We start from the raw sequence: 53,593 nt of genomic DNA on the forward strand, positions 1-53,593 counted from the left end.
GTCGAGGTCGTCGATGTACTGGTCGGGACGACAGGATTTGAACCTGCGACCCCCCGCTCCCAAAGCGGGTGCGCTACCAAGCTGCGCTACGTCCCGAAGATATGAAGTTGTGAGACGCAGCTTGGTAGCGCACGGTGTGCGCTACGCGGTGCTTCAGTGCGGCTCGCAAGCTCGCCGCAGCTGCGCTACGTCCCGAATATGAAGTTGTGGTCCGTACCGGTGGTGCGGTGGTGACGGCCGCAGGTAGCGTACCGCAGCGCCCGGTGGCGGGGCCAACGAGATTCGGGTCGCGGGTCGCCCACCGTCCCGTCGACGGGGATGGGATGGTGGAATCGGCCGCGAGCGTCGTCCGTTCCGAGTTCCGGGAGTGCCCATGACCGCACAGTCGTCCCCCTCGTCTCAGCCGGCCGAGGCTCGAAGCGGCCCGACCCCGGCCGTGCCGCCGATCCGGCCGGAGTTGGGGGTGTCGATCTTCTCCAGGATGGCGGCGTTGGCGGTCCGCACCGGTGCGGTGAACCTGGGACAGGGGTTCCCCGACGGCGGTGGACCGGCGGCGATGCTGGCGCGGGCGCAGCGGGAGATCGCGGCCGGTAACAACCAGTACGCACCGGCGGTGGGGGTGCGTTCGTTGCGTGAGGCGGTCGCGGAGCAGCGCGCGGACCGGTACGGCACCGGGTTCGATCCGGACACCGAGGTGGTGGTGACCGCCGGTGCGACCGAGGCGATCACGGCCGCGGTGCTGGCCTTCTGCCGCCCCGGTGACGAGGTGGTGGTGTTCGAGCCCTACTACGACAGTTACGCGGCGGCGACGGTGATGGCGGGTGCGACCCGGCGGGCCGTGCCGTTGCGGTACACCGAGGGGGAGTTCCGGTTCGATCCGGACGAGTTGACGGCGGCGTTCTCGGACCGGACCCGCGTCTTGATCATGAACACGCCGCACAATCCGACGGGGAAGGTGTTCACGGCGGAGGAACTGGCGACGATCGCGGAACTGTGCCGCAGGCACGACGTCCTGATCGTCAGCGACGAGGTGTACGAGTACCTGACCTACGACGGGGTGCGGCACGTGCCGGTCGCGACGTCGGCGCCCGAGCGGACCCTGTCGGTGTCGGGCTTGGGGAAGACGTTCTCGGCGACCGGTTGGCGGGTGGGTTGGGCGTGTGGCCCGGCCGAGCTGGTGGCGGCGGTGACGAGTGTCAAGCAGTACGCGAGCTTCACGGCGGCGACGCCCTTCCAGTTGGCGGCGGTGACGGCGTTGCGCGAATGCATGGACTGGGTGGAGGAACTGCGCCGGTCGTTGACGGTCCGCCGCGACTTGCTTTCCGGGGCGTTGCGGGAGGCGGGGATCGAGGTGTATCCGACGTCGGGGAGTTACTTCCTGCAGGCCGACGCGCGTTCCTTCGGCACCGACGACGGGATGGCGTTGTGTCTCGACCTGCCCGAGCGGGCCGGCGTGGTGGCGGTGCCGAGTGTGGCGTTCTTCGACCACCCGGAGGCGGGACGGCACCTGGTCAGGTTGGCGTTCTGTAAGGACGAGGCCACCTTGATCGAGGGTGCGAAACGGCTGGTCGGGTACCGCGACGCCGTCGCGTGACCGCCCCCGCCCACCCGGCCGGATGCCGGGCGGGCGGGGTGACGTGTTCAGGCGGGCTCGTAGTACTCCCGCATGAGCGCGGTGGCCCACTCCGGTTGCCGTACGGGCGTGTGGACGCCGAACTCCCGGATGTAGGGCTTGACGTCGAACACGGGCGTGCCGTCGAGCGCGTCCAGGTCGGCGATGTGTAGGTCGAGCCCGTCCACTTCGATCAGTCGGCACCTCGACACGCCGATCCGGTTGGGCCGGAACGGTCCCCGGTGCGCGAACACCCCCACCGGCGGCCACTCCGGGTTGCCCCGGGCCGGACGCGGCGTGTCGACCCGGATGGCGTCCGGGTCGATGCGGTCGAAGCCGAAGACGACTTCGAGGTGCGAGTACTCGTCGAGGCCGACGACCGCGGCGGTGGTGAAACGGTCGCCGTCGAGCCGGATGACGGCCGTGGTGTCCCGCCAGTGGTCCTCGACGGCTTCGGCGCGGCCGCCTACGACCCGGCCGATCGGTGTGAACTGCACGTGATGCTCCTCGGATTGCGGACGTGTCCGGTGATCATGGGGCACCCGGTACCGGCGGGTCAGCGTAGGTCGGTGATTGTGACCTCCTCGACCGTAGGTGTGGTGGTGGCCAGACCGAAGACGGCGGGTGCCTCGGCGGGAGGGTTCCGTCTGGCGGCGTCGAGTGCGGCGGCGTCCTCCCATCGCCACACGCCGACCCAGGCGTCGTCGGAGGCGCGGCCGAGCCAGGTGGAGGCGAGACCCGGGTTGACCGCGCGGGTGGCCTCGACGAGCGCGGTGTGGCGTGCGACGAGTTCTTCGGATGCGGCGTCGGAGTGGAAGCGTGTGATCGTCACGACGGACATGTTAGTTCTCCTCTAGAGTTCGACACTAGTGAACGAGTCCAGTTATACACTCTGGTCATGGTGACCGGCAAGAGCGGCGGCAGGCGTGCGCAGAAGGCGCGGGAGACCCGCGCGCGAATCCTCGCGGCGGCGAGGGACCTGTTCGTCTCCGAGGGGTACGGAACCACCTCGTTGCAGGAGGTCGCCGACCGTGCCGGGGTCGCCGTCCAGACCATCTACTTCGGATTCGGCAACAAGCGGACCGTCCTCAAGGAACTCGTGGACGTCACCGTCGCGGGCGACGACGCGCCGGTCGCCACCATGGAGAGGCCCTGGTTCAGGGAGATGATCGCCGCTCCGACGGCGGCCGAACACCTGCGGCGGCAGGTCGAGGGCAGCGGCGCGATCCTGGAACGTCTCGCGCCGATCGACCGGGTGGTGAAGACGGCCGCCGCGATGGACCCCGACGTGGCGGCCATGTGGCCCGAGGACGACGACCCCCGCGCGGTCGTGCTGACGGCCTCCGCCACCGCGTTGCTGCGTAAACCCGACGCCCGGGAAGAACTCACGACCGCGGAGGCCACCGACATCCTGTTCGGACTGTTGAGTCCCGAGCTGTACCTCGTCATGGTGGAACGCCGTGGGTGGGACGTCGAACGCTGGAAGGCGTGGACCTGTCGGACGCTGCGCGCGCAGTTGTGCCGGGAGTGACGGCTCGGCCCCGTCCTCAGGGTCGCGGGTAGGGGGTCGTGGGGGCGGTGACGACCGCCTCGACGAACCGCAGTACCCGCAGCGCGGTGGCGGCGTGCGGGGCGACGAATCCGCGCGCCCACTCCGGCGCGTCGGCGGGTGGTTTCCCGGCGGCGTACCCCTTCAGCGGCCCGGTGACGTCGCCGTGCAGGCGCCGCATCAACGACACCAGGACGGCGGTGGTGACCTCGTCGGTGTCGTAGTGCCGGTGGCGGCCGTGGAAGGCGACTTCCTCGGCGTCCAGCGCGAAGTCCGTCGATTGTGCGAGTCCGAAATCGGTGAGGTACACGCGCGTTCCGTCGGTGAGGACGTTCCCGAGGTGGGCGTCGGAGTGGTGCAGGCCGTGGCGCCCGAAGGACGTGACCGTGTCGGTGAGTTGCGTCCACAATGATCGGTATGCGTCGGGCAACTGGTCGTCGCGGCGGCCGGCGAGCCACCCGACGGCCGTTTCGGGAAGGTGCTCGGTGAACAGCGCGACGCAGTGCGTGGCGGCGGCCAGGGCGGCGATGCGGGCCGCGACCGCGGGATGACCGTCGAACGGTCCGTTCTCCGGCTTGGCCGCGGGACCGACGAACGGCACCACGCGGTGGTGGTACGTCAGTGGCACGCCGACCGTCTCTCCGGCGAGCGCCCACCGGGTGGCCGCGTCGTGCGCCGCCGGTTCCCGCCAGGCGTTGAAACCCGGCGAACCCACCCCGTACTGGCAGTACGGCGGCAGCCCGAACAGGTTCCCGGTGTGGCCGTCTCCCGCGCGGCGTTCGACGTCGGTGAGCCGGATCAGCTTGACGAACAACGGAACCCCGTCGACGTCGGTGCGCATCGTGCTGCCGCCGATCCCGGTGCCCAGCGGTTCGGCCTCGGCCAGCAGCGTGCCGATTCCGGTGTCGCTCATGGCGGCCAGCCGTCGGCTCACGTGGTGGTGTGCGGCGCGGCGCGAAACGGAGATCACTGCGGCTCCCTGGGGGGATCGGACACTGGCGGACATCGTGGAGGGTCGAGGTCGGTCGGCCGGCTCGGTGCCTCCGCCGGCGGGTGATCCGGGGCGTCACCGACTCGGCGGTCACCGTGGTACTGCCCGGTTCGCCCCCGGGTGGGGGCTCCGATGGTAACCGGCAGCCGAAGGAGGCCCGCTCGAGAAGCACTGTGGACTGCGGCACCCGGCACCCGATACGGTGACATCCCCACCCCGCTTGGTCCCCGCCGGGTCGTGCTTGGTCCTCGGTGAATCCGGTTATCAATGCATGAAACGGGCATATCAGGCGCGATCCGTCTACCGGGCGGGGACCAAGTCGGCGGGGACCAAGCGGGAAGAATTAGGGAAGGTGGAGGTCACGTGCCCGACATGTCGGTGATCGCGGCCCTGACGTTGCGAAGTCGGCGCCACGGGCTTCTCGACTCGCACGCGCGGTGGCCGTTGTACCGGAACGCTCTGCGATCTCCCGCCGCCCTGGAGTTGCTGCGCGCCGCCGTGGCCGTCGAACCCGATCGGGCGCTGGCGACCGCGGTGGTCGTGGCGGCGCTGGAGCGGCTCGACGGTTCCACTCACGACCGCTGGATCGACGTCCTGCCGCTAGAGGACCGGCCGTACTGCCGTCGCCGGTCGCGGGAGGTCGGGCTGCTCCGCCACGCGGTTTCCGGCGCTCTGATTCCGGAGGAATTGCGGGCGGGCGTCTCGGACTGGTCGGATCGGCTGCAACGACGGCTCGCCGAGTACGTTGACGACCGGGACGTCCTGACCGCCCTGGCGGCGTTCGGCCGCACCAGGCGGTCCGCGCGATGGCCGGAGAGCGTGGCCGGCGGGTCGGGCCGTTACGGCGCCCTACTGAAGGCGCCGTCACCGGCCTTGTCGGGGGTACCCGCGAACGAGGCACCGTCCGGAGAGGACCCTGACCGGTCAGGTCCGGTCGGCGGTGACGACGAACTGGGTGACCGTGGCCAGGAACGGTTCCTCCGACAGATGCCGCAGCCACCGTTCCGCCTGTTCCGGCGTGAGGTGACCGGCAGCCACCGCCCGCGCCGTGTTGCGCTGGAAGCCGAAGATCCGGTCGGCCTCGACCACCTCGCGGAACACCGGCGTCACGGGGACGACGTGAGGCACGGTGAATCCGGCGTCGGCGGCGAGCCGGGCGAGCGCCCGGCCGATACCGGCGTTGCGCACGACCCGCTCGGTGATGAACCGGGTGTAGGCCGCGCTGATCGTGGCGACCGGGTGGTCGACGGCGAGGGTGTGCCAGTCGGGTTCGGCCATGACGAGCCGGCCGCCGGGGCGTAGCACTCGCCGGGCCTCGGCGAGGACCCGCGCCGGGTCCGCGACGTGTTGCAGGACGCGGTCGGTGCGGACCCGGTCGATGGTCGCGTCACCGAACGGGAGGTCGTGTACGTCGCCGCGTACCACCTCTACCGGTGGCCGGGTGCGTTCGGTGGCCGTCGCCGTCATGACCGGATCGTTGTCGAGGCCGATCACCCGGGCGCCGGGCACGGCCATGGCGGCCAGGTCGGTGCCGGGCCCACAACCGAGGTCGAGGACGGTGTGGCCGCCCCGGATGTCCAACGCGTCCCGCAGCAGCGGTTTGTAGGAGTGTCCGGCGGACGAGCGCGCCGCACGGTCGAGGTAGTCGACGCGGTCCGGGGTCACGGCTTCGAACACCTGTGACATGGCGGCCACGCCTCGGCGTAGTTCCGCCTGCCCGGCCGTGGTGAGCCGCACGGGATTGCGGCGGCCGTGTGGTTCGGCCGGTTCGATGAGTCCCTTGGCCCGCAGCCGGTTCATCGCGCCGTAGAGGCTTCCGGGGCCGAGGCGGTGTCCGGAGAGTCGTGCGATGGCGGCGTTGATGGCATACCCGTGGAGGGGGCCGCCCGCGAGCGCGGACAGGACGAGGAGTTGGGCGTCGTTGGTCTGCACGGAAGGATGCTACGCGATGCGTAGTACGTCTCGCGTAGTACAGGCGCACGAGGAGGCCGCACGGTGCCGTGCCGAAATCGTGCGGCCGGGTTGCATCCTGAGACCGCACCCCGATTCCACCCGCGATCCCCTGAGGATGACCCCACGTGTCCCATCGCCAGTTCGACCCCGTCCGCGACGCCGTGGACATCGCGTCGCGGCAGTGGCTGCTGCCCGGTGAGCGGCTGCTGTACGTGTCCACCCGTCCCGACGTCCTGGTGGAGATGCCACGGCGGAACCGGGCGGGGAAGCTGAAGAGTCCCCTCATGCTCCGCATCCTCAAGTGGGTCTTCCTGTGGCCGTTCCTGTTGTGGCACGCCGTCGAGATCTCGGAACCGGAACCCAACGGGCCTCCGGCGTCCACCGTGACCTACGGCCCCGACCCGAGGTGTCTGGCCTCGGCGCACCTGGCCCCGGGCGTGAAGCCGAGGCGGAGCTTCTGGGTGCTCACCGATCGCCGCTTCGCGTACCTGCAGGCGGTTCCGACCGGGGAGGGGCTGGTCGCCTCGGCGGGACCGCTGGACGTCAAGGCCGCCATCCGCAACACCCGGAAGAAGGTCGCGGTGACGATGGGGCATCGGGACCTGCCGGTCGAACCGGTGAGGCTGACCGCCGTGGCCGAGTACGGCCCCGGCGAGTTCTCGCCGCAGGGCGTCGTCGTCCGCGAACTGCCGTTGGGGTTCACACCCCGCACCGCCAGGTACCACCGGATCCTGCTACGGGACGGCTCCGGCGTGGACCTGATCGACACGCCTCCCGAACCGCCTCGCCGGTGACACGTGGGCCAGCGGCGTCATCGGCACGAGCGGTGGACCGGGACGCCGTGCCCGAGCCGTGCGGCGGGGAGGCATGCTGTGCTCCGTAACCGTCCCGCGCTCCTCCGAGGATGACCCATCGTGTCCCACCGTCGATTCGCTCTGGCCCACGACGCGGAGAACACCGTGTCGCGGCAGTGGCTGCTGCCCGGTGAGCGGCTGCTGTACGTGTCCACCCGTACCGACGTCCTGGTGGAGATGCCCCGCCGGAACCGGGACGGGAAGTTCAAGAGCCCGCTGATCCTACGCATTCTCAAGTGGACCTTCCTGTTCCCGATCCTGTTGTGGCTGATCATGGAGGCGGGCGACTTCGGCACGGGTGGCAAGAAGCGGCCCGCGACCGTGGTGGCCTTCGGCCCTGATCCCCGTTGCCTGGCCTCCGGGCACCTGGCGCCCGGTGTGAAGCGGAACCGGGGTTTCTGGGTGCTCACCGACCGCCGGTTCGCCTACCTCCAGGCGGATCCCACCGGTGACGTGGACATCGCCCCGGAGGAGCCGGTGGACGTGAAGACGGCCATCGCGAACCTCCGGAACAAGATCCCCGTGTCGAACGCGGCGCCGTCGCTGCCGCCCGAACCGGTGAGGCTGACACCGGTGTTCGAGTACTCCCACGGGCAGTTCTCGACGCAGGGCGTCGTCGCTCGTGAGCTTCCCCGCAGCTACCGGCCCCGAACCGCCCGGTACCAGCGGGTCCTGTTGCCGGACGGCTCCGGAGTGGACCTGCTGTACGCGATCGACGACCCCGAACGGTCCGGGCGGTGAGCGGAGGTGGCGGTGCCGTGCGAGACCGTCGCGACGGCGATCGGCTACGGCCACCACGATCCGGCGGCCACGGCGCGACACCTCGAGGATCCGTCTGATGTGGAGTGACTTCGTCGCCGGTCTCGACGCCGGGTTCACGTTGTGCCCGCCGGCCGACCCGGCGGCGCTCGCGGGTGTCGCGGACCTGGTCGGTGGGCCGGTCCCGGACGAGCTCGCGGGGTTGTGGCGGGAGTCGGACGGACTCCTCGACCGGTACGGGACCGAGATCGTGTGGCCGTGGCGGCGCGTGGTGTGCGACAACCTGGAGTTCAGGAGCGCGCCGGACTTCGTGGGCTTGTACCGGCCCTTCGACTCGCTGCTGTTCTTCGGGGACGCGGGCAACGGCGACCAGTTCGCGTTCCCGACGGGAGGGGACGCGGTGTGGGTGTGGGACCACGAGGACGACGACCGCCGTGAGGTCGCCTCCGGGCTGCGGGATTACCTGAGACGCACGGCCACCGGCGACGACTGGTATCACCGGCCGCCGTGACCGCCGGTCCCGTTTCTGTGTACGTGATACACTGAGCGGGTCGAGGAGGTGTCACGTGGACACGATCGTCCGGCCGTGTACTGCGGCGGATCGCCCCGCTCTGCGGGAACTGCTGCCCCGGGTGGGGGAGGGCTCGCCCTCCGGCCGGTTGTGGGGCCATCCGGAATCGGAGGCGGACATCTATCTGTTCGCCTATGTGGACGCCGACCCCGAGTCGGTGCTCCTGGCCGAATCCGGAGGCCGCCTGGTGGGATACCTGGCGGGTGACCTGGGGGCGGGCGCGCTGCCCGCGGAGTCGGTCCGCATGGAAAGGGCGATGCGGGAGCACCGCCTGATGACCCGTCCGGCGACGTGGGGCTTCTTCGCGCGCGCGGCGATGGACGGCCTCGGCGGGTTCATCCGGCGCCGGCCGTCCGCCGGGGAGTTGACGGATCCCCGCTGGCCCGCCCACCTGCATGTGAACCTGGTGCCGGAGGCGCGTGGGACGGGCGCGGCGGAGATGTTGATGCGCGGGTGGTTCGAGCGGCTGCGGGAGAAGGGGGTACCGGGCTGCCACCTCCAGACCCTCGTCGAGAACGGGCGCGCGGTGCGGTTCTTCACGAGGATGGGCTTCCGTCCGCACGGCCCGACACCCCTGGTGCCGGGCATCCGTCACGACGGCCGGCGGCTCCACCAGCTCACCATGGTCCGGGAGACCTGATCGGTCAGCCTGCCGGCAGGGTCCGCAACCGGACGAAGTCCTCCGGGAGCACGGTGCCGCCGACGGTGAAGCTCTTGTGTCCGACGAGTGAGAATCCGTGCCGTTGATAGAACCGGTTGGCGCGGGCGTTGTCCCGCGAGACGCCCAGCCAGATGTACCCGGCGCCGGTGGTGGCGGCGTGGTCGGTGACGGCGTCCAGCAACGCCGTGGCTGTACCGTTGCCGTGTTCATCGCTTCGTAGGAAGAACTTGTTGAGTTCGACGACGTGCCCCTGCGGCAGCATGGCGGCGACGTCGGCCGCCGGTGGTTCGTTCCGGAGCAGGGCGTATCCGGTGATCCGGTCGTCCCGTTCGGTCAACAGCAGGGTGCGTGTCTCGTTGGTCAGGTGCTCGGTGAATCGTGCGGGGGACAGGTGCTCGGTGATGAACCGGCGGATGTCGGAAGGGGGAAGTGTGGGCGGGCAGGCCAGCGGGAACGTCTCCGCTGCCAGTGCCGACAGCGGCTCGGCGTCGTCGGCGTACGCGAACCGGATCGTCATGTCGTCACCACCCCCGGGTGGGTGTGGGGCCGGGCAGGCCGCTCAAGACCCGGTCGCCGAGCGCCTCGATGACGGCGGCGTCGCCGGGTAGCAGCCGGTCGGCGAACAGGCGCCGCACCGCGCGAAGGTGGGCGCCGGTGGCGGCGCGGAGTGCCTGATATCCGGTCACGGTGGCCACGACGTCGACGCCCTTTCCGGTGTCGGACGGGCATCGGGTGACCAGCCGTCGCTTCTCCATCCTGCCCAGATGGTGCGACAGTCGTGAGTAGGACCACTGCAGGTGGAGCATGAGTCGTTTGGCGGGCAGCCTGCGTCCTTCGGCGGGAGCGACGGCGGAGAGCACGTCGTAGTCCTGCATGGACAGATCGCCGGTCTCGGCGAGTTCACGTGCCAGCTGTGCGTCCAGGTGTCTGCTCATCTGCCGTAGTGCCTGCCAGGCGCGCAGGTCGGCCTCGGCGAGCCTGCCGGAGTCTTCGTGTGCCATGATCGGAGCGTACCGTCACTTGACATGTCAAGTCAACAACCGAGAGTTTGAGGAGCACCGCATGGCCGTCATCGGAGTGATCGTGGGCAGTACCCGGCCGGGCCGGATCGGCGGCGACGTCGGGAGTTGGGCCGCCGGGGTGCTGTCCGGCGTCGCCGAGGTGGACCTGATCGACCTGCGGGAGGTCGGCCTGCCCTTCCTGGACGAACCGGAACACGCCGGTACCGGCGTGTACGCGCACGCCCACACCCGGGCCTGGTCCCGCCGGGTCGCGGCGCTGGACGCGATGCTGTTCGTCACCCCCGAATACAACGGATCGTTCCCCGCCCCGTTGAAGAACGCGCTGGACTTCCTGTCCCTCGAATGGCGCGACAAGCCCGCCGGGATCCTCGCCTACGGCAACACCTCCTCGGGTACCCGTGCGGCCACCGCCCTGTTGCCGGTGCTGGGACAGCTCAGGATGCTGTTCGCCGGGTCGGTGTTCCTGCCGTTGCCCACCAGGGTGTCCGAGGCGGGACTGACCACCACGGAGCGCGACGCCGAGGCGCTGTACGGCCTGGGGCACCGCCTGACCGCCCTGACGGGTCTCATCGCTCCGGCGGCCGCCTGACCGGCAGCGGCGACCGAAGAACCGGCGCCGCCGTTCCGGTGGTGGGGATCCGTGGTCGGCGAACGGTTCTGCCGACCGTGAAGCCTTCGCATCAAACCGCTGTGGGGCAACATGGTCGTCAACCGCGGTTTCGCGTGGGTGTCGCAGCGGCCGTGCCGTACTGGTGTGGAAGGTCTTATCAGCTCGAACATTACCTCCAGCCTGATGTGGCGATCGTTGGCTTGTGGTTCTTCACGGATTAGCTACCCGTCCCAGGCGCTTGTCTCGTCCCGCTGACAGGACAAGCACCCTTCCGATAGTCGGTTCACCAGCTGATTGGATGGCCATTGGTTCTGCGGCAGCCCGGATGGGCAGACGATGGGGAAGTTATCCCTGAACTGGATGTGCAGGCAAGTTGGCGTTCCTCGTTGTGCGTTCATCTTCTGTGGTATCTCGAAGAATCGGTATACAGTTCACCTTAGGTTTTCATCAGCGCGCACTTGGCTCCAATCGTGTCTGGCGGGAAACGTTGCCCGACTCCTCCGTCCATGAATATAAGTCGAACGGCTGGGTAGTCCGTTGTGAGCGAGAGTCGTTCGAAGATAGTTCTGGTCGATGACGGCTTCGAAGATATTGGTCTACCCCAGAAAGGGGGCCAAAATGGCAACTGTCGGTTATCCCAAGATTTCTAGCAAGGCGTGGAGAGCGCTTCGGGCGCGGGCATCTTCTGCTCCGACTACGAAGTACACGCCGGCGAACGTTGCGGCAATGCTGGGCATGGCGAGCCCCGATAGCGCCCGTGACAATACCGTCTCCCCGATGAAACGTCTCGGCCTCATAGACGAAGATGGAACGCTCACCGACCGTGGGAACAAATGGCGAGTCGACCTGACCTATCCTGACGCGTGTGGCGAAATACTGGCGGATGTCTACCCCTCCGACCTAGCGACACTGGTGGATCATGAGGGCAAGCCCGATCAACAACAGGTGCAGACATGGCTCGAGCACAAGGGCTTCGGAGGATCCAATGCGCGTCAGATGGCTGCAACATACGTGATGATCGCAGGAAAGATCATCCCTGAACCTTTTGTTGGTGACCAAAGGTCCAATGGGAAACAAACGAAAAGGGCGGAGGCGGCTACGAAGGTAGCAAAGAAGGCTCTGCCCAAGGTCGAGGTAGAGCCCGCATTGCGACAATCTGTTATTGAAGGTAAGCCCGAGGTTGGCTCGGGGCGGCCCAATCTTCACCTTGACATTCAGATCCACATACCTGCTGATGCGACGACTGGCCAGATCGATCAAATTTTCGCCAGCATGGCGAAGCATTTGTATGGGAAATGACGGTGCATGGGGAGGGCATCGTGCTGGCCAGCAATAGAATTCAGTGGGATGCAGGTATCTTGCTTACTTGCACTCGAGCGGACTTTGTAGATCAGCTGGAAACACTGGCTGTTGGCAGGAAGATTGCAAGTGATCTCATTGAATACCGATACAAAGCTGAAAGATCGGCAAACAGGCCAGTAGTGGTTGTTGACGGAGAGCCTGAAGTCGTGTCAATTGACGACGACCTTCTTGTACTTAATGATTGGATTACGGACTATGACCGACGTATTACGATCGGAAGCCTACGTGCGGTGACCAGATCACGATTCATAACCGCACACTTTGCCGACTCCGTAGAGGCAGGGGTGAAAGCTCTAAATGAGTGCGTTCGCGCGAAGTCCGGCAGCGTGGAAGACGGAGACGCACTGATGACCTCGGTGTTTTCGGAAAGGAACCCTAAGCTTCGTATTAACTCTCTCAGAACGCAGAGTGAAAAGAGCGAACAGCGAGGGCACATGATGATGTGTCAGGGGGTCATCGCAGCATGGCGCAACCCTCGAGCGCACAATTCCTGGGTTGTTGACATACCTGAGACTGCGTTGATGATGCTCGAAACCGTTCAGCATCTCATGCAAGTAACGATGTTGGCGACCCGTGCCCGGCGGAAACGGGCCACATAGGGGATTGAGAAGACCCAGTAATCAGAAATCGCCCTTACGACCAATATTGGATCACGCAGGCCTGAGGTAAAGGGGCAAGTTCATCACCAGCGCTTTTGTGGTGACTCCGTCGTTAGATCTAAATGCATGCGAGGCATTGAAGTGGCTGGCAGATGCTCGCGGTACCGGGCGTCACGGAGCGAGGCCGGCTTCCAGCGTCAGGTGGTACGGGGTGAAGCCGTGGCGGCGGTAGAACCGGGTGGCGTCGGCGTTGTCGGCGTGCGCGGTCACCGACAGCCGTGTCACGCCGTGGCCGCGCGCCCAGTCGGTGAACGCGGACAGGAGACGGGTTCCGACTCCCCGGTTCCGCAGGGGTGGCGAGACGTACATGCTCAGCAGGGTCGCCTTGTCGGCGGTGCGCAACGGGTCCGGCGGCGAGATCCTGCCCCACAGGATGCCGCCGACGTCGGTACCGGCCTCGGCCGTCAGGAACAGTTGCGAGGGGTCCGAGAGGTTCGCGAGCAGGTGACGTGCGGCTTCGCGGGCGGGCCAGGTCTGGTCGATCGTGTCGTCCCGGGTGCCGGCGTCCTCGGCGAACAGTCCACCGACGCACCGGGCGTATCCGGGTGCGTCGGCGGTGGTGGCCCTGCGGATGCGGACCGTCGGTTCGAGTCTCATGTCCGGTGACCCTAGCGGGGCGTCGGAGCGCGGCGACCGCTGGGTCCACTATGGATATATTTTAATCGTCGCCTCCGGTGTCCGTCTCGGCCGGTGGGCAACACGCCAGCAGGTGGCCGCGCAGGTCTTCGAGGCTCCGCAGGAAGGCGGCGGGATCCGGTCGGTAGTGGACCGTCTTCCACTCCCTGCGAGAGATGAGGAGGCCGGCGTCCCGGAGGGTCGCGAGGTGGGTCGACGCCGCCGACTGGGCGAGCCCGAGCCGCTCGGCCACCTCCGTGACGGTCAGCTCGCCGTCCGCGAACTCCCACATGATGGCCTGCCGGGTGGGGCTGGCCAGGGCTTTGAGGAACGCCTGCGCCTCGGGGCTGAGCTCGTCTCGTGTGGTCGCCACCGGTCAAGGATGCCGCGTGGATTCCGTCGCGTCAATTTGTCATTTCGCGAAATGACGATATGATGTCGGCATGACGACCACCCCACACACGACCGACGTCGTGATCATCGGAGCCGGGCAGTCCGGTCTCGCCGCGGCCGGCGCCCTGGGCGCCGCCGGAGTCCGCCCCGTGGTCCTGGAGGCCGCCGCCGAGCCGCACGGTTCATGGCCCCACTATTACGACTCACTCAAGGCGTTCTCCTCCAACCGGTTCAACGCCATGCCCGGCCTGCCCTTCGGCGGTGACCCCGACGATCACCCGACCCGTGACGAGGTGGCGGAGTACCTGCGTCGGTACGCCGCCGGGTTGGACGCCGAGATCCGCACCGGCGTCAGGGTCACCGAGGTCGGCCACGACGGCGGCCGGTTCGTCGTCCACACGGCCGGCGGCGACACCCTCGAGGCCGGGGCCGTGGTGGCCGCGACCGGATCGTTCGGGAATCCGTACACGCCGGAGTTGCCCGGTGCGGCGGCATACCGGGGGATCGTCCGGCACGTGGCCGACTACCGGAACCCCGCTCCGTACGCCGGATCGCGGGTCGTGGTCGTCGGCGGCGGCAATTCGGCGGTGCAGGTGGCCTGTGAGTTGGCGCAGGTCGCGACGGTGACGGTCGCCAGTACGGAACCATTGACGCTCGTGCCGCACCGTCCCGGTGGTCGTGACGTCCACCATGTACTGACGGTTGCGGTGGATCCGCTTCCGGCGCCCTGGGTCGCACTCCTATTCGACGGCGCGCCCGTCCTGGACATCGGTGGATACGCGGAGGCGTTCGCCGCCGGTAGGCCGGATCGGCGTGACATGTTCACGACGTTCACCGAGGACGGCGTCCGCTGGTCCGACGGCACCACCGAACCGGTGGACGCGGTGATCACGGCCACCGGCTACCGTCCCGATCTCGGCTATCTGCGAGCGCTGGGCGCGTTGGACGCCACGGGAGCGCCGTTGCACTCCGGCGGCCTGTCGACCACCCACGCCGGACTCGCGTACCTGGGGCTGGAGTTCCAGCGCTCGTTCGCGTCCAACACCCTGCGTGGGGTCTTCGCCGACGCCGCGGCGATCGCTCCGGCCGTGGCGGCCGTCGCCCGTGGAGGTCATCGCCTGCTCGGGTGATGACACCTGCGGGCACACGCCGTCAGTCGCAGGCGCAGTCCTCGTCGCTCGCCGGCCGAGTCAGGCCGGCGAGCATCCGGACCGGGACGGCGACCTCGTCGCAGCACACCGAGTAGATGTTGGCGCGGCCCCGGGGTGTGGCGACGATCAGGTTCTGTTCCCGCAGCGGTGTGAGGTGGTGGCTCACGAGTGTCTGGGACAGGCCGGTGGCCTCCGTCAGTTCCCGCACGCTGCGGGGGCGCTCCGCGAGCAGCAGCATGAGCGTGAGCCTCGTCTCGTCGGCGAGCGCCTTGAGCTGCGGTGCCAGCCGGGACGCCTGGTCGGTGATGGAGACGGGCAGGGTGTCCGACGTCTGAGCCATGAATCGATTATGCACCGAACTTGCCATCAACAGCAATCACTGGTAATACTTGCGTTCATTGGAGCCTGGTGGGGCTCCCCGAACGAAAGGAGCCGGTCGTGTCCGAGACGACGACCGTATCGACCGCCGTGGTTATCGGCGCCGGGCCGGTGGGACTGGCCGCCGCCGCCCACCTGGTGGAACGCGGGATCACCCCCGTGGTCCTCGAAGCCGGCGACCGCGCCGGCGCGGCGGTGGCGGAATGGTCCCACGTCAGGCTGTTCTCGCCGTGGCGTTTCAACATCGACGCCGCCGCCCGGCGCCTGTTGTCGGCCACCGGTTGGACCGCACCGAACCCCGACCACCTGCCGACCGGTGGGGAACTCGTGGCCGACTACCTCGCCCCGCTCGCGGCGACCCCGGAACTGGCCGACCGGGTCCGCTACGGTGCCACGGTCGTGGCCGTCGCCCGCGCCGGCGTCGACAAGACCCGCACCGTCGGACGAGACGGCACCCGCTACCTGGTCCGGATCCGCACCTCCGGAGGCACCGTCGAGGACCTGCGCGCCGACGCGGTCATCGACGCCTCCGGCACCTGGGGACACTCCAACCCGCTCGGCGCACACGGGCTTCCCGCGCTCGGAGAATCCGAAGCCGCCCCGTACTTGACCGGTCCGCTGCCCGACGTCCTCGGCGCCGCCCGCGCCCGCTTCGCGGGCAGACATACCCTCGTCGTGGGTATGGGCCACTCGGCGGCCAACACCCTGCTGACACTGGCGGAACTGGCGGAGACCGCGCCGGGCACCCGCGTCACCTGGGCGATCCGCGCCGCCTCGGCCGCCCGCGCCTACGGCGGTGGAGACGCCGACGCGCTCCCCGCCCGTGGCGCTCTCGGCACGCGGCTGCGGGAACTGGTCACCGCCGGGCGGGTCACCCTGCTGGCGGGGCTGACGATCGACGCCCTCAATCCGGCGGGAGACACCGTCACGGTGTCCGGGCACACCGCCGACGGCGCGACCGCCGTGGACGTCCACAACGTGGTGGCGGCCACCGGGTTCCGGCCCGACCTGTCGATACTGCGTGAGGTGCGGTTGGACCTCGACCCGGCGGTGGAGGCCCCGACCCGCCTGGGACCGCTGGTCGACCCGAACTTCCACTCGTGCGGCACCGTGCCGCCCCACGGCGAACGCGAACTGGCCCACCCCGACACCGGCTTCTACATCGCCGGGATGAAGAGCTACGGACGGGCACCCACGTTCCTGATGGCCACCGGATACGAACAGGTCCGGTCGATCGCCGCCGCGCTGGCCGGCGACCGCGAGGCCGCCGACGCCGTCCACCTGGAACTCCCCGAGACCGGTGTCTGCTCCTCGCAGCCGGTGACCGAGGACGAGGCGGGCAACGTCGTCTTCGCCGACTCGTCGGAGTCCTGCTGCGGCGGCCCCGCCGCCGCGCCCGCGCCGCCGGCACGCGGCCTGGCCACCGGTGTCGCCCACGGCCACTCCGGAGCGGTGGCGACCCTGCCGGTCGCCCAGGCGTCCGGGTGTTGCGGCGGCGCCGACCCGGCATGACCACCGGCGAACGTCTCACGGCGGCGGCCGTGTCCGCTCCGACCGGTGCGGATCGCGCCCGCCGCCGTGGCCTGATCGCGTTGTGCGCGACCGAGATCACCAGTTGGGGCGTCCTCTACTACGCGTTCCCGGTGTTGATGGGCGGAATCGGCGCCGACACCGGCTGGTCCGCCACCACCGTCATGGGCGGCTTCTCGGTCGGGCTCGCCGTGTCGGCGGTGGCGGGTGTCCCGGTGGGCCGGCTACTCGACCGGTGGGGTCCCCGGCCGGTCATGACCGCCGGCTCGGTACTCGGCGTCGTGTCGGTGGCCGCCATCGCCACCGCCGAAAGTCCCCTGTGGTACATCGCGGCCTGGGCGTTGTCGGGGATCGCGCAGGCGGGCGTGTTCTACAAGCCCGCGTTCGCCGCGATCACCGGCTGGTACGGGCCGTCGAGGATCCGGCCGTTGACCGCGTTGACACTGGTGGCGGGACTGTCCAGCACGGTGTTCGCGCCGCTGACCGCCGTGCTCGCCGACCGCACCGACTGGCGGACCACCTACCTGGTCCTCGCCGTGGTGCTCGCGGTCGTCACGGTGCCGGCTCACGCGGTGTTCCTGAAGGTCCCGTGGCACCCGGAGACCCGCGATCCCGCTACCGGTGGTGGCGGTGGCGTCATGCGGTCGAGGCCGTTCGTGCTGTTGACGGTGGCGATGGCCCTGGCCACCTTCGGCATGTTCGCCGCGACGGTCAACCTGGTACCGCTGCTCACCGCGCACGACGCATCGACCGGGTTCGCCGCCTGGGCGTTGGGCCTGTGCGGTGCCGGGCAACTGCTGGGCCGGGTCGGATACGGCAGGTTCAGCGCGGCCACCGGGGTCCGGGCCAGGACGGTGACGGTGCTGGCGGCGGGCGGTCTCACCATCGCGGTCACCGCCTTCGCCGCAGGTCCGACGATCGGCCTGATGGCGGCGGTGATCGTCTTCGGAGCCACTCGCGGCACCCTGACCCTGCTGGAGGCCACCGCGGTCTCCGACCGGTGGGGGACGGGCGGTTTCGGCGCCCTGTACGGCGCGTACAGCGCACCGGCCACCGTCGCCATGGCGATGACCCCGTGGGTCGGCGCGGTGCTGACCGACTGGATCGGCGGCTACCGGCCACTGTTCCTGGCGTCGGCGGCGATCGTGCTGCTCGCCGCGGTCTTCGCGGTGTGGTCGGTCCCGGCCACGTCGCGGCGCGACGCCGGATCCACCTGACGGTTCCGGCATGTCCACACGGCCGACGGTGGGACGTCTCACCGTCCCGGCCGGTGGACATGTCCGGCGCGATGGTGTTTCATCGAACCGTGTTGATATCAACCGAGGTTGATGTGATCCGCCTGCTGGCCGACCCGTTGCGCGCCCGGCTGGTCGGGTTGCTCGCCGACGGCCCCGCCTGCACCTGTCACCTCGTCGCCGACACCGGCGCCAAACAGCCCACCGTGTCGCACCACCTGAAGGTCCTCAAGGAGGCCGGGTTGGTGGTCGCGGAGCCGCGCGGCCGGTTCACCTACTACCGGTTGCTGCCCGAGCCGCTGGAGCGGTGTGCCGCCGGGCTGGCCGGCCTGTCCGCACGCGCCCGCGCCAACGCCGGCCGCGCCAGGGAGTGCTGATGGCCGCCACCACGCCCCCGCGTCTGTCCACCCTCGACAGGTTCCTGCCGCTGTGGATCGGGGCCGCCATGTTGGCCGGGCTCGGTCTCGGCCGCGCCGTGCCCGGAATGGACGCCGCCCTCGACGCGATCAGCGTCGGCGGGATATCGCTCCCCATCGCCCTCGGTCTGCTCCTGATGATGTACCCGGTGTTGGCGAAGGTCCGCTACGACCGGCTCGACACCGTCACCGGCGACCGGCGGCTGCTCGTCACCTCGTTGCTGCTCAACTGGATCGTCGGCCCGGCCGTCATGTTCGCACTGGCCTGGCTGCTGTTGCCCGACCTGCCCGAGTACCGCACCGGCCTCATCATCGTCGGCCTCGCCCGCTGCATCGCCATGGTGATCATCTGGAACGACCTGGCGTGCGGCGACCGGGAGGCCACCGCCGTCCTCGTCGCGCTGAACTCGGTGTTCCAGGTGGTCGCTTTCGGCGCGCTCGGCTGGTTCTACCTCGACGTCCTGCCCGGGCTGCTCGGACTGCCCACCGAGGGACTCACCGTGTCGGCGTGGGACATCGTCCTCAACGTCCTGGTGTTCCTCGGGATACCGCTCGCCGCCGGTCTCCTGACCCGGCTGTGGGGTGAACGCGCCAGGGGACGCGACTGGTACGAGCGGCGGTTCCTGCCCCGGATCGGCCCCTTCGCCCTGTACGGCCTGCTGTTCACCATCGTCGTGCTGTTCGCCCTCCAGGGCGACACGATCACCCGCCGTCCCGGCGACGTGGCACGGATCGCGATCCCGTTGCTGGTGTACTTCGTGGTGATGTGGGCGGGTTCCTTCGCGCTGGGCAGGGCGATCGGCCTGGGATACCCGCGCACCACCGCGCTGGCGTTCACGGCGGCGGGCAACAACTTCGAGCTGGCCATCGCGGTCTCGGTGGCGACCTTCGGAGTCACCTCGGGCCAGGCCCTGGCCGGAGTGGTGGGGCCGTTGATCGAGGTGCCCGTACTGGTGGGGCTGGTGTACGTCGCGCTCCGGCTCCGAAGGGCCGGCGAACGTGACCGTACGCCGCAGGCGTAGTGAATCCGAACCGAGGAGGAGTTCCGTGACCGCGAGACCCGAGGTCCTGTTCGTCTGCGTCCACAACGCCGGGCGCTCCCAGATGGCCGCCGCGTTGCTCGACCACCACGCCGGGGGCGGGGTGACGGTCCGCTCGGCCGGGTCGGCACCGGCCGACACGGTCAACCCGGCCGTCGTGGCGGCGATGGCGGAGATCGGGCTGGACATCAGCCGGGAGTACCCCAAGCCGCTCACCGAGGACTCGGTGCGGTCGGCGGACGTCGTCATCACGATGGGATGCGGGGACGCCTGCCCGTTCTATCCGGGGAAGCGTTACCTGGACTGGGCGTTGCCCGACCCGGCGGGCCGACCCGTCGAGGAGGTCCGGGAGATCCGCGACCTCATCGACGACCGTGTGCGGCGGTTGCTACGGGAACTGCTTCCCGGGGACGCCTGAGCGCTCACACCGGCACACCCGCCTCCGCCGGATCGATCGGTGGCGTCTCCGGTGTCACGCCGGTGGCGTCGGCCGGTTCGGATTCGTGCCGCAGCCCGGTGCGGCACAGCCGCGCGTAGCGTCCGGACCGGCGCAGCAGCTCCTCGTGGCGTCCGTGTTCGACGATGCGGCCGGAGTCGAGTACCAGGATGGTGTCGGCGTCGCGGACCGTGGCGAGCCGGTGTGCGATGACGAGCACGGTGCGATCGGTCAGTGAGGTCGTCAGAGCCTCCTGGATCGCCGCCTCGCACTCCAGGTCGAGGTGGGCGGTCGCCTCGTCCAGGATCACCACGCCGGGACGTGCCAGCAGCAACCGGGCGATCGCGAGTCGCTGCTTCTCGCCGCCGGACAACCGGTGCCCCCGGTCGCCGACCACGGTGTCGAGCCCGTCGGGCAGTCCGGCGATCAACGTCTCCAGCCGGGCGGCGCGGCACGCCTCGGCGATCTCGGCGTCGGTGGCGTCGGGACGCGGGTACCGCAGGTTGGCGGCGATGGTGTCGTGCAACAGGTACGGCTCCTGCGTCAACAGTCCCACGTGGTCGCGCAGCGAGTCGAACCGCAGGTCGCGCACGTCGTGGCCGCCCAACAGCACGCGTCCGCCGTCGACGTCGTACAACCGGGCCAGCAGGGCCGCGATCGTGGTCTTGCCGGCCCCGGAGGAACCCACCAGCGCCACCCGTCGCCCGGGGGCGACGGTGAAGCTCACGCCGTGAAGCGCGGGAACCGGCTTCGCCACCGCCGGCGCGTCCGGCAGCCGAGGTGGTACCGGGTAGGCGAACCGGACGTCCCGGAACTCCACCGTGACCGGACCGGGCGGCAACGCGACCGCCCCCGGCCGCTCGGTGATGGGACACGGCACGTCCAGCAGCGCGAACACCCGCTCGAAACCGGCGAGGGCGCCCATGACGTCGGTGTGCGCGGTGGTGAGCGTGGTGATCGGCGCGTAGAGCCGGGGGAGCAGCGCGGCCAGCGCCACGACGGTGCCCAGCGACATCGCGTCGGTGGCGGCCAGATAGCCGCCGACACCGTACGTGACCGCGATCGCCAGGCCATCCACCATGGACACGCCCGTGCCGAAGACCCCGCTGACGACGGCGATCCGCACGCCCAGGTCGCGGTTTCGCGCCGAGTGGGCGTTGAAGGCGGCGTACTCGGCGGCGGGCCTGCCGTACAACCTGGCCAGCAGGTATCCGGCGACGCTGAGTCGTTCGGTCATGAACGCCGACAGGTCCGCGACCGCCGTCAGCCGCCGCCGGCTCAGTGACAGCAGCCGCCGCCCGACCCGCCTGGCCGGGAGCAGGATCAGGGCGGGCACCGCGACCGCCGCCACCGCGACCTGCCAGGACAGGATCGTCATCGTCGTCAACGTGACGGCCAGGGTCGCGGCGCTGCCCACCACCTGCGGCAGTACCGCGGTGACGGCCCCCTGCGCGACGGTGGTGTCCTGGTTGAGGCGGGCCACCAGCGTCCCGGTGGGGGTGTGGGTGTAGAAGCCGAGCGGTAGGCGTTGCAGGTGGGCGTAGAGGTCGCCCCGCATCCGGAACATCAGGTGCTGGCCGACCCGGCTCGACAGCCACAGGGTCAGCAGTTGCGTCCCGGCGACCGCGATCGCCGAACCGGCGGCCAACGCCGACAACACCAGGATCACGCCCACGTCGCCGGGGATCACCCCGTTGTCCACCAGGCGTTGGAACGCCAGGGGCGGCAGGACGCCGAACACCGCGTGGAGGACGACGGCGGCGGTCAACGCGCCGACCCCTCGCAGGTCCGGGCGCAGGTATCGGGCGACCCGCCGCAGCGTTCCCCGCTGCGGCCGGTCGTCCGCGCCCGGCGTGTCCACTCAGCCCGCCCCGTCGAGTGCGAGCGCGGTCTGCCGGTCGAGCAGGTCGTCGATGTCGGCGAGCCCCCACACCGGAGGACACAGAGCCCGGCCCTCGTCGTCGACGACGATCGCGCACGGGAACTGTCCGTCGGCGTCGCGCGCGTACGGGTCGTCGTCACCGGTGACCTGGTGCCACACGACGGCACCGCCCCGGCCGCCGCGCAGCGTCAGCAGCGCCTCGCAACCCGAGCAGCCCTTCAAGGTGAGGACCCGGACGTGGTGGGCGTGCCGGAGGCAGTCGCTCGTGGAGTCGCGGACGATGCGGCGCCGCCGCCGCGACAACACCGTCACGGTGCCCGCGACCGCCGCGGTGATCACCGCGACCATCCCGGCCCGCAGCGGGATCGCCGGTGCGGGACCGGCGAGGGCGGCGGCGGCCGCCACCACCGGTATCACCGCCACGTCGGCCGCGACGTGCCACGTCGTCACCCGGCCGCCCAACGCACCGAAACACGCGCACTGCGACCCGCGCAGCGTGTGGGCGGCCAGGGCCAGCACTCCGTAGGCGCCGGCCAGTACCGCGGCCGCCGTCCAGCGGCCGGGCGCCACGACGACCGCGACCGCCGCGAGGACTTCGCCGGTGACGGCGAGCCCGACCGGGATTCGCCACCGCAGCAGCACCGGCCCGGTGGGCCATTCCAGCCGGTTCGCGGCGGCGTCGACGGCCTTGAGTATCGCGGCGGCGGCGAGGACGGCCGCCGCCGCCGACATGACGATCCAGCCGATCACGGCGCCTCCCCGTCCCGGCCGCGCGTGATCCAGCCGTCGTCGGCGGCCTGCTTCAGGAACTCGTGGTGGGCGTCGGTGAGGCCGACCGGAGTCCCCGGTGGCGTCCGCAGCAGCCGGTCGGCCTCCGGCAGCAGTTCGTGGCAGGCCAGGGTCTCCACGTCGACCAGGACGGTGCCGCCCAGCGGCAGGGTCACCAGTCGTGTCGATGCGGCGGGACGCCAGTCGGCGAGTGTGGTCGGTGTCGGTGTCGGTGTCGGTGTCGGTGTCGTGGTGGAAGTGGTCATGCGTGCTCCGGTCGGGTAGACAGCCACCGGTCCACGGCGACCATGCGGCGCAGGGTCAGTGCGTGGCGGGCGGTCAGGAACGGATTGGACAGTGACTCGATCAGCGCGGCACGGTCGAGTAGACCCGCCCGCGCGAGAAAACCGTCCGTCGCGAACGACGTGACGGCGTCGTGTGACCGGTTCACCCAGGCGACGGCGGCGGTCCGTGCCCGTTGCCCGCCGTCGGGTTGCGGCGGCGGATGGTCGGCGAGCCGTTCCAGCAGCGCCGCCGATTCGATCCTGCCCGCGGTCACCGCTCCCCGTTGGCGAGGTGTCAACGCCAGGAGCGCCGACACGGCCCGCGGTGCGGCGGCGGGCCGGGTGAGCTCGACCCCCAACGCGCGGGCCATGTCGTGGTGCCGGCCGTGCGCGGGATCGGTGAGCGTCCAGACCGCCCGGCCGACCCGGCCGGAGTCCTCCGGCAGGAACCGTTTCCAGGCGGCGGCGCTGGCGGCCGCGGCGGCGAAGAACCGGCTCTTCCCCGGGAACGTCAGCCAGGGCGGCACGTCGGCGGTGGGGGTGTCGTGGTCGTGGGAGTGGTCGGTCTCCTCGGCGGAGACGTCCGGATGGGCCTGCCAGGGTTCCACCGACCGGTGCCGCCGCCCCACCAGGGCCGCCAGCTCGTCGGCGTCCACGGTGGCAAGTGTCCGTAGGTGGCAGCCGGTGACGACCCCCGTGACGCCCCGGGCGGCGGCGGTGGCGAGGGCCGCGACCACCGCCTGCTGCGCGTCGGGCAGCGGCGGCCACAGGTCGTCGTGTCCCCCGGCGTCCACTTCGGCGGTGAGACGGTTCGCGTTCGGGCCCGCCAGCCTCAGGACCGCGCGCGAGGCGGTCCCGGCGACGGCGACCGCCGCGTTCTCGCGCATCCCGGCGGCGACCGCCTCGCCCAACGCGACGACGGCCGCCCGGACCGGACGGCGGCGCCCGTCGCGGGACAAGGTGTGCGGGTCGCAGCGGATCAGGTGTCCCTCGTCGCCGACGTCCACCACCGACAGCGGCGGTGCCCGGAAGACCTTCTCCAGGTGGGTCAGTTCGGGTGCCGGGCGCGCTCCCAGGCACATTCCGAGTACGGCGGTGACGGACAGTTCGGCCAGTGAGGCGCGCGGCACGAGCGCGGCGAGACCGTCGGCGAGCTCCACGACACCGTCGCGACGCCGGAAGTAGACGTCGCCGGTGGTGGCGGCCGAGCGGTCGAGGGTGAGTCTGCCGGGGCGGAGCCGCGCCCCTTCCGGGAGGTCACCGGCGACGACGCGGCCGGAGACCACGTCGACGGTGCAGCGTTGGGCCGGTGAGGTGGTCGCGTGCGTCATGGTCCCCCGTCCTGATGGCGGTCCGTGCCGTGAGAACGAGTCGTCACGGCACGGATTCCGCGCGTCGGTCAGTAGATGCAGCGGCAGCGGAGGTTCAGGAAACCTTCGCAGTAGCCGCCGCGCGCGCCGTAGTTGGCGACGCAGTACTCACGGCATGCGCCGTCGTCCGGGCACCCGCAACACTCCATCGGCGCCGCCGACTCGTTGCCGAGGTGCGCGGCGACGCCGCTGGTCTTCTCGAACTCGACGTCACGCCGGTGCGTGAAGCCCATGTTCGTCCCCCTTCGTTCGGAATCTCCCTGAGCGGCCGGATCGCGGCCGCCGGGTCGCGGACACGACCCGGGCGTAGCATATAGGACATAACCGGCATTTCGGCAGGTCGATTCCGTCGGCCCGCTGTCGGATAGCGGACAGTGACATCGTTGCGGCGGCAACGGGATGAAACGGCCGGATGGTGCGATCATGAACGCCCGTCCGAGCCGAGTGGAGGTGGTGCGGAGTGACCGTGACATCCGAGGACGGCGTGGCCGCCGCCGTCCGCCGTCTCGTCGCGGACCTGACCGCCGCTCGCCGGTGGGAGGTCCACCCCGACCCCACCGGGCGACTGGTCGCGCTTGTCGCCGGTCCCCGCTACCCGCGTCGCCCCCACCGGGCAGCGGAACTGTTGCGGCACGGCGGTTTCGGAGCCTTCGACCGGACCCGGCGACGGGTCGCGGGTGGCCCCGAACCGGTCCTGCGCCTGACCGTCCACGACCCCGCCGCCGCGCGTGACACCTGCGGGGGCGTCCGCACCCTGACCGCCCCCGACTGGAGCCCGGACGGCCGGCGTCTCGCCGGGGTCGGTCCGTGGCTTCGCCCCTGGCTGGCCGATCCGGACACCGGCGGGTGCGACACCCTCGCCGTGCCGGTGACGCGATCGCTGCTCGGCCTGCGAGACCGCGACTTCCGGTCGACGTGGTGCGACGACTCCGGGGGGCTGGTGACGCTGCGCGACGCCTCGCGCCGCCACCTCACCGATCGGCGTTTCGACACCGTCGACGACGGTGCCTGGCCGTCCCCGGTCGTCGCCGACTGGTACGACGCGGCCCGCGCCGACCTGGTGCGGGCGGTCCCGGGCGGCGACCCCGAGGTGTTGGCCGAGGGCGTGGTCGTGGTGACGATGACGCCCTCACCCGACCGCCGCCACGTGCTGCTGGCCGAATGCGCCGATCCCGGCGAGTTGACGGAGCTGCTGCACGGCGACACCGCGCGCCACCGGGTGTACCGGCTGGACGGCGACGCCGTGCCCTGGGACCTCGGGAACCTCCGGCGCGGCAGCCTCCGGTGGGCCGCACCCTCGTTGCTGGCCTTCTGCGACGTCGACGGCGACCGGGCGGAGTTCTGGGCCGCCGAACCGCACGCCGACCCCTACCGGATCGGCGTCCACCGGGGACCTGTGACCGACTGGCTCCCGGCCGCCCCCGACCTGGTGTACGTGCTCGGCCCCGACCGCCTCACCGCCGTGGGGAAACGTCCCGCCACCACGATCACGCCACCGGAGTCACCGGTCGGGCTGCGCCGCCACGGGGACGGTGTCCTGGTGGACCTGGTCGGTCCCGCCGACGCGCCCGGCGCGATGTCGGTGCGGCTGGACGGCGACCGGTTGGCCGTGGCGGGACGGTGGCCCGCCGGGGTCACGCCGTTCCCCCACGGGTGGGAACTCGACCTGCGGGAACGGGACGCCCGGCTGTCCCGCGACGGCGTCCGGGTCCGCGCGCGCACCGTCGGGCCGCGTCCCCGGGTCGCCACGGTGGAGTCCGGCGAGGTGGCAGGGGTCCGGTACCGCCTGTTCCGTGACCCGTCCGCCGACGTGGCCGACCGGCCGGTGGTGGTGTGCCTGACCCCGGTCGCGGGCGGTCCGGCGACCTCGGAGCACCGGCCGACCGGGGCACCCGAGCGGCGGGAACCGGCGCCCGCGACACCACAGTGGTCATACCTGCCGTCGTGCGCGGTCCTTACGGTGACCTGTCCGCTGCGTTGGGACGAACGCACCGGATTCGAGGAGCTGCGGGCGCGGCTGCGCGACGGTCTCACCGGTGTGCTCGACGCGGTGTCCGACCGGATCGACCCGGCCGCCACGGCGTTGTACGGGCACTCGTTCGGTGCGGCCTGCGCGGCGGTGCTGCTGGCCGACACCGGTGACCTGTTCCGGTGCGCGGTGCTGCGCAACGGCGCGTACAACCGGACCCTGACCCCGGCCGGTTTCCAGACCGAGCGCCGCAGTCTCTGGCGGGCGCCGGACGTGTACGACGGTTTCACCGTCGTGCGCGCCGCCGACCGGATCACCGCGCCGGTGCTGCTGGTGCAGGGCACCGCCGACCTGAACGGGGCCACCACCGTGGCCCAGGCGCGAGGCTTCTACGACGCGTTGCGGACCGCCGGCGCCCGGGCGCGGCTCCTTCTGGTCCGCGACGAGGGCCACGTGTTCGCCACCGCCGACGGGATCGGCGCGGCCGTGGCGGAGGAACTGTCCTGGATCCACCGGTGGACCGGTTACCCGGCCACCGCAGTGAGGGAGCGGTCATGAGGATGAGACACGCCGCCACGGCGGCCCGAGAGGTCACCACCGCCATCGCCGGAGGTGCCGGTGCCGCCGGGACGCTCGGCGGCATCACGCCGCGGTACGGCGGCGGACGCCGGCCGGACCGTGACCTGGTCCGGTTGCGGCGGAGGTGGCGCCGCATGTCGGCGGACGGGACGGCCCGCGACGAGAACGTCTTCCTGACGGCCGGACTGCGGGTGTTGGGTCACGACGCCCGGTTGGTGCTGGGCAGGGAGACGTCCCCCGCCGAGGGCGACGGCCGCTACATCACGTGGGTGACGGTCGACGGCGAGACCCTGTCGACGGGGTTGCCGGTGTCGGTGCGTTACACGCCGCTCGTGGAGATTCCGGAGTCCGCCGGAGGCCCGCCGGACGGGGTTGCCGGTGTGGACCGGCGGGCGGCCGTCTCACCGGGTGTCGCGGGGGCGGGACGTGATCGCCCGGTCGGGCCGCCACGGTAGGCGGCCCTCCAGCTCCACTTCGAGGGAGAAACTGAGGAACGTGCGCACCGCGACGATCAAGGCCAGCACTCCGACGCCTTGAAACGTCGGGGTGATCGCGACGGTGCGGATGATGTCCCCGGCGACCAGGAACTCCAGGCCCAGTAGGATCGCCCGCCCGATGCCCTGCCGGTATCGCCGGTACCGGTCGGTCATGCCGTCGCCGCCGCGCCACGCGAACCGCACGGTGGCGACGATCATCCCCACCACGATCACCGCGACGCCCGCGAGGTCGATGGCGGCTCCGACGGCGGTCACCGTCTCCTCGTACATGTCCGGCTCCCGTCCGTGGTGTGGCGGTGTCCGGTGTACCGGGTCGTGGCCGTCGCCGCCAGGTGCCACGCCGAGCGGGGCGGTTTCGGGGGCCGGGCTCTTCACGCGGCGCACGGTCCGGTCGCGGGGTCGCGTCGGCTGAACCGTGGGCCGGTCGGGCCTGCGGGGATATGGTCCGATGATGCGGAACGCGGAGACGATGCTGCGCCGGAGGTACGACCGACACGACTGGGAGTCCATCGGGGACGGGTACTCGGGAGCGACGGTGTACCGGCTCACCGGTCCCTCGGCGTTGTTCGTCAAGTTGGCGCCGTGGCCGGTCGGCCCCGACACCGGCGGCGACCCGACCGCCGAGGCGGATCGGCTGCGGTGGTTGGCCGCCAACGGTGTCCCGGCTCCGGAACCGTGGGACGCCGGGGTCATCGGCGACACCGCCTTCCTGGTGTCGGCCGGCCTGCCGGGCCGTAGCGCGGCCGAGCCGTGGCCCGAGCCGGTGCGGGCGGCGGTGGTGGACGCGGTCGCGGACTTCGCCGTGTGGCTGCACTCGCTGCCGGTGGACGGCTGTCCCTTCACCCGCGACGTACCGGTGATCCTGGCACAGTCCTCGGAGGCGGTGGCGCGCGACGACTCCGGCGACCGGCGTGCCGTCCTCGACCGGACCGCCACGCTGGCCGCCGGCCTCACCGAGGGCGCGGAGGCGCTGTGCCACGGTGACTTCTGTCTTCCGAACGTGCTGCTGGACCCGGACTCCCTCGCCGTCACCGGTGTCGTCGACGTGGGCAGGTTCGGTCGCTCGGATCCGTACGCGGACCTGGCCCTGGTGACGCGGAGTCTCGCGGACCACCGTCTGAATCCGCAGTACGGTCCGGAGTACGCGCGGCGGTTCCTGCGCCGGTACGGGGCGGATCCGGTGGACTCCGACCGCATCGACCTGTTCCGGTCGCTCGACGCGTTGCTGTGAACCGCTTCGACGACGCCGCCGGTTCCGCTCGGACGCCTTACGGCCGCTTACCGATTGGACCGGACGGCCCGGTCGCGAGAGGATTCCCCCATGACACGCTTCGAATCGTTCGACGGCACCGAGTTGGCGTACCGCCGGATCGGGGAGGGCGCACCGTTGCTGGTGATCCCCGGCGGCCCCGGCCGGGCGGGTGAGTACCTGGGCGACCTCGGCGGGCTCTCCCGGGACAGGACACTGTACATACTGGACAACCGCGGCACGGGTGGTTCGGCGGTTCCCGCCGACGGCGACCACCGGGCCGCCACGCTGGCCGCCGACGTCGAGGCGTTCCGGGCGCACCTGGGGCTCGACCGGATCGATCTGCTCGGGCACTCGGCGGGCGGGGGCGTGGTCCAGTTGTACGCGGCGGCGCACCCGGACCGGTTGCGTCGTGTCGTCCTGGCGGGTTCCTCCTTCATGGTCAGTGGTGTGCCGGGTGGTGTCGCGCGGGACCGGGTGATGGCCGAACGGGCCGCCGAGCCGTGGTACTCCGAAGCGACGGCGGCACTCGCCGAGGTGCAGCGGGCGGAGCCGTTCCAGGAGACCGAGGCGCAACGCATGGCGATGGCGCCGCTGTTGTACGGCAGGTGGGACGCGGTGGCGCGGGAACACGCCGCCTCCGACTCGCGCCAACGGTCGGCGGAGGCCACTGAGGGCATGTACGCCGGCCTGGCGGAGCCGCGGGGCGTGGTGAAGCGGCTCGGTGAACTGTCGGCACCGGTGCTGCTGCTGGCCGGAGAGCACGACATCGTGCTCACCCGGTTCGCCGCCGCCGACGCGGTCGGCCTGTTCCCCGCCGGTGAACTGGCGGTCATGCCGGGCGGCGGGCACTTCATGTGGCTCGACGACCCGGAATGGTTCCGGTCCACGGTGGTGGAGTTCCTGAGCCGGGACTGACAGGGCCGGCCGGCGGGTTCACCCACGTGCCCGAGGACCGGCCGCCGATGCGCGAGACTTGACGGGTGACCACCGACTTCACTCCGCCTGTGACGAGCCCGTCCATCATCGTGTTGACCCTGGCGCGCCAGGTGGAGACCGAGCTCAACTCGGCGCTGGCCCCGCTGGACCTGACGGTCCGCAAACTGGGCCTGTTGGGGCACGTGGCCGGTGTGCCCGGTGCGTCGTTCAGCGATCTGGCCAGGATGTCGGGCATCACGGTGCAGACGGTGCACACCTCGGTGAAGGCCCTGGCGCGTGCGGGCCTGGTCCGGGACCGGACCGCCAGGGCCGGTGCCGCCTCGACGATCGAGGTGACCGAGGCCGGTGCGGCGGTGCTGGCCGACGCGCGACGGGTGGTCGCGGAGGTGGACGCGCGACTGTTCGGGGCGGACGCCGACCCGGTGCGGCGGCGGGTCGGACGGGGCATCGTCGAGGCGTTCACCGGCTAGGGGGCGCGGTTCGGCGGTGACGCGGGTCGGGCCGGTCGTCCGTTCCGCAGCGTCGGCAGCCACTCGTGGCCGGGCCGGTGCCGTTCCAGTGCGGTGGCGAGCCACTTCCGCGCCCGGTCCGACAGGTGGGGGAGGGCGGTGGTGAAGTCCCGTCGGTCCTTGTCGCGCATGAGCCTCGACTTGTGCAGCAGTACCGCCTCCAGTGCCAGGTAGGGGATTCCGCCGTGGTGTGTGACCGCCTCCGGCATCGGGATGCGGATGCCGTGGTCGTTCTTGAACAGCCAGTGCTCGTCGGCGACGGCGGAGACGAGCAGGTCGAGGCGCCACGGTGAGGAGGCGTCGCGTCTGGCCCACAGGCCGTGCCGGTCGGGGCGCAGCTCGTGGTGCGGGTGCAGTGGTTTCAGGGCGCCGTCGTGTGCCTCCCACAGGTGCCAGCCGGCGAGCCTGCGGCGGAGTGCCGGTATGTCGTCTCGGGCGACCGCGACGTCGATGTCGCCGTGTGCCCGGCGGGTCCCGGTGTGCGCGTCGACGGCGTGGCCGCCGGCGATCCACCACCGGACATCCGAACCGGCCAGCAGGTCACGGACGGCGGCCGGTGTCATGGGGTCCCACGGGCCGTACCACGAGGTCAAGTCCACATGGGATCGGGCTGGGGGCGTCGCATCGGTCATCGGGGCATCGTCTCAGGCGTGGTCCGGCGGCTGCGTGTCGCCGGGTTCGGGCCGGCGGGCACCGAGACCTTCAGTGTTGCTGAAGCTATGCGTTATGCTTCAGGCAGCCTGAAGCTTGGAGTCTTCCGTGAACTCACTACTGCTGTCCGTCCACGTGCTGGCCGGCATCGTCTTCGTCGGCGGCTCGGCCGTGGCCACGAGCCTCTTCCCGCGATACGCCCCCGTGTCGGGCGAGGACGGTTCCGAGGAACGCGACACCGCCGTGGCCGCGCTGCTCCACCGCATCACCGGCGGTTACGCACTGTGCGGCGTCGTCGTTCCGGTGGTCGGCATGGTCCTGGCGACCGTGCAGGGCCGTATGGGGGAGATCTGGGTCGTCGTCGCCATGGTGCTGACCGGTGTGGCGGCCGTCCTGCTCGCCGCCCAGATCCACCCGCGGCAGCGCACCGCGCTCTGGGAACCCGGCACCGTCCGCGACCTGCGCACCCTGGCCATGCTCGCCGGGTTCTACAACCTGATCTGGGCCGCCGTCGTCGTGCTGATGATCGTCCGGCCCGGATACGAGGTGGCCGCATGACCATGCGGATCCTGCGGATCGCCGCCCTCGTCGAGGCGGTCTCCCTGGTGGTGCTGTTGGTGAACCTGGCGACGGTCCACGCCCCCGGGATCAGCGGCTGGACCGGACCACTCCACGGAGCGTCCTATGTCACGGTGATCGTCACCGGTTCCCTGGCCCGCTCCGCGGTCGGGGTGCCGTGGCGCGTGCTGATACCGGGCGTCGGCGGACTGCTCATGGTCCGCCGGATCGACGCGGACCGGCGCGACGGCGACCGGTGACCGGTCGCGCCGACGCGCCGGGCGGCGTCCGTCAGTCGTGGAAATGAAGTCGCCGACCGTCTACGTCGGGCGCGGCGAATTCCAGCAGGGCCGCCGCCTCGGCGTGGACCGCGTCGCGGTCGGTGCGGCTCAACGGTTCCAGCGGGGTGATCTCCAGGACGGCCTCGTCCCGGCGCAGCCGAATCGTCCACGAAGCGCGTACCCGGCCGTCGACCAGGACGGTCGCGGCGATCATCGCGCCGACGCAGACCTTCGCCCGCACCGCGTCCGACATGACGCGACGGCGGTCGGCGTAGGCGACCATGAGGTTGTCGAAGTCCGGAAGCAGCCTCACCGGCGCGGGGGTGTCGGCGTCGGCGAGCGGGGCGTCGGGAAGGTCGAACAGCTCGGCGCCGGATGCGCCGCGATACCTGCGCAGGCCCATGCCGTCGACCACTTCGGACAGCCCGCGCACGCCTGAGAACGACTGCATGTCGGCGACCGTCGCCGGACCGAACGCGGCGAGGTACCGGCGGACCAGCCGGGCCGGATCGGGCCGGTCGTGCATCGGGGTGCCGAGGTACTCCTCGGCGAGCGCGAACGGTGTCGCCCCGCCCCGGCGCCAGCATCCGTTCGGTGGCGGATGCACCACGGCGAGCACCGCCTGAGCCGACCAGCCGAGCGCCTCCGGCGGCACACCGGGGAAGTGCGGCGCCAGTTCGTCTCGCAGCCGGGAACGGGTCATGGTCCTGCCGGACAGCAGTTGTGCGCCCCGCCGGGCCAGTTCGTCGAGGTCGAGCCCGACCGTGCGGGTGCCGAAGGCGGATTGCCGTCCGCGCAGCAGTACGGGTGCCACGAGCGGACGGAGCCACGGGTAGTCGTCGGCGGCGTGGACGTGCTGGGTGCCCCGGAGCGTCGATCCCCGGACGGCCTCCCGTGCCTCCCGGGCGGCCGTGAGGTCGTCGAGCCGGAACCCCGACAGCCGGGTCCACAGGCCCAGGTACGGGGCGTTCGATTCCTGTGCCTGCACTCCGAGCAGTCGCCGCAGCGCTTCGGGGACGGTCAGTGGAAGCCGGTGAGTCAGGAGCTGTCGATGCAGGGTGGTGCGGTTGAGGACACGATCGGTGATCAGCGGCGTCATGACCGGCACGATACGATCCATCGCGGACGGATACGGTCCTGATCGCCGTGCGCGCGCCGATTTCCGGTGAGGGTGATCGGCGCCGCAGTGGTCCGGACGGAGGTGATGCGGGTGTGCGACATCGTGTGGACGCCGCACGTCCACAAGTCACGGTCTGAAGTGGATGCCTTGTATCGCGAGCTGGAGGAGTCGATCGCACTCGACGGCCCGCACGAGTTCCCCGTCCTGTGCTGCGCCGCCCGACTCCTGGAGACCCGTTACGCGGTGGCGCGGCTCGTCGGCTTCCCGGCCGGCGACGTGATCCTCGACTACTCCGACGTCGTCGAGCTGCTGTTGAGCCTGCCCGCCGCCCGGGACGACCTGTCGGCCGGGCGGACCGGTGTACTGGAGCTGTACCCGGGCCCCGGTGCCGACCACGTCGTGTTCTATCCCGAGGGCGACGACGTGCGGTTGTTCTTGGTGCCGTGGGAGGAGACCGCCGTTCTCGACCGGGACGCACCCGTGCCGGCGGCCCTTCACGCCCACCGGTCGACGGTGTGCGCACGCGGTGAACTCCTCGCGCGGTGGGACGGGTTCGGTCCGGCATTCGCCCGTGAGGTCGTCCGGCACGATCCGCGCCTGGCGGGACACGAACCGATTCGGGGCTGGTCGCGGCACCGGCCGTGACCCGGGTCCGCGCGGTGGGGCCCCGGTGGTGGCGCACGCCGATAACATCGCCGGTTGTCGAGTCGTCGATGTGAGGATCGGATCGTCATGCCCCGTCGCGCAACTGGAGTCCCACGGCTCGCCGCCGCCTCCCTCACGGCACTCGCCGGAACGCTGTGGTCGGGGAAGTGCGCCCTGTCCGCCGTGGTCGTCGTCGACATGTTCGACTCCGCCTTCCTCGTCGTCGCCCTGTTCTTCGTGGTACCCCTCGTCCTTCTGGGCGTGTACGCGGCGATCCTGATCGGCAGCGGGTACACGCTGTGGCGGCATCCCCATCACCGGGCGGCGTGGGGATGGTCGGCCGGCTGCCTCGTCGTCAGCCTCGGCCTGGCGGTGTGGCTGTTGCGGCCGCTCGGGATGACGGTGGTGTTGACGGTGTCGGCGGTGGCGCTGGTGATGCTGCCGGTGGCGCGGAGGTCCCTGGCGCCCATGGAATCGGTGGACACGTCGCGGCCCTGAACGGTGCGACGCGCGGATGCGCCGCGATGTCGGTCGGTGGACGTAGCCTGACGCCATGACGGAGTTCCACGACCAGGACCTCGGTGGCAGTCGGTTCGAGCGGGTGAACCTCGCCGACTCCCACTTCACACGGGTGCGTTTCACCGGAGCCGAGATGCGCGCGACCGACTTCACGGACGTGCGCATCGACGGCGCCATGTTCCACGGTGCGCGTCTGCGCGGCGTGGAACTGGCCGGCGTCAGGATCGACGGTGACCTGCGCGACGTGGTCGTCAACGGCGTCGACATCGCGCCTCTTGTGGAGGCGGAGCTCGACCGGCGCATGCCCGACAGGGTCAGGATGCGGCCCGACGACGCCGAGGGTTTCCGGGAGGCGTGGTCGATCCTGGAACGACTGTGGGAGGAGACGGTCGCGCGGGCGAAGATGTTCCCCGAGGCCGATCTGCACCGGAGTGTGGACGGCGAGTGGTCGTTCGTCGAGACGTTGCGGCACCTGGGTTTCGCGACGGCGGCGTGGGTGGGCAGGGGGGTACTCGGCGAGTCGTCGCCGTGGCATCCGTGGGATCTGCCCTGGGACCAGGCGCCCGGCTGGGAGGGTATCCCGTGGGACCGTCGAGTGCGGCCGCCACTCGACGAGGTGCTGGCGTTGCGTGCCGAACGGCAGGCCATGGTCCGCGGCGTCCTGGCCTCGCTGACCGACGCGCGGCTGGCCGAGGAGGTCACCCGCACCGAGCCGGGCTGGCCCCGGTTGGAGGGCTTCCCGTTGAAGACCTGCCTGCGGATCGTGTTGAACGAGGAGTGGGAGCACCGCCGGTTCGCCGAACGCGACCTGTCCATTCTGGAAGGCGGCTCGGGCGCCGACTGACGACAGGGCCTGTTTGCCGTGATTCCGTTGCGCCGGCCGCGCCGGCCGCGCCGACGAGTGCGGCGGCGACGGCGAGCAGCACCGGGAGCCACCGTCTGGTATGGACGTATTTGGATTTCATCGTGGTTCCTCGTGGTGATGGGGACATGACGATGCCGGCGGTCCGGACGGGAGACGGCTCCCGTGTGGACCGGTCGGGTCGGGACGTTGGGAGGGGAGTGCGTCAGGCGGCTCTCACATCGGCGTCATCGCGGCGTGCGGCGGTGCCGGCCCGGTGCCGTCGCGGCCGGGTCCTTCCGTGCGGATCGGATACCCCCTGCCGTTTGGCTGAGGTAAGGCTAAGCTAATTTGAGCCCCGATGCGTGCGGCGGCCTCGTGCCCCCACCCGGCCGTCCGCCGCACCCCCTCGACCCGACCCAGACGAAAAGTGGTGTGTGACGTGGCGAACCGAGCCAACCGGATCATCGCGGCGGCCGTCGGCGTGACGCTGCTCGCGGGTGTCGCCGCGTGCGGCGGATCGAGCGGCGAGGAGTCCTCCGGCGCCGACGGCTTCTCCGCCTCCGTCGACGGCGCCTACGGTGCCGTCGAGGTGCACGCGCGCCCCGAGCGGGTCGTCGCCCTCTCGTTGCAGGTGGCGGAGATCCTCGTCGAACTGGGAATTCAGCCGGTCGCGATCGCCTCCAGCCAGGACGAGATAAACGAGTTCTACCCGTGGCTCGACGGCGTGTTCACCGGCGACCTCGACCCGGAACTGACCCCCAACTACGTCGCCGACCCCGAGGCCATCGGCTCCTACGAGCCCGACCTCGTCGTCGGCAACACCTGGACCGTCGCCGAGGACGTGTACGCGCAGCTCGACGGTTTCGTGCCGACGTTCCCGGGCCTGGCCGAGGCCAACGACGACTGGGACGCCGTCGCCGTGGCACTCGGGGAGCTCACCGGCACCGACGGGCAGGGCCTGGTGGACTCCGTCGCCGCCGAGTGCGCCGCCGCGCAGGAGAGACTCCCCGACCTGGTCGGAGGCACCTACCAGTACGTGGCCGCCGAGGAGGGCCAGTACCGGTTCGGCAACGGGAGCTGGCTGGAGTGCTTCGGCCTGGTGCCCGCCGACAACCAGGACAACACGCAGAGCACCGACGCCGCCGTGTCGGAGGAACTGCTCGACCAGCTCGACGCCGACGTCCTGGCGGTCTTCGACCGGATCGGCGCCCGCGCCGACATCGAGGCGGATCCCCGCTTCGAGGAACTGCCCTCCGCGACCTCCGGGGCGGTGCTGTGGCTGGACGCCCCGGTCGCCAACGCCACCAACAGTCCCGGCCCGTTGAGCCACGACTACTTCATCGCGGAACTGCTCCCCGAACTCGAATCGGCCGCCGCCGAACAGGGCTGACCGTGAACGCGTCCCGCACGGCACCGCCGCGCCCCGCCGACGGGGCGCGGCGCCGCGTCACCCGTTTCGGCGGACTACCGGTCGTGCTGGTGGCGCTGGCCGTCATGTGTGTCCTCAGCATCGCCCTGGGCGCCAAGTCGATCTCGCCGGTGACGGTGGTCGAGGCGGTGATCGGCACCGCGCCACCGGGTGAGGCGTTCGTGCTGTGGGAGCTGCGCGGCCCCCGCACCCTGCTGTGCCTGGCGGTCGGTGCGGCGCTGGGGGTCGCGGGGATGCTGGTGCAGGCCCTCACCCGCAATCCGTTGGCCGACCCGGGAATCCTCGGTGTCAATGCGGGAGCGGCGCTGCTGGTGGCCGTCGGCGTGGTGTTCCTCGGCCTCGACTCGATCGGCGAATACCGGTGGCTCGCCATCGCCGGAGCCCTGCTGGTCACGGTGCTGGTGTACCTCATCGGCTCCGCCGGGCGCGGCCAGATCGACCCGGTCCGGCTCACCCTCGCCGGTGTCGCCGTCGCCGCGGTGCTGCAGGGCGTCATATCCGCACTCATGCTCAGCGACCCCCGCTCCTTCGACACGATGCGCAACTGGAACGCCGGCACCGTCGCCAGCCGCGAACTCGACATCCTGTGGTCGGTGCTTCCCCTGCTGGCGGTGGGGATGGCGGTCGCCGCGGCGGCGTCCCCGGCGTTGAACGCGATCGCGATGGGCGACGACGTCGCGGTGAGCCTGGGCGTCCCGGTCCGGGTGGTGCGGATCGCCGTGGTGGTCGCGGTGACCCTGCTGGCGGGCGGCGCGACGGCCGCCACCGGGCCGCTGGTGTTCATCGGGTTGATGGTGCCGCACATCGCGCGGGTGCTCGCCGGTCCCGACCAGCGCTGGGTGTTCCTGTACTCGCTGCTGATCGGCCCGATCCTGGTGCTGGCCGCCGACGTGCTGGGCCGGCTGGTGATGCGGCCCGGTGAGATCCCGGTCGGCATCGTGACGTCGTTCGTGGGCGCGCCGGTCCTGATCGCGTTGATCCGGCGCCGCAGGGCGGTGGCGTCGTGACGGTTTCGCGCAGACCCGTGGTCGGTGCGCCCGCCTGGCGGTTGCGGGCCGGACCGGTCCGGCTGCGCGTGCGTCGCCGCACCGTGTGGGTCTGCGCCGCCGCAGTCGTGGCCTGCCTGATGTTGGCGACGGCGGCGCTGATGCTCGGCCGGCTCCCCCTCGGAGTCGGGGACGTGCTGGCCGTCCTCACCGGACAGACCGACGGATTCCACCGCACGGTGGTGCTGGAATGGCGGGCACCGCGCGCCGTGGCGGCCGTCGTGTTCGGTGCCGCCCTGGGTGTCGCGGGCGCGATGTTCCAGTCCATCACCCGAAACGCCCTCGCCAGTCCCGACGTGCTCGGCGTCTCCACCGGTGCCTACACCGGCGCGCTGTTGATGATGATCGTCGCCGGTGGCGGCACCGCGGCCGCGGCCGGTGGCGCGCTGGTGGGCGCGGTCGCGGCCTCGGCGGCGGTGTACCTGTTGGCGTTCCGGAGTGGAGTGCAGGGGAACCGGCTCGTGATCGTGGGGATCGCGGTGACGGCGATGCTCACGTCGTTCAACACCTGGCTGATCCTGGCCGCCGAACTCGACGCCGCGGTGAGCGCGGCGGTGTGGGGACAGGGCGACCTGTCGGGGGCCGCGTGGGGTGGCACCGCCCCGGGCGTCGCCGTCATCGCCGTACTGCTGCTGACGGCGACGCTGCTCGCGCCGGGCCTGCGGCAACTCGACCTCGGCGACGACGCCGCCGCCGGGTCGGGTGTGGCGGTCGAACGGACCCGGCTGCGCGTCATGGCCGTCGCGGTGGGCCTGACCGCGGTCGTGACGGCGCTGGCCGGTCCGGTCGCGTTCATCGCGTTGGCCGCGCCGCAGATCGCCCGCCGGGTGATGCGGGCGCCGGGGGTCCCGCTCGCGGGCGCGGCCGTGTTCGGGGCGGTGCTGCTGCTCGTCTCCGACCTGGTGGCGCAGCACGTGGTGCCGACAGTGTTGCCGGTCGGCATCGTCACCGTCGTCGTCGGCGGTTCGTACCTGGTGTGGCTGTTGATCGAGGAAGCGAGGAGACGGCTGTGACATCCGCCGAGCAGATGACCGCCCCCATCGAGGTGTCCGTGCCGGGCGCGTCGAGGCTGCGGGCCGTCGAGGTCACCACCGGGTACGAGGGCCGGGTGGTGTCACGTGACCTGTCCGTGGACGTCCCCGACGGTGGTTTCACCGTCATCGTGGGCCCCAACGCCTGCGGGAAGTCCACACTGCTCCGTACGCTCGCGCGGCTGCTGCGGCCGGCGGCGGGCCGGGTGCTGCTGGACGGCCGGGACATCTCCGAATACCCGACGAAGCAGGTGGCGCGGCGGCTCGGCCTGCTGCCGCAGTCGTCGATCGCGCCCGACGACATCACCGTCGGGGACCTGGTCGCGCGCGGCCGGTTCCCGCACCAGGGCCTCCTGCGACAGTGGACCGACGCCGACGAGCGCGCGGTCGTGGACGCCCTGGAGGCCACCGGACTGACGGACCTGTCGTCGCACCCGGTGGACCGGCTCTCCGGCGGGCAGCGGCAACGGGCGTGGGTCGCGATGGTGTTGGCGCAGCAGACCGAACTGGTGCTGTTGGACGAGCCCACCACCTTCCTCGACATAGCCCACCAGGTGGAGTTGCTGGACCTGTTCACCGCGCTGCACCGCGACGGCCGGACCCTGGTGGCGGTACTGCACGACCTGAACCAGGCCGCCCGGTACGCCACGCACCTGATCGCCATGCGGGACGGCCGGGTGGTCGCCGAGGGACCGCCCGGCGAGGTCGTCACCGCCGCGCTCGTGGAGGACGTGTTCGGCCTGCCCTGCGTCGTCGCGCCCGACCCGGTGACGGGAACGCCCGCGGTGTTTCCCAAGGCGGGGCCGAGGGCCGGCTGACGGCGGGTTGTTCAATGGGAGACATGACTGACTCCTCCGCCGCGCGACTCGGTCATCCCGGCCGGTACTGGAACGCCGTCGTGCCGTTCCCCTCCCGCCCCGAGATCCCCCGCGAACCACCGGACCTGACCGACGCCGGCACCTTCGCGGCGCGGGCCGAGCTGCGCGACCCGCGTTGGTTCGTCCCGGGACTGCTGCTGGCCCTGGCGGTGTTCGCCGGCTGGTTCTCGACGGTGCCGGGTTCCGGGTTCCCGTCGACACCCGAGACGCGCCGGGTGGTCCTGATCGTCCTGGCGATCGTGCTCGCGGTGGCCGCCGTGGCCGTGTGGCTGTGGGACGTGTCGACCCGGCGGGAGGCGATCCGGTCGGCACACGCGGCGTTCCTGCGGCGGGGATTCGTCGTGGAGGCGCATGTGACACCCCTGAACGTCGGCGACGAGTCGGTGCAGTGGGCGTGGCTGCTGCTCGACACCCGACTGCCCGGGGAACGGCGCGACCACCTGTACGCGGCCTTCGACGGCTGGCTCGCGGACGTGTCGAACGACCGGGACACGCACCGGGAGGTCGCGGCGATGGTCCGGGCGGCGGGCAAGGTGCCGGGGGAACGGCTGTTCGGCCCCGAGGGTGCCGGCGCCTACCTGGTGGGGCCGTTGCGCAGACGCGATCACCACATCCTGCTGCCGTCGCGGCGAGAGGACCGCGAGACGGCGGCCGTCGACCGTTCCTGGCGGATCGTGCCGGTGCGGTACACCTAGAGGCCGTCGGCCCGTCCGCGCCCTACCGGCGGAACTCGACCGTCACATGTGGATCGAGTGCCCGCAGGAAGTCCTCCGCGTCGAACATCGCGCCGGCCGAGGCCACTCCGACGGCCCGTGTCCGGCCACTGAGGACCCGGATGGCCGCCTCCACCACCAGGGGAGCCGTGATCGCGTAGATGTCGCGGCCGCGAGCCGTCGCCCGGCGCTCCCGGCCGCCCGCGCGCACCACCACGTCCACGGTGAAGGTCTGATCGGACCGTCCCGACTCGTCGGCGGCCTCCGGAGCGGGCGTGTCGGCGTCGGCCAACTCCGCCGCGGCCGACACGCTCATGTGGGTGCGGACCACCGGCACGTCCACGTGACTGGGGATCGTCACCACGTCGGCCATGCTGAACTCCGCGAACACCTCCCGGGAACCGGTCGGCGCCGGGAAGTCCCACGTCCGGGTCACCGACGGCGCGTCGTGGTACTCCAACGTCCCACCGGAGAACCGGACCCGCCGCCCGCCACGCCGCCGGTGCGACACCTCACCGGCCGCCCGGGTGCCCGGAGTCGGGTGCCAGCCACTCAACCCGTACGCCACGTCGATCTCGTCGGCGGAGGTCCAGTCCGCCATGGCGGCCGTCGCCAACAGGTCACCGAGCCCGCCGTAGAACGCCATCGCCGGCACCACCGGCACCCCCGCGTCGCGGGCGGCCTCGGCGTGCACCGCGAAGGTGTCCGCGTTGGCCTCGATCTCGGCCGCCACGTCGAGATACGGGATCCCGGCGCGCAACGCCGCCGCGACCAACGGGCCCGCCGTCACCGCGAACGGTCCCGCGCAGTTGATGACGGCCGCCGCACCGGCGAGCGCCCGGTCCAGGGCCGCCGCGTCGTCCGCGGCGGCGGCCCGCACCGTCACGCCCTCCCACTCCCGTGCCGCCTCCGTCAGCCGGGCGGCGTCCCGGCCGGAGGCGATGACGGCCACGCCCCTCCTCCGGAGCTCGGCGACGACGAACCGGCCGGTGTGACCGGTGGCCCCGTAGACCACCACTGCGGCATCCGTGTTCATGTTTTCTCCCATCTCGAAGTGCGACGGGTCCAAGTCTCGCGGGCGCGACCGTCCTCCGGTCTCGGCCGGAACGCCAACATGCGTACAGTTTCGGACATGCACACCGTCGTGTTGCCCACCGTGGGCCACCTGTTGCACTTCGAGATGGCCGTCGCCTGCGAGATCTTCGGCAACCCGCCACGCGACGCCGTCGACGACTGGTACGACCTGCGGATCTGCGGCCCCGCACCGGTGCGGGTCGGCCCGTTCACCGTCGAACCCGACGGCGGCCTGGACCTGTTGGCGCAGGCCGACACCGTGATCGTCCCCGCCTGCGCCGACGTGGACGCACCGCTCCCACCCGAACTCGTCGAGGCGGTGCGGGCCGCGCACGACGCGGGCGCCCGCGTCGCCTCACTGTGCACCGGCGCGTTCGTACTCGGCGCCGCCGGACTGCTGGACGGCCGCCACGCCACCACCCACTGGGCGCACACGGCGGAACTGAGCGCCCGGCACCCGGCCGCCGTCGTCGACCAGGACGTCCTCTACACCGACAACGGGTCCGTACTGACCGCCGCCGGCAAGGCCGCCGCCGTGGACCTGTGCCTGCACCTGGTGCAGCGCGACCACGGCGCCGCCGTCGCCAACACCGTCGCCCGGCGGCTCGTCGTGCCACCGCACCGCTCCGGCGGCCAGGCGCAGTTCGTGGCCACACCGGTGCAGACCGACCGCGACCACCTCCTCGCCGACCTGCTCGACTGGGCACGCAGAAGGCTCGACCGGCCGTTGACCGTCACCGACATGGCACGCCACGCCAACATGAGCCCCCGCAACCTGACCCGCCACTTCCACGCCGTCACCGGACAGACCCCGTTGCGCTGGCTGCTGGCGGAACGGGTCCGGCGCGCCCGGGAACTGTTGGAGGGCACCGACCAGAGCGTGGTGGCGGTCGCCGTCGCCACCGGCATGGGCACGGCCACGACGCTGCGCCGCCAGTTCAAGCGGGTCGTCGGCGTCTCACCCGACACCTACCGGCGTACCTTCCGCACCACGGCGGCCTGACGACGTCCGGGGACCGGCCCGGACCCTGTGACACCATCGCCTGATGCTGCAACTCACCGATTTCATCATCGACTGCCCCGACCCGATGAGGCTGGCCGCCTTCTACGCCGAGGTGACCGGCCGCCCGGTCAAGCCCGACAGCCACGACCACTGGGCGGGCATCCGGTTCGGTGCGATCGAGTTGGCCTTCCAGCGGGTGAACGACTACCGCGCGCCGAACTGGCCGGACGACGAACACCCCAAGCAGTACCACCTCGACTTCGAAGTGGACGAGTTCGCGCCCGAACAGCGCCGCGTCGTCGCGCTCGGCGCGACACTGCGGAAGGACTTCGTCGGACCGGAGGGCTACGGCTGGCAGGTCTACACCGACCCGATCGGGCACCCCTTCTGCCTGTGCCGCAACAAGGGCGTCGTCTGGAACGACGGCGAGGTGGTGTGGCAGCGGTGACCGGCGCCATTCCGGCCGGTCACACCGGGCCGGATGTCGGTGGCGTCGCGGCGCCCGGAGTGGGACACTCTCCGGCGTGCTGGACGACCTGTGGCCCACCTTCCGAATCGAGATCGCCACTCCCCGCCTGCGGCTGCGGCTGCCGAGGGAGAACGAGCTCGCCCGGCTCGCGCACATCGCCGGGCAGGGCGTGCACGGGCCGTCCGAACGGCCGTTCCTGACGCCGTGGACCGACGGCACGCCGCAGGACCGGGCCCGCAGCGTCATGCGGGGCCACTGGAGTGCCCTGGCGGGATGGCGGGTGGACGACTGGTCGCTCGGCCTCGGGGTCTTCGGCGCCGACGGTGAACCACTCGGCATGGTGACCGTCCGGGCGAGGAACTTCCCCGTGGTCCGGGAGGTCGCCACCTGGTCCTGGCTGGGCATCCCGCACCAGGGCCACGGTTACGGCACCGAGGCGCGGAAGGGCCTGTTGACCCTGGCGTTCGACCACCTGGGCGCGGAGGCGGCGCTGTCCGAGGTGTTCCAGGACAACCACGCCTCGCAACGCGTGTCGCGCCGCCTCGGTTACCGGCCGGACGGGATATCGCGTGATGCCCGGGGGTCCGAAGTACTCGTCTCCGACCGGTTGCGGCTGGAAAGGTCACGCTGGGCGGAGGTGCCCCACGACGACATCACCGTCGAAGGGGTCGACGCCTGCCGCGCCATGTTCACCGGCTGACGGGACACGAGCGGCCGGCGGCGGGACCGCTCCCGGAGAATCCCCGATACGACTGGATTCCACCGGTCGGCAGGGGAGGCCCCGTGTTCCGTTCCATCTCGATCGCACTCGTCGCGGTGCTCGGTCTCGCTCTCGGTGCCTGTGGCGCGACGGGCGTCGTGTCGGAGCCTCCAGTCATCGAGGACCGGTGTGCGGAGGTCTCGGCGCGGATGCGCGGCGAACTGTTCTACGACGAGAACGCCGACAGTCCCCGTGACGTGCTCCCCGGGCGGCTGGCCGCCCTGGAGGGGCTACGCGAGGACGCGGATGCCCTCAAGACCGCCGGCGACGAACCGGCTCCCAAGGGGTGGCTGACCGCCCTCGACGAGTTGGCCGACACCCTCGACAGCATTACGCACTGGCAGGGCGGGATGGGCACCTACATGCTGTACAGCGTGACCGTCAGCCTTCACGAGACCGAGGTGGACGCCCTCGCGACCGCCGCCACCGAGGGCGGTCTCGGCGATGCCTGCACGGAGATCGACGACTGGAAGTTCTTCCCGCAGCACGAAGGCTGAACGGCGACGCGCCTTCCCGGGGCGATCGCGGTTTCCGTCACAGGGGCATGGTCTGATTCGGACGGACAACCCACCGACACGATGGAGGACCGCCCGTGCGGAAGCTGATCGCCTGCGTCTTCAACTACTCACTGGACGGCCTGCTCGCCGACCCGGACACCGGATTCTGGGACTTCTGTTTCAGCCGCCCCGACGACCCGGTCGAGATCACCGAACAGGCCGCGCTGTTCGACGCCGCCGAGGCGCACATCATGGGCCGGGTCGCCTACGAGGGCATGTCCCGCGCCATGCCGACCTCGGACCGGCTGTTCGCGCCCGGATTGAACGCCGGACGCAAGTTCGTGTTCTCCACGACCATGAAGACCGCCGAGTGGAACAACACCACCGTCGTCTCCGGCGACACGATCGAAGAGGTCGACCGGATCAGGCGCGGCGGTGACGGCCACGTCATCGTCTGGGGCGGGGTGCGGATGTGGCGGACCCTCATGGAACGAGACCTCATCGACGAGTTCCACGTGGACATGTACCCGTACGTCGCCGGCCGCGGCACCCGCCTGTTCGACGGCTTCCTGGAGTCGTACCCGCTCGACCTGGTCTCCAGCACCGGTTTCCGCAGCGGCATCACCCTGCTGAAGCTCCGACGCCCCCGCTGACCGACCGGTCGCCGCGCGTTCACCCGTTGTCATACCCGCCTGTCACGATATGCCGGTGACGATCCGATGACAGACGGAACGGTGGTGGTGAATGACGGGCATCGCGGACTTCACGCGCGCGATGGCCGCGACGGTCGACCGGCTGGCCGACGCCATCGCGGCCATGGAGAACGTATACCGGGGAGCGGGAGAGGCATTGTGACGTTGCGGCTGTTTTCCGACGGCGTGGAGTACTTTCCCGTCACCGATGACCCGGCCGTCATAGCGAGGTTGAGGGTACGGGAGGCGATCACACCGGACACCCTCAAACTGGCCGAGTTCGCGGTGGCGGAGTTGGGACTCACCCCGCCTGACCACCAGGAGGGTGATCCGTTGCCCGATATCGCCTCGATCTATCCACCGGACCACCCCGACGGCGTCTACGTCTGGGACGTTCACGAGCTGGACGATGAGGAACTGGGCGAAGACTAGCCGTCCGTAGAGCAGCGGTCACGAGGTAGCCGGGGAGGCGTTGGCATGATTCGTAACGGGATCGAGTATTTTCCCGTCACCGACGACGTCGTGGTGGCGCTACTGCGCGAGAAGGAGGCCGACGGAGCCGGTGCCCACGAACTCGCGGATTATGCCGCTACTGAACTCGGACTGAGGCCGCCGGATCATCAGCCGGGCGACCCGCTGCCCCTGATCGTGGAGGTGTTCCCGCCTGACATGGACCACGGCGTGTACGTGTGGAACATTCACGAGTACTTCGACGAGGAACTGGGCGAGGACCAGCCGTCCGAAGAGCAGCGGCCACCCGAGAGGCGTTGGCATGATTCATAACGGGATCGAGTACTTTCCCGTCACCGACGACGCCGACAAGCTGGCCCGGCTACGAGAACTGGCCGACCGGCCTGTCGGCTCAAGACGTCTCGCAGAGTTCGCGGCGTCTGAGCTAGGACTGACTCCACCAGGCTTCCGCGAAGGTGACCCACTTTCCAGCATCGTGGAGGTGTTTCGACCTGACATGGATCACGGCGTCCTGGTGTGGGACATTCACGAATACCGGGACGAGGAACTGGGCGAAGACTGAGGGCTCGTCGTGGACGATGATGCTCGGTGTTCCCGTCTGGGGTGTCGAGGGCGCATCCGCCGACGACCCCGAAGATCATTCCGATGACGACGACCCGTGGACCGGCATCGTTCCGATCATCGAATCGTCACCGGATTCGGAGACGCGGGGATGACCAGCCGGTGGCCCGCAGCGTCAATCGGTGTCGCGGGGGCCTCAGATACCGGACGTCTGCCATCGGACGTTGGTCGGGCGTTCGCCGCCGGAGGTCAGGAACTCCCGAGCCGCCTGTCGTACGGTGTCCAAGGGCACGGCGGAGTCACCCGGGAACCGGGTCCCCTCGCCCATATAACAGAACCACAGTTCAGAATGCCGATCCACCGACTCCCCGCTGCTGTACCAGGCGCCATCGGCCATGTACCGCAACGCACCTGAACCGGTACGGGGATCGACTGCCACGTACATCTCATGATCAGGCACGCCGACAGCGTTCAACGGACGTTCTCTCACGTACAGGGCGGCGATCCGGTTCTCCACACCTTGGTGGGTCAGTGTCTCCACCAGTGCGTCCATCGCCTCTGGGGCACCCACCATCACGGGAGTGTCACCCGTGAAGTAGGCATCGACGGTGAAACTCAACGGTGCCCCTCGACTTTCATCGCCACTCGACGCAGGTCGGCCGTCGACCGGTGCGGAGGTATTCGTGGACGGCGCGGCGGGCTCGACCGCGTGACACCGCCAGGTCCTCGGCGGGAATCTCGATCACATCGGCGACACCGTCGTCGAAGCGGCGTGGTTCGTCGGGAAGCGCGGTGAAGCAGGGCTCCACTGCCACCGACTCACCCCACTTCAGGCAGGCGGCGGCGTCGTCGTGGCTGATCGCGATGTCGAGTACCGGCTGACATGAACCATCGGGTAGGAGCGGCCCGAATCCACCGAATACGAGATGGCCCGTGGGGCCGTACCTGGTCATGAGGACGTCGATGGCTTCATCGGCTCGGTCGGCGTCCGCCACCGGCTCCACGACTCCCCACCCGTAGAACACGCCGTATCGGGGATCCTCGGTCACGATTCTTCAACTCCGTGGTAGGTGTGCTGATTGCCATCGGGCCAGTAGACGGTGAGGGACGCCCCTGGCGGAAGCAGCCTGGGAAGTATCTGGTCGCAACCGTAGCGAAGGCTCGTGGCATATCCGCATGGTCCATCGGGATTGTTGATGACGATCGTTTCGTTCTTAAGCTCCTGTCGGCGCATGCGTACCGCGAACTTCGGTTCCACATGTGTGGCGATCATGAGTGATGGGACCTCGTCAGGTCGTCTGACTCTTGACCACAGCTCATCAACGGCTCTGGTCTCCTCATCGGCACCGCTTTGAAGCTTGCGATCGAATTCGCTGCGGCCAACCCATCGACCATGTGTCGGGTGTTGAGGCATGCCACGCCCGCGCTTCGTCTTGGGCGGCATGGTTGGCATATCGATCAGATGTGGATTGGGATCGCATGTTTTGGCAGTGGCTGCTTCGGTTGGAATGGGAGATTCGGAAACCGGACGCGCCGGTGCCGCTCGGGTGTTCTGTCCGAGATCTGGTCGTAAAGTCTCTTTGGCCGCTTCGGCGGTGGTGTGGGCTTCGTCTGCCTTTCGCTGTATCGAACCGAGCAGCGCGATCGCCTCATCGAGTTTTATGACCGCTTCGCGGATCTGGTCCGCAGTGCCGTGAACCGACATGCCGTCCAGTTCTTCCGCGAGGTCGTCTCCGTACTGCCTTGATTGAGTCAGTGCCGACACCAATGTCTCGGCTGCGGTAGTGGCGGCGTCGATGAACGATTGCAGCTCTTCGATACTTCCCATGCCGAGGTTCCCTTCGTGGTGACATACCTGGCCGGGCAGGGATTCATTGCACCACAGTGGGCGGAGTCCGGCAAGGGTGAGTCCGGTGGCCGGGGTGCGTGTGTGGTCTCGGTGGGGGAGTTGTCTGGGCTTGGGTGGTCGCAGGCCCCGTGTGGTGTCGGGTGCGGTTCCGGTGTCCGGTGGGACTGCGGCCACCCAAGCCTTCGCCGTTGTGTGCCGGTTCAGGCGGTCGGGTCGGTCTTGACGGTGTTTAGGAGGGCGAGGTAGTCGGTGGTGGTGACCGGGAGGACGGGACGGACGCCGTCGTGTCGGCTGTCGGACAACTGCGGTGTTTCGGCCAACCGCGCCTCGACGCAGTTGTTGCTCTGCCCTTGCCCGCTGCGGCTTGGCTTGCGCCACCGGCCGGGGATCTGAGTCATGCGTAATACTCTTCCACTGGTATCGACATCCGGGCGGCCTGCGCGAACGCCCGTCGAATGACGTTACCTGTCGGGCTGTCGGCGGCGATGAAGCCCGCGCCCCGGGCGGTTCGGGTCCGAATGATGGGTTCCTCGCCGTTGTCGAACTCCAGTAGGTTCAACTCCCAGCCAAGCAGGTCATACCGACCGGCCGAAAACGGAATGAGTCTTACGTCGGCGAACGGCAGTCTGGCCAGTTCCAGCATAGTCTGTCTTAGTTCGCGCTTCGCATCATTATTCAGGTGCATCGCGATCGCGGCCTCACCGATCAGGCAGGTCATCGGCCGTTTCGAGGCGAGCCAGCGGGCGCGCCGATCAAGTCGGTATTGGATTGCCTTCTCCCAGTCAGTCTCGGTCAGTTCGAGGTTCACCACCGTCGTGTCGCGGATCATCTCGACATACGACTTGGGCTGAATCAAGGAGGGAATCGACGTCGAATCGTGGAACTTGAGCCGGGCGGCGCGGTCTTCGAGTTGATGGTACAGCCAGGAATCCCGGTCGACGACGGAACCGTACGCGTTCGTCCAGTCGTCTTCGCGGGTCGCCTGTGCCAGGAGGGCGAGGTGCTCGATCAGATCCGGATCGCTGCGGTAGAACGCGCACAGGTCCCGCACCGTACCGCTCTTGACGGTGCGCTTGCGGCCGTTCTCGATGTCCAGAATGGTACGAGACGACGCGATGTGCCTTGGCACCTCCTCTTTGGAGTATCCGCGTGGCTTGCCGGGACGAGGGCGGAGACGTTCGGTGCGCAGTTGCAGTCCGAGCTCGATCGCGGGTGTGGTCGATCGGCCACGATTGCTGGTCATACATGGGATTTAACCATCGAATGTGATGCCGCGCATGCCCCGGTGTCCACGGTCGTGAATCGGAAATTATCATCCGTGGAAATTTCCGATCCGTATTTCCGGAAGCGATTTCGGCAGCACCATTCCGGAACGACTCGCTTTGGACAAACTTCTTCTGGTGTAACCGTACTCCCAGGTCATAGGCTGTATTGCATCGAAGAGAACGACTGATTACTGTGGAGTGATTCGGTCGGCGTGTCGGTGTTCTCCGCCGTGCCGGCCGGGGCGCGCCCACCACGATGTCACGTGAAGAGAACGATGGAGGCGGTATGAGGATCGATTATGGGGTGTTCGACGACCCGGCGGTCTCGTATCAGGTGACGGGGACCGCCGGGTCCGACGAGGTGAACGTGGTGTGGCGGTCGCAGGACCGGGACGTGACGGTGTTGCGAGTGGACACCGGCACGGGCCGGGTCGACGCCTGGCACCCGCTGTACCTGACGCGCAGTGAGACGTGGCGACAGGCCATGGTGGAGCGTGCCCTGGCGGTGTACCGGTCCGCGACCCGGCAGTGCGAGGGCTGAACCGTGACCACCTCCACCGAACCCGGCCGCGACCTCGGCACGATCCTGGTGTCCGGCCACCGCATCGCCGTCACCGCCACCGGCACCGAACTGCGGCTGCGGCGCGTCACCGACACCGGAACCGAACCGCTGGGAGTCGTCAGGCGGGACGGCCGCGACACCGGGCGGCTGTGTCCGGCCGCCGGAGTCGACTGGCTCATGCCGCGTTCGGCGCTCGCCGACCGGATCACGGCGGCGGCACTCCACCGGTACCGGGGCCGTACCGGGCGGGTCGTGTACCACTGTCACCGCTGGCGGGGACCCACCGCGCTGCTGCGCGACCCGGCAAGCCAGGCCGACCCGCGCTGTCCCGTACCACCGGCGACGTCACGCGGCTGGACCGCGAAACCCGGATCCCTGCGGGTACACCGCTTCGACGAGGCCGCGCCCGCACTCGACTGGCTGTGGCACCAGATGCGGCAGGTCGTCACCGACACCCACCAGACCCGCCCACAATGGCTACGCCCCGACATCACCGCCGACCACCGCGACTGCCGGGCACAACTCCACGGCCCCGACGCCGCCTGCGAATGGCTGTTCCCCATGCCACGACACCAGGCGTTCATCGCCTCCATCGTCGCCGTCTACCGGCCACCCGAACCCCAATGACCCCGGTGCGGCCCCGGGTGGGCGGGACCGCACCGACACCACCGCACGAACCTGGAATGCGGTGGTACCGCCGCCCGTGACCGCGACCTCCCGGCCGGTCACGGGCGGCCCTCTGCCTGTCCGCTGTGCGTCCACCCCCAAACGTGCGGCTCATGCAGCTCACGCACGCCCCACCCCCAACCGGGGGCAGGCCACCCACATCGCAAAGCATGACCAACCGGTCATAACGGCGTCAACCGGATATTCAGCGGGGCTTCAGGAAAGGTGCGTCAGGAAACCGGTCACGCCCGTCGCCCGACCGACGCGCGGCAAGGCGGTGTGAGGGCTTCGGGATTGCGTTCGGCCCGTCCGGCTGGTAAGCCCTGATGATGACTTCTTATCGCACCAAGGACGGGAAGACGGTTCGCGACGGTGACATGGTGTGGGCGGTGAACGGCAACGGGCCGTACGAGATCGTCGGACCGATGCCGGGTGGCCGGCTCGTCTACCTCGAGCACGTCTCGGACTCCGCCGACGGCCTCCACTTCGAGCCCGGTGACTTCGCGATGTACATCTGCGCGAACCGCCCGGCGGGGTACTGAACCCGTCTCAGACACAGGCGGCGGGGCACCGGTTCAGGCGATGCCCCGCCGGTCGGTCACGGGCTCACACCGGTGGTGTCGCCGGCAACGCCAGTGCGATGGCCGCGGCGTCCTCGACGGTCAGTCCGGGCAGGGCGTCGCCCAGGCCGGTGGAGTCGGGGGCGGTCAGCCAGGCCGTGACCGTGACGGCCGAGCCGTCCTCCCGGTACAGCAACGCGGTCACCTCGCGCCGCATCACGTCGCCGTCCTCGCCGGTCCCGATGACGGTGTGGTGAATGATGCGCTCGCCGCCCGGTCCGGTCGCCTCGGTGCATGTCATGTCCAGGAGGGCGTCTGCCGGGATACCGGACGCCGTGGAGTCGCTACCGTCCTCGCAGGTCAACAGGTATTCGGGCGGGGTGTGCCCGGCGGTGTCGGGCGAGAACGGCCCCTCGCCGGAGGTGAAGCCCTCCGCGGAGCGCACCGAGATCGACAGTCCGGTGGCGAGATCGTCGCCCGGGAGACGGATCGACGAACCGCCTTCATCGCCGCCGAGTTCGAGACCGGTGTACTCGTGATCGACGGTACCGGTGGTCCCCTCGTCCCACGAGATGATCGCGTTGCCGACCCGGCCGAACGGCTTGAGCTCTACTTCGGCGTCGGGGAACGCCTCGGCCAGGTGGTCGCGCAGGGCCGCGTCGTACTCGGCGGTGACGTCGTCGCGTTCCGCCTCCGGTGAGGCGGCCGGTGACGCCGCGTCGTTCGCGGGCGGCGTCGTGTCGGCCGTGCCGACACCGCCTCCGCCCACCAGCAGCACACCGGCGACGACCGCCGCGCAGGCGGCGGTGCCCGCCGATCCGTAACCCGCCAACCGCCGGCGACGCAACGAACGCCTGCCGCGCGCGACCAGGACGTCACCGGTCAACCGGGTGGGAGGGGCGGGCTCGGTCTCATGGGTGCGGAACGACTCTCGCAAGTCGGGGCTCATCGTGTTCTCCTTCGGTGGGATCCAGGTCGGGTAGGAGTTCCCGGAGGCGGGCGACGGCCCGCGCGGTCTGACTCTTCACAGTGGACGGCGTGCAGCCCATCTCCCGCGCGGTCTGGTCGACGCTCAGGTCCTCCCAGTACCGCAGCACCACGGTCGTGCGCTGCCCGAGAGGCAGCCGCCGCAGCGCTTCCAGCAGCGACAACGCGGCGTCGCGGTCGGGTGACGGCGCCTCGGCGGGCGGCAGGTCGCCGGCGGGACGTTCCCTGCGGAACCACCCCCGGCGGTGCTCGTTGATGAGGGTGTTGACGATGATGCGGCGCGTATAGGCGTCACGGGAACCCGGATTGGGTCGCTCCCACGCCACGTACAGTTTCTCGAACGCGGTCTGCACGGCGTCCTCCGCGCGGTGCCAGTCACCGCACGACAGGTACGCGAAGTACCGCATACGTTCCAGCCGCGCGGACACGTACTCGCGGAACTCCGCCTCGCGTTCCCGCCGCCTCATCGCGCCGCGCCGGGCGGCTGCGCGGCGACCCCGGGTAGGGGATTCGTGTGCATGGACGCGGCTCCTTCGCAGTCGATGACGGGTCCTTCGCAGTAACAGACACGCCGGCGGCCCGAACGGACGTCACCGATCTCCGAGGTTCCCCCGCCGCACCGTCCCCGTGAGGGTGCGCTCGGAGCGGATTCCCACGGCCGCACCGGATCCCGGACACCTACCGGTAACCTGAGGCCACCGGCGGCGCGGTTCGGCTCCGGCGGAACCGGCGAAGGACGGACCATGGGACGAGCCGACGAGGCACCACCGGGGCGGCACCCGCACCGCACCGCGCTCACCCGGGTCGCGCGTCACGCACTCGCCGAGGCACGCGGAATCACCGACGCGGCACTCCGCAACACCACCACCGGCCGGTCGGTGCCACTGCTGGCGTCGCTGGCCAGCGCCCTGGACGCGGCGGGACCGCTACGCCGGTTCGCGACGCGCCCGGCACTGCGGCGACTCCACGACGGCCTCGACCATTTCCAGTCCGATGTGGAGAGCGTGGTGCGGTTCGCGGCGACCCGGCCGCGCCCCGCCGAACTGCGGTGGCGCGCCACCCAGATCGACGTTCGGCTCGGCGGGCACGACGTCACCGACGCCTTCACCGGCGAGACGGTCGACGACACCGGGACCACCGAGGCGCTGCGGCTGATCCGCCGGGAACTCGACCAGGCCCGGACGACGCTGCGCCGCGCCGCGACCGGACACCGCGGCGAGGCCCCGCCCCGCTGGTGGGACTGGGAACCCGTCCTCCATCACATGACCAACGTGTACGGCCGCCGCACCACACCCGGCACGGCCCCGCTCGCTCGGCTCGAACGGCTCGCCCACCACTTCCACGGCGCCGACCTGCGCGGCGCCGCCGACATCGCGACACCCCGCCTCGGTCCACTGCTCGACCGGATCCGCTGGAACGACGCCACCGTGTGGCCGCAGGAGTGGCGTGACCGGGTGCGGGAAGGCTCGGTGCCCCACGCCGGCGGCCACCTCTACACCGGCGCCACCGGGAACCGCCGCTGACCGGTCGCCCGGAACACGCGCCCAGGATGGACGGGACCGTCGCTCCGCGTGGCCGTGTCGTATTCGGCCCGGCTGAAGCCCCGCTGAATAACCTGTTGACAACGATCCGGGCGATTCGGCACACTTCGGACATCGGGGTGGTCTGCCCCCGGTCGGGGTGGGGCGTGCCACCGCGCGCGCCGGGCGACCCGATGGTCAGTCCCCGGAGCCGCCGCCCGGGCGTTCCCGCTCCATGTCCTCCTGCTCGTCGAGCGGACGGTTCTCCACCTGCAGGTATTCGTCGTCGGCGGCCTTGGTCACGTGGATCAGCTCGTCCAGTTTCATCATGACGGCGCGCTCGTTGCGGCGGCTGGTGTGCAGGATCAGGAACGACATCACGAACGTCGCCGCCGCGCTCACCCCGAACAGCAACTCCACCCAGTGCTCCGCGAAACCCAGCGCCACCGCCGCGACGAGCCACGCCACGACCAGCAGCACCGACAACAGCGCCACTCCCGGCGAACCGGCGGCCTTCACCAGCCCGATGGTCGCCGTCGACATCGCGCTGCGGAACCGGTCGAGTGGGCCGTGACGCTTCATGCGCTCTCCCGCTCCTCGACGCCGATGGCGGCCTCGGCCTCCTTCTCACCCTCGGCGTGGTCGTCGCTGAGATCCGCCAACGCGTCGGCGATCGCGTTCAACTTGTCCTGGATCGCCTTGTCCGCGCGGGTCTGGGTGTTCTGCAGCAACGCCACCATCAGGAACGTGATGATCGTCGTCGTCGTGTTGATGATCAACTGCCAGGTGTCCACGTTCGGCAGGATCAGGAACGACGGCGCCCACACCACCACCACCGCCAGGCAGAACACGAAGAACCCCGGTTTCGAGAAGAACCGGGACGCCGCGGTGGCGAACCTGTCGAACACGCCGACCTTCCCGGTCACGTCCGAGGGCATGTGCGCCTTCCGTTCCGACATGGTCGACCTCCTGGCCGCGTTCCCGCCACCTCGGCGGCGTCCGACGATCTACCCCGGGCCGGGTGTCTCTACACCCCGGCGGGCGATACCGCGCCGGGATGGCGGAATCGGCGTCGGTGACGGCCTCGATGGGTAGCTTC

69 protein-coding genes and 1 tRNA gene are annotated in these 53,593 nt (G+C 70.3%); 42 read left to right on the plus strand and 28 right to left on the minus strand.

What is annotated here, in order from left to right:
• Positions 1-19: 19 nt before the first annotated feature.
• A tRNA-Pro gene (locus tag LX16_RS00810) sits at positions 20-96 on the minus strand.
• 277 nt (positions 97-373) lie between these two features.
• On the opposite strand from LX16_RS00810, the gene LX16_RS00815 reads away from it, so the two are divergent.
• Entirely contained in the window at positions 374-1,594 is a 1,221-nt protein-coding gene (locus LX16_RS00815; RefSeq protein WP_170283836.1) for an aminotransferase class I/II-fold pyridoxal phosphate-dependent enzyme, read from the plus strand.
• Between the two features lie 47 nt (positions 1,595-1,641).
• On the opposite strand, the gene LX16_RS00820 is transcribed toward LX16_RS00815, so the two are convergent.
• Both LX16_RS00820 and LX16_RS27345 read right to left on the minus strand, forming a co-directional pair.
• A complete protein-coding gene (locus tag LX16_RS00820) occupies positions 1,642-2,109 on the minus strand; it encodes an SAM-dependent methyltransferase (protein WP_244615623.1) in 468 nt (155 codons plus the stop codon).
• A 59-nt stretch (positions 2,110-2,168) separates the two neighbouring features.
• Entirely contained in the window at positions 2,169-2,444 is a 276-nt protein-coding gene (locus LX16_RS27345; protein WP_244615624.1) for a hypothetical protein, read from the minus strand.
• 66 nt (positions 2,445-2,510) lie between these two features.
• On the opposite strand from LX16_RS27345, the gene LX16_RS00825 reads away from it, so the two are divergent.
• Positions 2,511-3,143, plus strand: a complete 633-nt coding sequence (locus LX16_RS00825; RefSeq protein ID WP_147131576.1) for a TetR/AcrR family transcriptional regulator — start codon at positions 2,511-2,513, stop codon at positions 3,141-3,143.
• 16 nt (positions 3,144-3,159) lie between these two features.
• On the opposite strand, the gene LX16_RS00830 is transcribed toward LX16_RS00825, so the two are convergent.
• Positions 3,160-4,131 (minus strand): phosphotransferase, encoded by a 972-nt coding sequence (locus LX16_RS00830; RefSeq protein ID WP_158645441.1) that lies wholly within the window; start codon positions 4,129-4,131, stop codon positions 3,160-3,162.
• Between the two features lie 945 nt (positions 4,132-5,076).
• On the minus strand, positions 5,077-6,084 hold the full coding sequence (locus LX16_RS00835) for a methyltransferase domain-containing protein (RefSeq protein ID WP_147131582.1): 1,008 nt from the start codon (positions 6,082-6,084) through the stop codon (positions 5,077-5,079).
• Positions 6,085-6,230: 146 nt separating this feature from the next.
• On the opposite strand from LX16_RS00835, the gene LX16_RS00840 reads away from it, so the two are divergent.
• The 4 genes from LX16_RS00840 to LX16_RS00855 all read left to right on the plus strand — a co-directional run bounded on the left by LX16_RS00840 (position 6,231) and on the right by LX16_RS00855 (position 8,929).
• Positions 6,231-6,899, plus strand: coding sequence for a hypothetical protein (locus LX16_RS00840; protein ID WP_147131585.1), 669 nt, complete (start codon positions 6,231-6,233; stop codon positions 6,897-6,899).
• Between the two features lie 120 nt (positions 6,900-7,019).
• Positions 7,020-7,700 (plus strand): hypothetical protein, encoded by a 681-nt coding sequence (locus LX16_RS00845; RefSeq protein WP_147131588.1) that lies wholly within the window; start codon positions 7,020-7,022, stop codon positions 7,698-7,700.
• Between the two features lie 97 nt (positions 7,701-7,797).
• A complete protein-coding gene (locus tag LX16_RS00850; RefSeq protein ID WP_147131592.1) occupies positions 7,798-8,229 on the plus strand; it encodes an SMI1/KNR4 family protein in 432 nt (143 codons plus the stop codon).
• Between the two features lie 55 nt (positions 8,230-8,284).
• The gene (locus LX16_RS00855) at positions 8,285-8,929 is read left to right on the plus strand and encodes a GNAT family N-acetyltransferase (protein WP_147131595.1); all 645 of its coding nucleotides are present in this window, start codon (positions 8,285-8,287) and stop codon (positions 8,927-8,929) included.
• A 4-nt stretch (positions 8,930-8,933) separates the two neighbouring features.
• Here the strand turns inward: LX16_RS00855 and LX16_RS00860 are convergent, their stop codons facing one another.
• The gene (locus LX16_RS00860) at positions 8,934-9,467 is read right to left on the minus strand and encodes a GNAT family N-acetyltransferase (protein WP_147131598.1); all 534 of its coding nucleotides are present in this window, start codon (positions 9,465-9,467) and stop codon (positions 8,934-8,936) included.
• Positions 9,468-9,471: 4 nt separating this feature from the next.
• The gene (locus LX16_RS00865) at positions 9,472-9,951 is read right to left on the minus strand and encodes a MarR family winged helix-turn-helix transcriptional regulator (protein ID WP_147131601.1); all 480 of its coding nucleotides are present in this window, start codon (positions 9,949-9,951) and stop codon (positions 9,472-9,474) included.
• Positions 9,952-10,012: 61 nt separating this feature from the next.
• On the opposite strand from LX16_RS00865, the gene LX16_RS00870 reads away from it, so the two are divergent.
• From LX16_RS00870 to LX16_RS00880, 3 genes are all read left to right on the plus strand, one after another.
• The gene (locus LX16_RS00870; protein ID WP_158645442.1) at positions 10,013-10,561 is read left to right on the plus strand and encodes an NADPH-dependent FMN reductase; all 549 of its coding nucleotides are present in this window, start codon (positions 10,013-10,015) and stop codon (positions 10,559-10,561) included.
• Between the two features lie 594 nt (positions 10,562-11,155).
• A complete protein-coding gene (locus LX16_RS00875) occupies positions 11,156-11,881 on the plus strand; it encodes a hypothetical protein (RefSeq protein WP_147131608.1) in 726 nt (241 codons plus the stop codon).
• A gap of 20 nt (positions 11,882-11,901) precedes the next feature.
• The gene (locus LX16_RS00880) at positions 11,902-12,543 is read left to right on the plus strand and encodes a TIGR02391 family protein (protein WP_158645443.1); all 642 of its coding nucleotides are present in this window, start codon (positions 11,902-11,904) and stop codon (positions 12,541-12,543) included.
• A gap of 171 nt (positions 12,544-12,714) precedes the next feature.
• On the opposite strand, the gene LX16_RS00885 is transcribed toward LX16_RS00880, so the two are convergent.
• Together LX16_RS00885 and LX16_RS00890 are read right to left on the minus strand one after the other, a co-directional pair.
• Positions 12,715-13,200, minus strand: coding sequence for a GNAT family N-acetyltransferase (locus tag LX16_RS00885; protein WP_147131613.1), 486 nt, complete (start codon positions 13,198-13,200; stop codon positions 12,715-12,717).
• Positions 13,201-13,261: 61 nt separating this feature from the next.
• Positions 13,262-13,591 (minus strand): ArsR/SmtB family transcription factor, encoded by a 330-nt coding sequence (locus LX16_RS00890; protein WP_244615625.1) that lies wholly within the window; start codon positions 13,589-13,591, stop codon positions 13,262-13,264.
• 70 nt (positions 13,592-13,661) lie between these two features.
• On the opposite strand from LX16_RS00890, the gene LX16_RS00895 reads away from it, so the two are divergent.
• Positions 13,662-14,741, plus strand: coding sequence for a flavin-containing monooxygenase (locus tag LX16_RS00895; protein ID WP_147131618.1), 1,080 nt, complete (start codon positions 13,662-13,664; stop codon positions 14,739-14,741).
• 22 nt (positions 14,742-14,763) lie between these two features.
• Here LX16_RS00895 and LX16_RS00900 read toward each other — a convergent pair whose 3' ends face one another.
• Entirely contained in the window at positions 14,764-15,102 is a 339-nt protein-coding gene (locus LX16_RS00900) for an ArsR/SmtB family transcription factor (RefSeq protein WP_147131620.1), read from the minus strand.
• A 98-nt stretch (positions 15,103-15,200) separates the two neighbouring features.
• Here LX16_RS00900 and LX16_RS00905 point away from each other — a divergent pair, with 98 nt between their 5' ends.
• From LX16_RS00905 to LX16_RS00925, 5 genes are all read left to right on the plus strand, one after another.
• Entirely contained in the window at positions 15,201-16,652 is a 1,452-nt protein-coding gene (locus LX16_RS00905; protein ID WP_147131623.1) for an NAD(P)-binding domain-containing protein, read from the plus strand.
• A gap of 29 nt (positions 16,653-16,681) precedes the next feature.
• Positions 16,682-17,887, plus strand: a complete 1,206-nt coding sequence (locus LX16_RS00910) for an MFS transporter (RefSeq protein WP_244615626.1) — start codon at positions 16,682-16,684, stop codon at positions 17,885-17,887.
• An 89-nt stretch (positions 17,888-17,976) separates the two neighbouring features.
• Positions 17,977-18,282: an ArsR/SmtB family transcription factor gene (locus LX16_RS00915; protein WP_244615627.1), complete on the plus strand. Its 306-nt coding sequence runs from the start codon at positions 17,977-17,979 to the stop codon at positions 18,280-18,282.
• Positions 18,282-19,343, plus strand: coding sequence for an ACR3 family arsenite efflux transporter (arsB, locus tag LX16_RS00920; RefSeq protein ID WP_147131632.1), 1,062 nt, complete (start codon positions 18,282-18,284; stop codon positions 19,341-19,343). Before LX16_RS00915 ends, arsB begins: the two co-directional genes overlap by 1 nt.
• Before the next feature lie 82 nt (positions 19,344-19,425).
• Entirely contained in the window at positions 19,426-19,779 is a 354-nt protein-coding gene (locus LX16_RS00925; RefSeq protein WP_170283850.1) for an arsenate reductase/protein-tyrosine-phosphatase family protein, read from the plus strand.
• 4 nt (positions 19,780-19,783) lie between these two features.
• On the opposite strand, the gene LX16_RS00930 is transcribed toward LX16_RS00925, so the two are convergent.
• The 5 genes from LX16_RS00930 to LX16_RS00950 all read right to left on the minus strand — a co-directional run bounded on the left by LX16_RS00930 (position 19,784) and on the right by LX16_RS00950 (position 24,334).
• On the minus strand, positions 19,784-21,658 hold the full coding sequence (locus LX16_RS00930) for an ABC transporter ATP-binding protein (RefSeq protein WP_147131638.1): 1,875 nt from the start codon (positions 21,656-21,658) through the stop codon (positions 19,784-19,786).
• A complete protein-coding gene (locus tag LX16_RS00935) occupies positions 21,659-22,429 on the minus strand; it encodes a hypothetical protein (protein WP_147131641.1) in 771 nt (256 codons plus the stop codon). It lies immediately after the preceding gene.
• Entirely contained in the window at positions 22,426-22,713 is a 288-nt protein-coding gene (gene adfB, locus LX16_RS00940) for an actinodefensin-associated protein B (protein ID WP_147131644.1), read from the minus strand. The genes LX16_RS00935 and adfB overlap by 4 nt, the downstream gene beginning before the upstream one ends.
• On the minus strand, positions 22,710-24,062 hold the full coding sequence (locus LX16_RS00945) for a hypothetical protein (RefSeq protein ID WP_147131647.1): 1,353 nt from the start codon (positions 24,060-24,062) through the stop codon (positions 22,710-22,712). Before LX16_RS00945 ends, adfB begins: the two co-directional genes overlap by 4 nt.
• Before the next feature lie 68 nt (positions 24,063-24,130).
• Positions 24,131-24,334 carry a hypothetical protein gene (locus LX16_RS00950; RefSeq protein WP_147131652.1) on the minus strand — a complete coding sequence of 68 codons (204 nt, stop codon included), beginning with the start codon at positions 24,332-24,334 and terminating at the stop codon, positions 24,131-24,133.
• A gap of 227 nt (positions 24,335-24,561) precedes the next feature.
• Between LX16_RS00950 and LX16_RS00955 the strand changes: the two genes are divergently transcribed.
• Both LX16_RS00955 and LX16_RS00960 read left to right on the plus strand, forming a co-directional pair.
• Positions 24,562-26,628, plus strand: a complete 2,067-nt coding sequence (locus LX16_RS00955; protein WP_147131655.1) for an alpha/beta hydrolase family protein — start codon at positions 24,562-24,564, stop codon at positions 26,626-26,628.
• Positions 26,625-27,104 (plus strand): hypothetical protein, encoded by a 480-nt coding sequence (locus LX16_RS00960; RefSeq protein ID WP_147131658.1) that lies wholly within the window; start codon positions 26,625-26,627, stop codon positions 27,102-27,104. Before LX16_RS00955 ends, LX16_RS00960 begins: the two co-directional genes overlap by 4 nt.
• Here the strand turns inward: LX16_RS00960 and LX16_RS00965 are convergent.
• On the minus strand, positions 27,051-27,416 hold the full coding sequence (locus tag LX16_RS00965) for a DUF1622 domain-containing protein (RefSeq protein ID WP_147131661.1): 366 nt from the start codon (positions 27,414-27,416) through the stop codon (positions 27,051-27,053). The genes LX16_RS00960 and LX16_RS00965 overlap by 54 nt on opposite strands.
• Positions 27,417-27,597: 181 nt before the next feature.
• Between LX16_RS00965 and LX16_RS00970 the strand changes: the two genes are divergently transcribed.
• The 3 genes from LX16_RS00970 (at position 27,598) to LX16_RS00980 (ending at position 29,804) form a co-directional block, all read left to right on the plus strand.
• Positions 27,598-28,377: a phosphotransferase gene (locus LX16_RS00970; protein WP_158645444.1), complete on the plus strand. Its 780-nt coding sequence runs from the start codon at positions 27,598-27,600 to the stop codon at positions 28,375-28,377.
• 90 nt (positions 28,378-28,467) lie between these two features.
• Positions 28,468-29,313 carry an alpha/beta fold hydrolase gene (locus LX16_RS00975; RefSeq protein WP_147131667.1) on the plus strand — a complete coding sequence of 282 codons (846 nt, stop codon included), beginning with the start codon at positions 28,468-28,470 and terminating at the stop codon, positions 29,311-29,313.
• A gap of 65 nt (positions 29,314-29,378) precedes the next feature.
• Complete coding sequence (locus tag LX16_RS00980) at positions 29,379-29,804, plus strand: MarR family winged helix-turn-helix transcriptional regulator (RefSeq protein ID WP_147131670.1); 426 nt, start codon at positions 29,379-29,381, stop codon at positions 29,802-29,804.
• Here the strand turns inward: LX16_RS00980 and LX16_RS00985 are convergent.
• Complete coding sequence (locus tag LX16_RS00985) at positions 29,801-30,436, minus strand: nucleotidyltransferase domain-containing protein (protein WP_147131672.1); 636 nt, start codon at positions 30,434-30,436, stop codon at positions 29,801-29,803. The two genes, LX16_RS00980 and LX16_RS00985, sit on opposite strands and share 4 nt — an antisense overlap.
• Before the next feature lie 166 nt (positions 30,437-30,602).
• Here LX16_RS00985 and LX16_RS00990 point away from each other — a divergent pair, with 166 nt between their 5' ends.
• Both LX16_RS00990 and LX16_RS00995 read left to right on the plus strand, forming a co-directional pair.
• Positions 30,603-31,052 carry a hypothetical protein gene (locus LX16_RS00990; RefSeq protein WP_147131675.1) on the plus strand — a complete coding sequence of 150 codons (450 nt, stop codon included), beginning with the start codon at positions 30,603-30,605 and terminating at the stop codon, positions 31,050-31,052.
• Complete coding sequence (locus LX16_RS00995) at positions 31,049-31,312, plus strand: hypothetical protein (protein ID WP_211354217.1); 264 nt, start codon at positions 31,049-31,051, stop codon at positions 31,310-31,312. The genes LX16_RS00990 and LX16_RS00995 overlap by 4 nt, the downstream gene beginning before the upstream one ends.
• A 31-nt stretch (positions 31,313-31,343) precedes the next feature.
• Here LX16_RS00995 and LX16_RS01000 read toward each other — a convergent pair whose 3' ends face one another.
• A complete protein-coding gene (locus LX16_RS01000; protein ID WP_211354218.1) occupies positions 31,344-32,432 on the minus strand; it encodes a winged helix DNA-binding domain-containing protein in 1,089 nt (362 codons plus the stop codon).
• Between the two features lie 168 nt (positions 32,433-32,600).
• Here LX16_RS01000 and LX16_RS01005 point away from each other — a divergent pair, with 168 nt between their 5' ends.
• The 8 genes from LX16_RS01005 to LX16_RS01040 all read left to right on the plus strand — a co-directional run bounded on the left by LX16_RS01005 (position 32,601) and on the right by LX16_RS01040 (position 39,540).
• Positions 32,601-33,098: a hypothetical protein gene (locus LX16_RS01005; protein ID WP_147131678.1), complete on the plus strand. Its 498-nt coding sequence runs from the start codon at positions 32,601-32,603 to the stop codon at positions 33,096-33,098.
• 87 nt (positions 33,099-33,185) lie between these two features.
• Positions 33,186-33,596, plus strand: a complete 411-nt coding sequence (locus LX16_RS01010) for a hypothetical protein (RefSeq protein WP_147131681.1) — start codon at positions 33,186-33,188, stop codon at positions 33,594-33,596.
• Positions 33,597-33,651: 55 nt separating this feature from the next.
• On the plus strand, positions 33,652-34,461 hold the full coding sequence (locus LX16_RS01015; RefSeq protein WP_147131683.1) for a DinB family protein: 810 nt from the start codon (positions 33,652-33,654) through the stop codon (positions 34,459-34,461).
• 439 nt (positions 34,462-34,900) lie between these two features.
• Positions 34,901-35,851: an ABC transporter substrate-binding protein gene (locus LX16_RS01020; protein WP_147131686.1), complete on the plus strand. Its 951-nt coding sequence runs from the start codon at positions 34,901-34,903 to the stop codon at positions 35,849-35,851.
• The gene (locus tag LX16_RS01025; protein WP_425304412.1) at positions 35,848-36,897 is read left to right on the plus strand and encodes an iron chelate uptake ABC transporter family permease subunit; all 1,050 of its coding nucleotides are present in this window, start codon (positions 35,848-35,850) and stop codon (positions 36,895-36,897) included. The genes LX16_RS01020 and LX16_RS01025 overlap by 4 nt, the downstream gene beginning before the upstream one ends.
• Positions 36,894-37,949: a FecCD family ABC transporter permease gene (locus LX16_RS01030; protein ID WP_147131689.1), complete on the plus strand. Its 1,056-nt coding sequence runs from the start codon at positions 36,894-36,896 to the stop codon at positions 37,947-37,949. Before LX16_RS01025 ends, LX16_RS01030 begins: the two co-directional genes overlap by 4 nt.
• Before the next feature lie 14 nt (positions 37,950-37,963).
• Complete coding sequence (locus tag LX16_RS01035) at positions 37,964-38,785, plus strand: ATP-binding cassette domain-containing protein (RefSeq protein WP_147136800.1); 822 nt, start codon at positions 37,964-37,966, stop codon at positions 38,783-38,785.
• Between the two features lie 23 nt (positions 38,786-38,808).
• Positions 38,809-39,540: a hypothetical protein gene (locus LX16_RS01040; protein WP_147131692.1), complete on the plus strand. Its 732-nt coding sequence runs from the start codon at positions 38,809-38,811 to the stop codon at positions 39,538-39,540.
• A 22-nt stretch (positions 39,541-39,562) separates the two neighbouring features.
• Here LX16_RS01040 and LX16_RS01045 read toward each other — a convergent pair whose 3' ends face one another.
• Positions 39,563-40,594, minus strand: coding sequence for a saccharopine dehydrogenase NADP-binding domain-containing protein (locus LX16_RS01045; RefSeq protein ID WP_147131695.1), 1,032 nt, complete (start codon positions 40,592-40,594; stop codon positions 39,563-39,565).
• Positions 40,595-40,672: 78 nt separating this feature from the next.
• On the opposite strand from LX16_RS01045, the gene LX16_RS01050 reads away from it, so the two are divergent.
• From LX16_RS01050 to LX16_RS01085, 8 genes are all read left to right on the plus strand, one after another.
• Entirely contained in the window at positions 40,673-41,635 is a 963-nt protein-coding gene (locus LX16_RS01050; RefSeq protein WP_425304406.1) for a helix-turn-helix domain-containing protein, read from the plus strand.
• Positions 41,636-41,678: 43 nt separating this feature from the next.
• Positions 41,679-42,083, plus strand: a complete 405-nt coding sequence (locus tag LX16_RS01055) for a VOC family protein (RefSeq protein ID WP_147131701.1) — start codon at positions 41,679-41,681, stop codon at positions 42,081-42,083.
• 76 nt (positions 42,084-42,159) lie between these two features.
• A complete protein-coding gene (locus tag LX16_RS01060; RefSeq protein WP_147131704.1) occupies positions 42,160-42,804 on the plus strand; it encodes a GNAT family N-acetyltransferase in 645 nt (214 codons plus the stop codon).
• Between the two features lie 83 nt (positions 42,805-42,887).
• Positions 42,888-43,361 (plus strand): hypothetical protein, encoded by a 474-nt coding sequence (locus tag LX16_RS01065; protein WP_147131707.1) that lies wholly within the window; start codon positions 42,888-42,890, stop codon positions 43,359-43,361.
• 95 nt (positions 43,362-43,456) lie between these two features.
• Positions 43,457-44,014: a dihydrofolate reductase family protein gene (locus tag LX16_RS01070; RefSeq protein ID WP_147131710.1), complete on the plus strand. Its 558-nt coding sequence runs from the start codon at positions 43,457-43,459 to the stop codon at positions 44,012-44,014.
• 198 nt (positions 44,015-44,212) lie between these two features.
• Positions 44,213-44,485 carry a hypothetical protein gene (locus LX16_RS01075; RefSeq protein WP_147131713.1) on the plus strand — a complete coding sequence of 91 codons (273 nt, stop codon included), beginning with the start codon at positions 44,213-44,215 and terminating at the stop codon, positions 44,483-44,485.
• Between the two features lie 45 nt (positions 44,486-44,530).
• On the plus strand, positions 44,531-44,836 hold the full coding sequence (locus tag LX16_RS01080; RefSeq protein ID WP_147131715.1) for a hypothetical protein: 306 nt from the start codon (positions 44,531-44,533) through the stop codon (positions 44,834-44,836).
• Positions 44,826-45,086 (plus strand): hypothetical protein, encoded by a 261-nt coding sequence (locus LX16_RS01085; RefSeq protein WP_147131718.1) that lies wholly within the window; start codon positions 44,826-44,828, stop codon positions 45,084-45,086. Before LX16_RS01080 ends, LX16_RS01085 begins: the two co-directional genes overlap by 11 nt.
• Positions 45,087-45,281: 195 nt before the next feature.
• Here LX16_RS01085 and LX16_RS01090 read toward each other — a convergent pair whose 3' ends face one another.
• From LX16_RS01090 to LX16_RS01110, 5 genes are all read right to left on the minus strand, one after another.
• Positions 45,282-45,659, minus strand: a complete 378-nt coding sequence (locus LX16_RS01090) for an Imm1 family immunity protein (protein WP_147131721.1) — start codon at positions 45,657-45,659, stop codon at positions 45,282-45,284.
• Between the two features lie 61 nt (positions 45,660-45,720).
• Positions 45,721-46,134, minus strand: coding sequence for an Imm1 family immunity protein (locus LX16_RS01095; protein ID WP_147131724.1), 414 nt, complete (start codon positions 46,132-46,134; stop codon positions 45,721-45,723).
• Entirely contained in the window at positions 46,131-46,913 is a 783-nt protein-coding gene (locus tag LX16_RS01100) for a DddA-like double-stranded DNA deaminase toxin (protein WP_147131727.1), read from the minus strand. Before LX16_RS01100 ends, LX16_RS01095 begins: the two co-directional genes overlap by 4 nt.
• Before the next feature lie 221 nt (positions 46,914-47,134).
• Complete coding sequence (locus LX16_RS01105; protein ID WP_147131731.1) at positions 47,135-47,332, minus strand: DUF397 domain-containing protein; 198 nt, start codon at positions 47,330-47,332, stop codon at positions 47,135-47,137.
• The gene (locus tag LX16_RS01110) at positions 47,329-48,177 is read right to left on the minus strand and encodes a Scr1 family TA system antitoxin-like transcriptional regulator (protein WP_244615630.1); all 849 of its coding nucleotides are present in this window, start codon (positions 48,175-48,177) and stop codon (positions 47,329-47,331) included. Before LX16_RS01110 ends, LX16_RS01105 begins: the two co-directional genes overlap by 4 nt.
• A gap of 308 nt (positions 48,178-48,485) precedes the next feature.
• Between LX16_RS01110 and LX16_RS01115 the strand changes: the two genes are divergently transcribed.
• The 3 genes from LX16_RS01115 (at position 48,486) to LX16_RS01125 (ending at position 49,969) form a co-directional block, all read left to right on the plus strand.
• The gene (locus LX16_RS01115) at positions 48,486-48,740 is read left to right on the plus strand and encodes a hypothetical protein (RefSeq protein WP_147131733.1); all 255 of its coding nucleotides are present in this window, start codon (positions 48,486-48,488) and stop codon (positions 48,738-48,740) included.
• A 3-nt stretch (positions 48,741-48,743) separates the two neighbouring features.
• Positions 48,744-49,388 carry a hypothetical protein gene (locus tag LX16_RS01120; RefSeq protein ID WP_147131736.1) on the plus strand — a complete coding sequence of 215 codons (645 nt, stop codon included), beginning with the start codon at positions 48,744-48,746 and terminating at the stop codon, positions 49,386-49,388.
• A 368-nt stretch (positions 49,389-49,756) separates the two neighbouring features.
• A complete protein-coding gene (locus LX16_RS01125; protein ID WP_147131739.1) occupies positions 49,757-49,969 on the plus strand; it encodes a hypothetical protein in 213 nt (70 codons plus the stop codon).
• Positions 49,970-50,033: 64 nt separating this feature from the next.
• On the opposite strand, the gene LX16_RS01130 is transcribed toward LX16_RS01125, so the two are convergent.
• Both LX16_RS01130 and LX16_RS01135 read right to left on the minus strand, forming a co-directional pair.
• Entirely contained in the window at positions 50,034-50,936 is a 903-nt protein-coding gene (locus LX16_RS01130; RefSeq protein ID WP_147131741.1) for a hypothetical protein, read from the minus strand.
• Positions 50,899-51,441, minus strand: a complete 543-nt coding sequence (locus LX16_RS01135; protein WP_147131744.1) for a SigE family RNA polymerase sigma factor — start codon at positions 51,439-51,441, stop codon at positions 50,899-50,901. Before LX16_RS01135 ends, LX16_RS01130 begins: the two co-directional genes overlap by 38 nt.
• A gap of 276 nt (positions 51,442-51,717) precedes the next feature.
• Here LX16_RS01135 and LX16_RS01140 point away from each other — a divergent pair, with 276 nt between their 5' ends.
• Positions 51,718-52,497, plus strand: coding sequence for a hypothetical protein (locus LX16_RS01140; protein ID WP_147131747.1), 780 nt, complete (start codon positions 51,718-51,720; stop codon positions 52,495-52,497).
• A gap of 195 nt (positions 52,498-52,692) precedes the next feature.
• On the opposite strand, the gene LX16_RS01145 is transcribed toward LX16_RS01140, so the two are convergent.
• Both LX16_RS01145 and LX16_RS01150 read right to left on the minus strand, forming a co-directional pair.
• Positions 52,693-53,076, minus strand: coding sequence for a low affinity iron permease family protein (locus LX16_RS01145; RefSeq protein ID WP_147131750.1), 384 nt, complete (start codon positions 53,074-53,076; stop codon positions 52,693-52,695).
• Positions 53,073-53,453 carry a low affinity iron permease family protein gene (locus tag LX16_RS01150; protein ID WP_211354219.1) on the minus strand — a complete coding sequence of 127 codons (381 nt, stop codon included), beginning with the start codon at positions 53,451-53,453 and terminating at the stop codon, positions 53,073-53,075. Before LX16_RS01150 ends, LX16_RS01145 begins: the two co-directional genes overlap by 4 nt.
• Between the last annotated feature and the right edge of the window lie 140 nt (positions 53,454-53,593).

Source organism: Stackebrandtia albiflava (assembly GCF_007994225.1).
GTDB classification, from domain to species: domain Bacteria; phylum Actinomycetota; class Actinomycetes; order Mycobacteriales; family Micromonosporaceae; genus Stackebrandtia; species Stackebrandtia albiflava.

Bases quoted from the DNA above. Each gene is read 5' to 3' on its own strand.
- LX16_RS00815 (WP_170283836.1), top strand. From the start codon at position 374: ATGACCGCACAGTCGTCCCCCTCGTCTCAGCCGGCCGAGGCTCGAAGC.
- LX16_RS00825 (WP_147131576.1), top strand. From the start codon at position 2,511: ATGGTGACCGGCAAGAGCGGCGGCAGGCGTGCGCAGAAGGCGCGGGAG.
- LX16_RS00850 (WP_147131592.1), top strand. From the start codon at position 7,798: ATGTGGAGTGACTTCGTCGCCGGTCTCGACGCCGGGTTCACGTTGTGC.
- LX16_RS00860 (WP_147131598.1), bottom strand. From the start codon at position 9,467: ATGACGATCCGGTTCGCGTACGCCGACGACGCCGAGCCGCTGTCGGCA.
- LX16_RS00865 (WP_147131601.1), bottom strand. From the start codon at position 9,951: ATGGCACACGAAGACTCCGGCAGGCTCGCCGAGGCCGACCTGCGCGCC.
- LX16_RS00870 (WP_158645442.1), top strand. From the start codon at position 10,013: ATGGCCGTCATCGGAGTGATCGTGGGCAGTACCCGGCCGGGCCGGATC.
- LX16_RS00875 (WP_147131608.1), top strand. From the start codon at position 11,156: ATGACGGCTTCGAAGATATTGGTCTACCCCAGAAAGGGGGCCAAAATG.
- LX16_RS00885 (WP_147131613.1), bottom strand. From the start codon at position 13,200: ATGAGACTCGAACCGACGGTCCGCATCCGCAGGGCCACCACCGCCGAC.
- LX16_RS00895 (WP_147131618.1), top strand. From the start codon at position 13,662: ATGACGACCACCCCACACACGACCGACGTCGTGATCATCGGAGCCGGG.
- LX16_RS00900 (WP_147131620.1), bottom strand. From the start codon at position 15,102: ATGGCTCAGACGTCGGACACCCTGCCCGTCTCCATCACCGACCAGGCG.
- arsB (WP_147131632.1), top strand. From the start codon at position 18,282: ATGGCCGCCACCACGCCCCCGCGTCTGTCCACCCTCGACAGGTTCCTG.
- LX16_RS00925 (WP_170283850.1), top strand. From the start codon at position 19,426: ATGGCCGCCGCGTTGCTCGACCACCACGCCGGGGGCGGGGTGACGGTC.
- adfB (WP_147131644.1), bottom strand. From the start codon at position 22,713: ATGACCACTTCCACCACGACACCGACACCGACACCGACACCGACACCG.
- LX16_RS00945 (WP_147131647.1), bottom strand. From the start codon at position 24,062: ATGACGCACGCGACCACCTCACCGGCCCAACGCTGCACCGTCGACGTG.
- LX16_RS00950 (WP_147131652.1), bottom strand. From the start codon at position 24,334: ATGGGCTTCACGCACCGGCGTGACGTCGAGTTCGAGAAGACCAGCGGC.
- LX16_RS00960 (WP_147131658.1), top strand. From the start codon at position 26,625: ATGAGGATGAGACACGCCGCCACGGCGGCCCGAGAGGTCACCACCGCC.
- LX16_RS00965 (WP_147131661.1), bottom strand. From the start codon at position 27,416: ATGTACGAGGAGACGGTGACCGCCGTCGGAGCCGCCATCGACCTCGCG.
- LX16_RS00970 (WP_158645444.1), top strand. From the start codon at position 27,598: ATGCGGAACGCGGAGACGATGCTGCGCCGGAGGTACGACCGACACGAC.
- LX16_RS00975 (WP_147131667.1), top strand. From the start codon at position 28,468: ATGACACGCTTCGAATCGTTCGACGGCACCGAGTTGGCGTACCGCCGG.
- LX16_RS00995 (WP_211354217.1), top strand. From the start codon at position 31,049: ATGACCATGCGGATCCTGCGGATCGCCGCCCTCGTCGAGGCGGTCTCC.
- LX16_RS01000 (WP_211354218.1), bottom strand. From the start codon at position 32,432: ATGACGCCGCTGATCACCGATCGTGTCCTCAACCGCACCACCCTGCAT.
- LX16_RS01010 (WP_147131681.1), top strand. From the start codon at position 33,186: ATGCCCCGTCGCGCAACTGGAGTCCCACGGCTCGCCGCCGCCTCCCTC.
- LX16_RS01015 (WP_147131683.1), top strand. From the start codon at position 33,652: ATGACGGAGTTCCACGACCAGGACCTCGGTGGCAGTCGGTTCGAGCGG.
- LX16_RS01035 (WP_147136800.1), top strand. From the start codon at position 37,964: ATGACCGCCCCCATCGAGGTGTCCGTGCCGGGCGCGTCGAGGCTGCGG.
- LX16_RS01040 (WP_147131692.1), top strand. From the start codon at position 38,809: ATGACTGACTCCTCCGCCGCGCGACTCGGTCATCCCGGCCGGTACTGG.
- LX16_RS01045 (WP_147131695.1), bottom strand. From the start codon at position 40,594: ATGAACACGGATGCCGCAGTGGTGGTCTACGGGGCCACCGGTCACACC.
- LX16_RS01050 (WP_425304406.1), top strand. From the start codon at position 40,673: ATGCGTACAGTTTCGGACATGCACACCGTCGTGTTGCCCACCGTGGGC.
- LX16_RS01055 (WP_147131701.1), top strand. From the start codon at position 41,679: ATGCTGCAACTCACCGATTTCATCATCGACTGCCCCGACCCGATGAGG.
- LX16_RS01080 (WP_147131715.1), top strand. From the start codon at position 44,531: ATGATTCGTAACGGGATCGAGTATTTTCCCGTCACCGACGACGTCGTG.
- LX16_RS01085 (WP_147131718.1), top strand. From the start codon at position 44,826: ATGATTCATAACGGGATCGAGTACTTTCCCGTCACCGACGACGCCGAC.
- LX16_RS01090 (WP_147131721.1), bottom strand. From the start codon at position 45,659: ATGGTGGGTGCCCCAGAGGCGATGGACGCACTGGTGGAGACACTGACC.
- LX16_RS01100 (WP_147131727.1), bottom strand. From the start codon at position 46,913: ATGGGAAGTATCGAAGAGCTGCAATCGTTCATCGACGCCGCCACTACC.
- LX16_RS01105 (WP_147131731.1), bottom strand. From the start codon at position 47,332: ATGACTCAGATCCCCGGCCGGTGGCGCAAGCCAAGCCGCAGCGGGCAA.
- LX16_RS01110 (WP_244615630.1), bottom strand. From the start codon at position 48,177: ATGACCAGCAATCGTGGCCGATCGACCACACCCGCGATCGAGCTCGGA.
- LX16_RS01115 (WP_147131733.1), top strand. From the start codon at position 48,486: ATGAGGATCGATTATGGGGTGTTCGACGACCCGGCGGTCTCGTATCAG.
- LX16_RS01125 (WP_147131739.1), top strand. From the start codon at position 49,757: ATGACTTCTTATCGCACCAAGGACGGGAAGACGGTTCGCGACGGTGAC.
- LX16_RS01130 (WP_147131741.1), bottom strand. From the start codon at position 50,936: ATGAGCCCCGACTTGCGAGAGTCGTTCCGCACCCATGAGACCGAGCCC.
- LX16_RS01135 (WP_147131744.1), bottom strand. From the start codon at position 51,441: ATGAGGCGGCGGGAACGCGAGGCGGAGTTCCGCGAGTACGTGTCCGCG.
- LX16_RS01140 (WP_147131747.1), top strand. From the start codon at position 51,718: ATGGGACGAGCCGACGAGGCACCACCGGGGCGGCACCCGCACCGCACC.
- LX16_RS01145 (WP_147131750.1), bottom strand. From the start codon at position 53,076: ATGAAGCGTCACGGCCCACTCGACCGGTTCCGCAGCGCGATGTCGACG.
- LX16_RS01150 (WP_211354219.1), bottom strand. From the start codon at position 53,453: ATGTCGGAACGGAAGGCGCACATGCCCTCGGACGTGACCGGGAAGGTC.